At 42.4% G+C, this 56403-nt stretch carries 58 protein-coding genes (1 of these 58 only partly in view); 34 read left to right on the top strand and 24 right to left on the bottom strand.

The genetic code is table 11. The features are described 5' to 3' along the window. Window positions 1-315 precede the first annotated feature (315 nt). The 6 genes from ACYVAA_RS06560 to ACYVAA_RS06585 all read left to right on the top strand — a co-directional run bounded on the left by ACYVAA_RS06560 (window position 316) and on the right by ACYVAA_RS06585 (window position 7725). A complete protein-coding gene (locus ACYVAA_RS06560) occupies window positions 316-1467 on the top strand; it encodes an MraY family glycosyltransferase (protein WP_460539731.1) in 1152 nt (383 codons plus the stop codon). Window positions 1468-1990: 523 nt separating this feature from the next. Beyond that, a complete protein-coding gene (locus tag ACYVAA_RS06565; protein ID WP_460539733.1) occupies window positions 1991-3130 on the top strand; it encodes a PLP-dependent aminotransferase family protein in 1140 nt (379 codons plus the stop codon). Between the two features lie 19 nt (window positions 3131-3149). Continuing rightward, window positions 3150-3725 (top strand): sugar transferase, encoded by a 576-nt coding sequence (locus ACYVAA_RS06570; RefSeq protein ID WP_460539735.1) that lies wholly within the window; start codon window positions 3150-3152, stop codon window positions 3723-3725. Window positions 3726-4247: 522 nt separating this feature from the next. Beyond that, entirely contained in the window at window positions 4248-5882 is a 1635-nt protein-coding gene (locus tag ACYVAA_RS06575; protein ID WP_460539737.1) for a polysaccharide biosynthesis protein, read from the top strand. 119 nt (window positions 5883-6001) lie between these two features. Then, window positions 6002-7147: a DNA polymerase III subunit gamma/tau gene (locus tag ACYVAA_RS06580; RefSeq protein ID WP_460539739.1), complete on the top strand. Its 1146-nt coding sequence runs from the start codon at window positions 6002-6004 to the stop codon at window positions 7145-7147. A 110-nt stretch (window positions 7148-7257) separates the two neighbouring features. Continuing rightward, window positions 7258-7725 (top strand): DNA polymerase III subunit gamma/tau, encoded by a 468-nt coding sequence (locus tag ACYVAA_RS06585; RefSeq protein ID WP_460539741.1) that lies wholly within the window; start codon window positions 7258-7260, stop codon window positions 7723-7725. On the opposite strand, the gene ACYVAA_RS06590 is transcribed toward ACYVAA_RS06585, so the two are convergent. From ACYVAA_RS06590 to ACYVAA_RS06605, 4 genes are all read right to left on the bottom strand, one after another. After that, window positions 7722-8711 carry a DUF3078 domain-containing protein gene (locus ACYVAA_RS06590; RefSeq protein WP_460539743.1) on the bottom strand — a complete coding sequence of 330 codons (990 nt, stop codon included), beginning with the start codon at window positions 8709-8711 and terminating at the stop codon, window positions 7722-7724. The genes ACYVAA_RS06585 and ACYVAA_RS06590 overlap by 4 nt on opposite strands. A gap of 52 nt (window positions 8712-8763) precedes the next feature. Beyond that, window positions 8764-10326 carry a LysM peptidoglycan-binding domain-containing protein gene (locus ACYVAA_RS06595; RefSeq protein ID WP_460539745.1) on the bottom strand — a complete coding sequence of 521 codons (1563 nt, stop codon included), beginning with the start codon at window positions 10324-10326 and terminating at the stop codon, window positions 8764-8766. A 75-nt stretch (window positions 10327-10401) separates the two neighbouring features. Continuing rightward, window positions 10402-11046: an O-methyltransferase gene (locus ACYVAA_RS06600; protein ID WP_460539747.1), complete on the bottom strand. Its 645-nt coding sequence runs from the start codon at window positions 11044-11046 to the stop codon at window positions 10402-10404. 4 nt (window positions 11047-11050) lie between these two features. Next, on the bottom strand, window positions 11051-12280 hold the full coding sequence (locus ACYVAA_RS06605) for a M16 family metallopeptidase (RefSeq protein ID WP_460539749.1): 1230 nt from the start codon (window positions 12278-12280) through the stop codon (window positions 11051-11053). A 202-nt stretch (window positions 12281-12482) separates the two neighbouring features. On the opposite strand from ACYVAA_RS06605, the gene ACYVAA_RS06610 reads away from it, so the two are divergent. Further along, entirely contained in the window at window positions 12483-13250 is a 768-nt protein-coding gene (locus tag ACYVAA_RS06610) for a glycosyltransferase (RefSeq protein ID WP_460539751.1), read from the top strand. A gap of 2 nt (window positions 13251-13252) precedes the next feature. Continuing rightward, entirely contained in the window at window positions 13253-14542 is a 1290-nt protein-coding gene (locus ACYVAA_RS06615) for an aminopeptidase P family protein (RefSeq protein ID WP_460539753.1), read from the top strand. A 60-nt stretch (window positions 14543-14602) separates the two neighbouring features. On the opposite strand, the gene tsf is transcribed toward ACYVAA_RS06615, so the two are convergent. From tsf to ACYVAA_RS06655, 8 genes are all read right to left on the bottom strand, one after another. Continuing rightward, complete coding sequence (gene tsf, locus ACYVAA_RS06620; RefSeq protein ID WP_460539755.1) at window positions 14603-15433, bottom strand: translation elongation factor Ts; 831 nt, start codon at window positions 15431-15433, stop codon at window positions 14603-14605. Between the two features lie 150 nt (window positions 15434-15583). Beyond that, a complete protein-coding gene (gene rpsB / locus ACYVAA_RS06625) occupies window positions 15584-16345 on the bottom strand; it encodes a small ribosomal subunit protein uS2 (RefSeq protein ID WP_460539757.1) in 762 nt (253 codons plus the stop codon). Between the two features lie 42 nt (window positions 16346-16387). Continuing rightward, complete coding sequence (gene rpsI / locus ACYVAA_RS06630; protein WP_460539759.1) at window positions 16388-16774, bottom strand: 30S ribosomal protein S9; 387 nt, start codon at window positions 16772-16774, stop codon at window positions 16388-16390. 12 nt (window positions 16775-16786) lie between these two features. Further along, window positions 16787-17230 carry a large ribosomal subunit protein uL13 gene (gene rplM / locus ACYVAA_RS06635; protein ID WP_460539761.1) on the bottom strand — a complete coding sequence of 148 codons (444 nt, stop codon included), beginning with the start codon at window positions 17228-17230 and terminating at the stop codon, window positions 16787-16789. Window positions 17231-17427: 197 nt separating this feature from the next. Further along, window positions 17428-18138, bottom strand: a complete 711-nt coding sequence (locus tag ACYVAA_RS06640) for an RluA family pseudouridine synthase (RefSeq protein WP_460539763.1) — start codon at window positions 18136-18138, stop codon at window positions 17428-17430. 100 nt (window positions 18139-18238) lie between these two features. Next, window positions 18239-19297, bottom strand: a complete 1059-nt coding sequence (locus ACYVAA_RS06645) for a sensor histidine kinase (RefSeq protein ID WP_460539765.1) — start codon at window positions 19295-19297, stop codon at window positions 18239-18241. A 2-nt stretch (window positions 19298-19299) separates the two neighbouring features. Further along, window positions 19300-19989, bottom strand: a complete 690-nt coding sequence (locus ACYVAA_RS06650; protein ID WP_460539767.1) for a response regulator transcription factor — start codon at window positions 19987-19989, stop codon at window positions 19300-19302. A 148-nt stretch (window positions 19990-20137) separates the two neighbouring features. Then, window positions 20138-20929: a DUF3108 domain-containing protein gene (locus tag ACYVAA_RS06655; protein ID WP_460539769.1), complete on the bottom strand. Its 792-nt coding sequence runs from the start codon at window positions 20927-20929 to the stop codon at window positions 20138-20140. Window positions 20930-21117: 188 nt separating this feature from the next. On the opposite strand from ACYVAA_RS06655, the gene recA reads away from it, so the two are divergent. Next, complete coding sequence (gene recA, locus ACYVAA_RS06660; protein ID WP_460539771.1) at window positions 21118-22143, top strand: recombinase RecA; 1026 nt, start codon at window positions 21118-21120, stop codon at window positions 22141-22143. Window positions 22144-22196: 53 nt separating this feature from the next. On the opposite strand, the gene ACYVAA_RS06665 is transcribed toward recA, so the two are convergent. Further along, window positions 22197-23444, bottom strand: a complete 1248-nt coding sequence (locus ACYVAA_RS06665; RefSeq protein WP_460539773.1) for an ABC transporter permease — start codon at window positions 23442-23444, stop codon at window positions 22197-22199. Window positions 23445-23570: 126 nt separating this feature from the next. Between ACYVAA_RS06665 and queA the strand changes: the two genes are divergently transcribed. The 5 genes from queA (at window position 23571) to ACYVAA_RS06690 (ending at window position 28296) form a co-directional block, all read left to right on the top strand. After that, complete coding sequence (gene queA / locus ACYVAA_RS06670) at window positions 23571-24620, top strand: S-adenosylmethionine:tRNA ribosyltransferase-isomerase (RefSeq protein WP_460539775.1); 1050 nt, start codon at window positions 23571-23573, stop codon at window positions 24618-24620. Window positions 24621-24758: 138 nt separating this feature from the next. Further along, window positions 24759-25439: an IspD/TarI family cytidylyltransferase gene (locus ACYVAA_RS06675; protein ID WP_460539777.1), complete on the top strand. Its 681-nt coding sequence runs from the start codon at window positions 24759-24761 to the stop codon at window positions 25437-25439. Between the two features lie 118 nt (window positions 25440-25557). After that, the gene (locus ACYVAA_RS06680; protein ID WP_460539779.1) at window positions 25558-26364 is read left to right on the top strand and encodes a LiaF transmembrane domain-containing protein; all 807 of its coding nucleotides are present in this window, start codon (window positions 25558-25560) and stop codon (window positions 26362-26364) included. Between the two features lie 161 nt (window positions 26365-26525). Then, complete coding sequence (locus ACYVAA_RS06685) at window positions 26526-27584, top strand: sensor histidine kinase (RefSeq protein ID WP_460539781.1); 1059 nt, start codon at window positions 26526-26528, stop codon at window positions 27582-27584. Beyond that, window positions 27562-28296 (top strand): LytR/AlgR family response regulator transcription factor, encoded by a 735-nt coding sequence (locus ACYVAA_RS06690; RefSeq protein ID WP_460539783.1) that lies wholly within the window; start codon window positions 27562-27564, stop codon window positions 28294-28296. Before ACYVAA_RS06685 ends, ACYVAA_RS06690 begins: the two co-directional genes overlap by 23 nt. 45 nt (window positions 28297-28341) lie before the next feature. On the opposite strand, the gene ACYVAA_RS06695 is transcribed toward ACYVAA_RS06690, so the two are convergent. Further along, on the bottom strand, window positions 28342-28563 hold the full coding sequence (locus tag ACYVAA_RS06695) for a DUF2795 domain-containing protein (protein ID WP_010855875.1): 222 nt from the start codon (window positions 28561-28563) through the stop codon (window positions 28342-28344). Between the two features lie 80 nt (window positions 28564-28643). Beyond that, the gene (locus ACYVAA_RS06700) at window positions 28644-29933 is read right to left on the bottom strand and encodes a DUF349 domain-containing protein (RefSeq protein ID WP_460539785.1); all 1290 of its coding nucleotides are present in this window, start codon (window positions 29931-29933) and stop codon (window positions 28644-28646) included. Window positions 29934-30069: 136 nt separating this feature from the next. On the opposite strand from ACYVAA_RS06700, the gene ettA reads away from it, so the two are divergent. Further along, complete coding sequence (gene ettA / locus ACYVAA_RS06705) at window positions 30070-31749, top strand: ABC transporter ATP-binding protein (RefSeq protein WP_460539788.1); 1680 nt, start codon at window positions 30070-30072, stop codon at window positions 31747-31749. Window positions 31750-31874: 125 nt separating this feature from the next. Further along, complete coding sequence (locus tag ACYVAA_RS06710) at window positions 31875-33182, top strand: pyridoxal phosphate-dependent aminotransferase (protein WP_460539879.1); 1308 nt, start codon at window positions 31875-31877, stop codon at window positions 33180-33182. 58 nt (window positions 33183-33240) lie between these two features. Here ACYVAA_RS06710 and ACYVAA_RS06715 read toward each other — a convergent pair whose 3' ends face one another. After that, on the bottom strand, window positions 33241-34194 hold the full coding sequence (locus ACYVAA_RS06715) for a zinc dependent phospholipase C family protein (protein WP_460539790.1): 954 nt from the start codon (window positions 34192-34194) through the stop codon (window positions 33241-33243). A 213-nt stretch (window positions 34195-34407) separates the two neighbouring features. On the opposite strand from ACYVAA_RS06715, the gene rpsT reads away from it, so the two are divergent. The 7 genes from rpsT to rny all read left to right on the top strand — a co-directional run bounded on the left by rpsT (window position 34408) and on the right by rny (window position 40790). Then, window positions 34408-34662 (top strand): 30S ribosomal protein S20, encoded by a 255-nt coding sequence (gene rpsT, locus ACYVAA_RS06720; RefSeq protein WP_460539792.1) that lies wholly within the window; start codon window positions 34408-34410, stop codon window positions 34660-34662. 125 nt (window positions 34663-34787) lie between these two features. Beyond that, window positions 34788-35483, top strand: a complete 696-nt coding sequence (radC, locus tag ACYVAA_RS06725; RefSeq protein WP_460539794.1) for a JAB domain-containing protein — start codon at window positions 34788-34790, stop codon at window positions 35481-35483. Window positions 35484-35489: 6 nt separating this feature from the next. Beyond that, complete coding sequence (locus ACYVAA_RS06730) at window positions 35490-36107, top strand: DUF1684 domain-containing protein (protein ID WP_460539796.1); 618 nt, start codon at window positions 35490-35492, stop codon at window positions 36105-36107. 63 nt (window positions 36108-36170) lie between these two features. Continuing rightward, entirely contained in the window at window positions 36171-38582 is a 2412-nt protein-coding gene (pheT, locus tag ACYVAA_RS06735) for a phenylalanine--tRNA ligase subunit beta (protein ID WP_460539797.1), read from the top strand. A 4-nt stretch (window positions 38583-38586) separates the two neighbouring features. Then, window positions 38587-38871, top strand: a complete 285-nt coding sequence (locus ACYVAA_RS06740) for a hypothetical protein (RefSeq protein WP_460539799.1) — start codon at window positions 38587-38589, stop codon at window positions 38869-38871. 1 nt (window position 38872) lies between these two features. Continuing rightward, window positions 38873-39157 carry a cell division protein ZapA gene (locus ACYVAA_RS06745; protein WP_460539801.1) on the top strand — a complete coding sequence of 95 codons (285 nt, stop codon included), beginning with the start codon at window positions 38873-38875 and terminating at the stop codon, window positions 39155-39157. Window positions 39158-39224: 67 nt separating this feature from the next. Then, the gene (gene rny, locus ACYVAA_RS06750) at window positions 39225-40790 is read left to right on the top strand and encodes a ribonuclease Y (RefSeq protein WP_460539803.1); all 1566 of its coding nucleotides are present in this window, start codon (window positions 39225-39227) and stop codon (window positions 40788-40790) included. Window positions 40791-41047: 257 nt separating this feature from the next. Here rny and ACYVAA_RS06755 read toward each other — a convergent pair whose 3' ends face one another. Beyond that, a complete protein-coding gene (locus tag ACYVAA_RS06755; protein ID WP_460539805.1) occupies window positions 41048-41719 on the bottom strand; it encodes an OmpA family protein in 672 nt (223 codons plus the stop codon). Window positions 41720-41729: 10 nt separating this feature from the next. Beyond that, entirely contained in the window at window positions 41730-42497 is a 768-nt protein-coding gene (locus ACYVAA_RS06760; RefSeq protein ID WP_460539807.1) for a hypothetical protein, read from the bottom strand. A gap of 110 nt (window positions 42498-42607) precedes the next feature. Between ACYVAA_RS06760 and ACYVAA_RS06765 the strand changes: the two genes are divergently transcribed. After that, entirely contained in the window at window positions 42608-43222 is a 615-nt protein-coding gene (locus tag ACYVAA_RS06765; RefSeq protein WP_460539809.1) for a 2OG-Fe(II) oxygenase, read from the top strand. A gap of 155 nt (window positions 43223-43377) precedes the next feature. On the opposite strand, the gene sucD is transcribed toward ACYVAA_RS06765, so the two are convergent. Further along, window positions 43378-44259, bottom strand: a complete 882-nt coding sequence (sucD, locus tag ACYVAA_RS06770; RefSeq protein ID WP_460539811.1) for a succinate--CoA ligase subunit alpha — start codon at window positions 44257-44259, stop codon at window positions 43378-43380. Between the two features lie 464 nt (window positions 44260-44723). On the opposite strand from sucD, the gene ACYVAA_RS06775 reads away from it, so the two are divergent. From ACYVAA_RS06775 to ACYVAA_RS06790, 4 genes are read left to right on the top strand one after another with little or no spacing between them, the layout of a single operon-like run. Beyond that, complete coding sequence (locus ACYVAA_RS06775) at window positions 44724-45899, top strand: hybrid sensor histidine kinase/response regulator (protein ID WP_460539813.1); 1176 nt, start codon at window positions 44724-44726, stop codon at window positions 45897-45899. A gap of 12 nt (window positions 45900-45911) precedes the next feature. Further along, window positions 45912-46547 carry an ABC transporter ATP-binding protein gene (locus ACYVAA_RS06780; protein ID WP_460539816.1) on the top strand — a complete coding sequence of 212 codons (636 nt, stop codon included), beginning with the start codon at window positions 45912-45914 and terminating at the stop codon, window positions 46545-46547. Then, window positions 46544-47770, top strand: coding sequence for an ABC transporter permease (locus ACYVAA_RS06785; RefSeq protein ID WP_460539818.1), 1227 nt, complete (start codon window positions 46544-46546; stop codon window positions 47768-47770). The genes ACYVAA_RS06780 and ACYVAA_RS06785 overlap by 4 nt, the downstream gene beginning before the upstream one ends. A gap of 15 nt (window positions 47771-47785) precedes the next feature. Further along, window positions 47786-48220, top strand: a complete 435-nt coding sequence (locus tag ACYVAA_RS06790) for a hypothetical protein (RefSeq protein WP_460539820.1) — start codon at window positions 47786-47788, stop codon at window positions 48218-48220. Window positions 48221-48232: 12 nt separating this feature from the next. Here ACYVAA_RS06790 and ACYVAA_RS06795 read toward each other — a convergent pair whose 3' ends face one another. Further along, a complete protein-coding gene (locus tag ACYVAA_RS06795) occupies window positions 48233-49057 on the bottom strand; it encodes an aminotransferase class IV (RefSeq protein ID WP_460539822.1) in 825 nt (274 codons plus the stop codon). 38 nt (window positions 49058-49095) lie between these two features. On the opposite strand from ACYVAA_RS06795, the gene ACYVAA_RS06800 reads away from it, so the two are divergent. Both ACYVAA_RS06800 and ACYVAA_RS06805 read left to right on the top strand, forming a co-directional pair. Continuing rightward, the gene (locus ACYVAA_RS06800; RefSeq protein WP_460539824.1) at window positions 49096-49488 is read left to right on the top strand and encodes a MerC domain-containing protein; all 393 of its coding nucleotides are present in this window, start codon (window positions 49096-49098) and stop codon (window positions 49486-49488) included. A 57-nt stretch (window positions 49489-49545) separates the two neighbouring features. Continuing rightward, on the top strand, window positions 49546-49968 hold the full coding sequence (locus ACYVAA_RS06805; protein ID WP_460539826.1) for a hypothetical protein: 423 nt from the start codon (window positions 49546-49548) through the stop codon (window positions 49966-49968). A 9-nt stretch (window positions 49969-49977) separates the two neighbouring features. On the opposite strand, the gene ACYVAA_RS06810 is transcribed toward ACYVAA_RS06805, so the two are convergent. Genes ACYVAA_RS06810 through ACYVAA_RS06820 form a run of 3 tightly spaced genes read right to left on the bottom strand, consistent with a single transcriptional unit; the run spans window position 49978 to window position 51648 of the window. Continuing rightward, window positions 49978-50430, bottom strand: coding sequence for a c-type cytochrome (locus ACYVAA_RS06810; RefSeq protein ID WP_460539828.1), 453 nt, complete (start codon window positions 50428-50430; stop codon window positions 49978-49980). Further along, entirely contained in the window at window positions 50414-51079 is a 666-nt protein-coding gene (locus ACYVAA_RS06815; RefSeq protein ID WP_460539830.1) for an SCO family protein, read from the bottom strand. Before ACYVAA_RS06815 ends, ACYVAA_RS06810 begins: the two co-directional genes overlap by 17 nt. 5 nt (window positions 51080-51084) lie before the next feature. Then, the gene (locus ACYVAA_RS06820; RefSeq protein ID WP_460539832.1) at window positions 51085-51648 is read right to left on the bottom strand and encodes a CopD family protein; all 564 of its coding nucleotides are present in this window, start codon (window positions 51646-51648) and stop codon (window positions 51085-51087) included. 54 nt (window positions 51649-51702) lie between these two features. Between ACYVAA_RS06820 and ACYVAA_RS06825 the strand changes: the two genes are divergently transcribed. The 3 genes from ACYVAA_RS06825 to ACYVAA_RS06835 are packed head-to-tail and all read left to right on the top strand — an operon-like array spanning window position 51703 to window position 53939. Next, on the top strand, window positions 51703-52110 hold the full coding sequence (locus ACYVAA_RS06825; RefSeq protein WP_460539834.1) for a hypothetical protein: 408 nt from the start codon (window positions 51703-51705) through the stop codon (window positions 52108-52110). Between the two features lie 37 nt (window positions 52111-52147). Then, window positions 52148-53146, top strand: a complete 999-nt coding sequence (meaB, locus tag ACYVAA_RS06830) for an ArgK/MeaB family GTPase (RefSeq protein ID WP_460539836.1) — start codon at window positions 52148-52150, stop codon at window positions 53144-53146. A gap of 10 nt (window positions 53147-53156) precedes the next feature. Next, window positions 53157-53939, top strand: a complete 783-nt coding sequence (locus tag ACYVAA_RS06835; RefSeq protein ID WP_460539838.1) for a DUF3298 and DUF4163 domain-containing protein — start codon at window positions 53157-53159, stop codon at window positions 53937-53939. Between the two features lie 21 nt (window positions 53940-53960). Here the strand turns inward: ACYVAA_RS06835 and dnaA are convergent, their stop codons facing one another. Beyond that, on the bottom strand, window positions 53961-55391 hold the full coding sequence (gene dnaA / locus ACYVAA_RS06840; protein WP_460539840.1) for a chromosomal replication initiator protein DnaA: 1431 nt from the start codon (window positions 55389-55391) through the stop codon (window positions 53961-53963). A 683-nt stretch (window positions 55392-56074) separates the two neighbouring features. Here dnaA and ACYVAA_RS06845 point away from each other — a divergent pair. Then, a protein-coding gene (locus ACYVAA_RS06845; RefSeq protein ID WP_460539842.1) for a methylmalonyl-CoA mutase family protein crosses the window boundary here: on the top strand, window positions 56075-56403 show its beginning. It continues 1081 nt past the right edge of the window; 329 of the gene's 1410 nt are visible here — the first part of the coding sequence; it begins with the start codon at window positions 56075-56077; its stop codon lies off the right edge, out of view.

The following is a 56403-nucleotide window of genomic DNA, read 5'->3' on the forward strand; positions in this document are numbered from 1 at the left end:
GTCGACAGTCAACAGTGGACTGGAGGCCGTCCTTCCTCTCACACTGATTGATCTACCAGTTTAATTATTCGTTAGATAATAATTGCTGTTTGGTTAAAAAAATTTTGTTTGTAAAAGCTTTTTTGTAGATTAACGATGCTTTTTTGCTGTTATGCTCATAGAGTGCTCGTTTAAGATCAATTGTATTGGTTCAGATTAGATAAAAATTATTATCTTTGAGGATTGATTGCAAAATATGCAATTTTCTGCTAATCAGGTTAGTAAATTATTAAGAGTAAGCACTAGAAGAATTGTTTCAACCTTTAATATTTTTGTATGCTACTAATGTTTTCTGTTTTAACCGCTTTTTTTATTGGGGTGACCGTTACACCGATGTTGATTTTCTTTATTAAGAAAGGAAACTTATTGGATAAGCCAGGAGGAAGAAAAATTCACAAACAATCTGTTCCTTCTATGGGGGGGATAGGTATTTTTGTAGCCTTGCTTGGTGGTATTCTTATATGGCTAAACTATCAACAGTTAATCGAAATCCGGTTTTTTATGATGGGTCTGGGGATTATGTTTATTCTTGGACTTAGGGACGATTTGGTAGAGCTTACCGCTTATCAGAAATTAATAGGTCAATTGATAGCTATCGTGACGGTAGTGGTATTGGGAGATATAAGAATAAGTAGTTTCTATGGACTTTTTGGTGTCTATCAGTTACCGCTTTGGTTTAGTTATGGACTAACTGTCTTTGCCGTAGTAGGATTTACGAATGCCTTTAATCTAATTGATGGTATGGATGGTTTAGCCAGTACCCTTAGTTTGATTACGTTTTTGTTTTTGGGTCTATGGTTTATTTATTCAGGAGAAATAACGTATGGATTTATAGCCTTTACCTTTGTTGGGGCAATTCTGTCTTTTATGGTATATAATTGGCATCCCGCAAAGATTTTCATGGGAGATACGGGTTCGCTTACTTTAGGATTCACGCTTTCTGTTCTATGCATTAAGTTTATAGAATCCAATGGATCAATACCTACAGGTTCATTTAAGTTTAATGCTCCTCTAGCTACCGCAGTTACACTGATGATTGTGCCATTTTATGATACCCTAAGAGTCTTTGTCAAAAGAGCAAGAAAAGGTAAATCCCCAATGTCAGCAGATAAAAGCCATGTACATCATTTTTTGTTACGGATGGGATTTAGACATGATCAGGTAACAATGATCTTGGCTGGTGTTAAATTGTTTTTCATAAGTTTTGCAATTGTTTTAAATGAACTGCCGGATATGGTAGTAATTCCTTTGGTTGGAATTTTGGTTGTAGGTTTTGGGATTGTGCTGGATAAGTTGACATTGAAGCGTGTAAAAGATATTGTTAAGGAATCCCCGAGAGTTCTTTCGCAAAGAAGCTACAATGGAATTCGGTCTAAAGTTAAAATCGACAAAGAGGTTTTGGAAAAGGAAAGTGTGAGTCTAAACTAATTCCTTTTGCAAGAGTATTTAGTGCTATTAACGCTTCATATATGTTGCAGCACTGTCTCTAAGTTAATGGCTACTGCAGAGGAACTATTATACCGATATAAATTTTTATAGCTCAAGTAAAGAATATTAATGAGGGATTATTTATTCACGGAATAGGAAGTGAAAAATGATTCATTACTTTTTCAAGTGGACCCTGGTAAAGGAAATGTACTGATCTATAATCAGAAAATCATTCAGAAGTAATTCCCGACTTAAAAGAAAATCAGGTACAGGGACTTTTCCTTTCTATAAATACATTGCCAATTCTGCCTAAAAGAGCCTATTAAATCGGCTTTCTCCAATTAATTTGACAAAGGATTGCCGCTTTGGGGATTTTTGTAAAGTACAAAAATGCATGACATCGTCTGTATAGGTTTAACAGGTAAATAACTAATGCAGATTATTATCAGACGCTTTTTTTTACTATGTTGCCGAAACTATTTAACAGGTACATGTTTTCCGCTGTATTTTACTAATTGTTAAGATGGAATGGATTAAGCTTTCAGAACCGGAATTGAGTGGGGTGAGTATGGATGATTTTGAATTGGCTCTTCAACATAAGGAGGTAGGGTATACTGGTAGTTTTGTGGACAGTTTTCGAAATCAATTGATCCAATATTTTGATTCATTGAAGGTAGGACTATTTGCCTCTGGGACAGCATCCATACATTTGGCTTTGAAATTGGCAGGTGTTGGAGAAGGGGATGAGGTGATATGTCAATCCTTGACTTTTGCGGCTTCTGCTAATCCAATACGTTATTTGGGAGCAAATCCGGTATTTGTAGGAAGTGAGGGAAGTACCTGGAACATGAGTCCAGAGTATCTGGAGAAAGCATTGGCCGACCGGCACAATAAAGGAAAGAGGGTGAAAGCAATCGTGCCTGTTCATCTCTATGGTATGCCAGCACAAATGGATGAAATAAACCGGATAGCATTGCAGTATAATGTTCCTGTAATAGAGGATGCAGCAGAAGCCTTGGGATCCACCCTAAGGGAGCAAAAGTGTGGCGCACTGGGAGATTATGGTATACTTTCATTTAATGCAAACAAAATAATAACCACCGGAGGTGGGGGAGCTATCATTACAAAGAACGAGGAAGAATTGGAAAAGGCCAGATTTCTGTCTCTACAGGCCAAAGATCCCGCCCCCCACTATCAACATAGCCAATTGGGGTACAATTATGCCTTTAGCAATCTTAATGCGGTATTGGGAAATGCCCAGTTTAAAACAATTGAAGAGAGGATTGAAAAAAGAAGAGGTAATTTTCTCTATTATAGAAATAATTTACAAGATGTTACAGGGCTTAGCTTTCAAGAGGGGGATGGCAATCGAAAAAGTAACAGGTGGCTTACAAGTATGGTGTTGCCGAGCAGAGAATTATGTTTGGCCCTGAAGTCTCATCTTGAAGCACATTATATTGAAACTAGACCTATTTGGAAACCTATGCACCTCCAACCTCTGTACAAGGGTTTTCCCTACTATGGAGAGAGACTTGAAGAGAGATTGTTTTATCAGGGGATATGTTTACCTTCTGGTAGCGGGTTGACACAGGTGGAGTTAGAGCAAGTCAAGGAAACCGTCAGGCTATTTTTGGATGAAAAGATAGAGAAAAAATATGTATAAAAGGTTTTGTAAGCCAATTATGGATCGAAGCATAGGTTTTTTTGGGCTTTTGGTGCTTAGCCCCCTGCTGCTGATATTGGTTTTTTTATTGGGTATCCATTTTAAAGGCAACCCATTTTTCTTTCAAAAAAGAGTAGGAAAGAAAAATAGGATTTTTCATATCATAAAGTTCAGAACAATGACCAATGATATAGATGATGGAGGGAAGTTGTTAATGGATGCTAAGCGTTTGACAAGGTTAGGGAAATTTTTGAGAAAGTATTCTCTCGATGAATTACCACAGTTTATAAATCTTTTGATTGGAAATATGAGCCTGGTAGGTCCACGTCCCTTGTTGGTAGAATATATCCCTCTATATACTGAAGAACAATCAAAGAGACATGATGTAAGACCCGGAATCACAGGGTTGGCTCAAATAAATGGGAGAAATGATATTTCCTGGGAAATGAAATTCCACTATGATTTAAAATATGTCCAAGATCAGTCTTTTCAACTGGACGTTAAAATTATCTACAAAACCATAAGGCAGTTATTATTTTTTCAAAGCATTCCTAAGAAAGAAGGGGATGTACAGCCATTTAATGGAAAGAACTGAGGACAGATTTATAAGCAATATAGCTAATTAATGATTTTTTTGTTTGTATATTTTAATAGTTGATCATCGTATTCAAGCTATTTATTTACTATGTTTTTTATTTTGTTCTTTGATTTTTGCTTTTTATAATTAAATTTGTGTTGTTCGTTGTTTTGATAGCGTTGGGTATACCCATTATGGGTGAAGGAGGTGTTGAAATCAACGTAGTATTGCCCTGATAATGGAATTTTAAACTGTTTGTTTTAATCTAGATATATGGCATCTTTGGACAAACCTTTCGAAATGATAAAGTGGATTACACGTTTAGTTGACTCTTTCTTTTTATTTCAGTCAGTACTGATCGCCTTTCTTGTGAGGTTGAATTTTGATTTGGAATTAATGGAAGGACATCCCGTTCTGTTATGCAGTGTGCTATATTCCTGCATTGGCTTTTTCGCGTTGTGGGTTTTCAATGAATTTGATCTTGATTTATCGAGGTCTCATTTGTGGAATGTTTTTTCAGTAGTGAAGGTGGTAGCATTAATGTTTGCGACAAATGTTTTCGCAAACTTATTGATAGAAGAGGTGGCCGGAGTGACCGGCTTCTTTCCTTTTCCGATTTTGGTTACCGCATTACTTATTTCATTGTTCGCTTTAACGCTTTCCAGGGTTTTGATTAAGGGAGTATATGCCTATTATATGAACCAAAGGCTGCCCGTTAAAAATATAGTGATTTTTGGGGCCGGAGAAGCAGGTAGACTTACCAAAAATGTAATGAAGAGAAGCGGAGTGGTACGCCAAAAAGTACACGCTTTTCTAGATGATGATCCTCTAAAGGAAGGAAGGCATATCAACGGTGTTCCTGTGTATCTAGGCTTAAGCGAGTTAAAATGCTTGGTGAAGGATAACGGTGTTACTGATTTACTTATATCAGTGATGTCCATCTCGCCAAAAAGAAAAAGAGAAATAATAGACGAGTGTTTAAACTTGGGGATTAAAACCAGTATCGTCCCTTCCATAGATGAGTGGGTAAAAGGAGGCTTTAATGTCAGGAAAATACGTAAAATTAGAATTGAAGATTTACTTTCCAGGCCTGAGATCAATCTGGACAATCCCAGGGTAGCCCATCAGATCAGAGATAAGGTGGTGTTGGTCACGGGGGCAGCAGGGTCTATAGGAAGTGAGTTATGTAAGCAGATCATTATCAATAATCCAAAACAACTGATATTGTTGGATCAGGCCGAATCAGCCTTGTTTAACTTGGAACAGGATTTTAAGACTGCTGCTTGGGGAACGACTATCAAGCCATTACTAGCTGATATTCGGGACAAGAAAAGAATGACTGAGATATTTAAAACTTTTCAACCTGATATCGTCTATCATGCTGCGGCTTATAAGCATGTCCCGATGATGGAAACTTATCCAGAAGAAGCAGTTCGCAGCAATATATTGGCCACCAAGTATTTGGCGGACTTAGCAGTGATTAATAACGTAAATACCTTTGTCTTTGTCAGTACCGATAAGGCTGTCAATCCTACCAATGTGATGGGGGCCTCCAAACGGATTGCAGAACTTTATGTGCAGTCTTTAAGTGGCTATTTGGATGAAAGATTGGGGGCTACCACCAAGTTTGCCATCACAAGGTTCGGTAATGTGTTGGGATCAAATGGATCAGTGATCCCTTTATTTAAGAAACAGATAGAAAAGGGAGGACCTGTTTATGTCACAGATCCTGATATTACCCGTTATTTTATGACAATCAGTGAAGCCTGTTCGCTAATTCTGGAGGCGGGGACAATGGCCAAGGGTAAGGAGATTTTTATCTTTGATATGGGAGAGCCCGTTCGGATTTTGGATCTGGCCAAAAAAATGATTTTGCTCAATGGTAAGAAACTGGAAACAGATATTAAAATAGAGTTTACCGGACTACGGGAAGGGGAAAAAATGCATGAGGAGCTAATTGGTTCATCCGAAGAATTGGAGGTGACTTACCATCCCAAAATACGTGTGGTGAAGATGGCTCCTTTTGGGTACAGCAAGCTAAATTATCAGATAGAATTCTTTGAAAAACTGCTCATGGAAAATTCAGATTCTGATATTGTTCGCCATATCAAGAACATAGTGCCTGAATATATCAGCAACACTTCTCGCTTTGTTGTTTTGGACCACCTTAACTGATAAAGGTAGATAGTGAAGCTGTTTTTCATTCTCTTTGATTCTTAAAGGGTTGCTGGGCAATGGCTATGATTTTATTTTTTTTGCAGGAGTAAATTCTAAGAATTTTATATCTTGCGGTGATGGAAAATTTTGTAGTCTCAGCCAGAAAATATAGGCCTTCCAATTTTAAAAGTGTAGTAGGCCAACAGCACATTACTACTACCTTGAAAAATGCCATTAAAAACAATCACCTTGCCCAGGCTTTTCTTTTCTGTGGTCCAAGAGGGGTTGGTAAAACAACCTGTGCGCGTATTCTGGCCAAGACTATAAACTGCGAGAACCTATCTGCTGATTTTGAGGCCTGCAACGAGTGCGATTCCTGCAAAGCTTTTAATAATAATAGTTCTTTTAACGTTCACGAGCTAGATGCGGCGTCAAACAACTCGGTGGACGATATTAGAAACCTCGTAGATCAGGTAAGATATGCCCCGCAGAAGGGAACGTATAAAATCTACATCATAGATGAGGTTCACATGCTTTCGACCCAGGCTTTCAATGCGTTTCTAAAGACGCTCGAGGAGCCCCCAAAGTATGCAATATTTATTTTGGCGACTACCGAGAAGCATAAGATTATTCCTACTATTCTGTCCCGATGTCAGATTTTTGACTTCAACAGAATACAAATAAAGGATATTTCTGAGCATCTTAAGTATATCGCCTCGGAAGAAACAATAGAATATGAGGAGGAAGCACTCCGTTTGATAGCAGCCAAAGCGGATGGGGCTTTAAGGGATGCTTTGTCCATTTTTGATCTTATCGTAACCTACTCTGCAGGGAATAAGCTGACCTATCAGGAGACGATAAACAATCTCCACATTCTCGATTACGACTATTATTTTAAGATAACAGATGCTTTATTGGAGGAAAGTATCTCCAATGTTCTGTTGATTTTCGATGAAATTCTTAAGAAAGGATTTGATGGGCATAACTTTATTGTTGGCCTGAGTGAGCATTTTAGGAATTTGATGGTTTGCAAGGATTCCGCTACAGTAGAATTACTGCAAGTCTCAGAAAGTGCTCAAGAAAGGTATATAGAACAATCTGCCAAGTCAAACCTCTCCTTCTTGCTGTCCGCCTTGAACGTATGTAACCAATGCGACATGCAGTACAAGGGAAGTAAAAACCAGCGCCTACATGTAGAGCTGGCACTGATGAAATTGGCCAAACTACCTCAAGCCATTTCCTTGGCAGCTTTGGCTCATGAAGAGGCAAAAAAAAAAGACTAGCACGGCAGCAACAGGCTAGTTCGGATTCAGACAAATCTTCCAAGGTCACTCAGCCTTCCCTCCAAAAAGAGGTAAAGAAGACCACTGCTATACCTGCAAGTATTTCAGAAGTGAAAAGGCAGGTGAAGAACAATGCTTCAGCAGAAGGAAGTAAACAAGAAAAAATCAAAGAGGAAAAGGCTGATAAAGAAGCCCAAGTGGTCAATAAGGAACCATTTGATGCCGGAAAAGTGGGAGCCTTGCTGGAAGAAATCATAGCGGATTTTAAGCACAAAAACAGGCTTATGGAGAGCGCTATATTAAAACAGCCAATAGAGGTAGTAGGAAATAAAGTGACTTTTTTAATGTCCAGTGAATTACAGGAAGACAGGTTTAATAGACTAAAACCTGAATTGGTCGGGATCTTTAAACGGAAACTTCAAAATGATCTCCTGGAAATATTCTCCGAAATCAGAGAAGAGGCGGTAAGTGAGGTGAAGAAATTGTATACCTCAACGGATAAACTGGCCTTTTTAACAGAGAAATCACCTGCGCTCAAGGAGCTTCAAAAGCGGTTTGGCCTGGAAACTGATTTTTAGAAATCAATGCCCAATCCAAAGTTAATCAGGTTTTGAAGCTGAACGGCTCTGGACTTTCTTCCATCGTCTTGTTCAATAAATACGTTTTCATCATAAATCAGGATAGTTTCCACCCTGGTACTGATGTATTTGTTCACCTTCATGCTGATACTGGAGTTGAAGTTGACCACCATGTTGCCGAATTTTCCATAGTTAGAGAAGAGGTTAAGATCAGCCTTCCAGTTGACAATGTCCATTAACTTGGTGTCTATGGAGGTGTTTAGGGAGGCACCGGCCTCCGGCCTGACTTTTTCTCCCGGGATTACCCCGAAAGCACCCGCTTGACTCAATGAGTCATTGAGTACGATGGTGAACCTTCCTGTAAAAGGTGATAGAATTGATGAAAACTTTAAGTTCTTTTTGTCTTTTTGGTAGTTAAGACCCGTGGAAGATTGAATATAGCCAGGGCTCAAAAGGTCTGAAATTAGGTTTCTTGAGTCTAGATCTGAGCCAGATGGTTTGAAGTATTTGTACCCGCGCAAAAGCTGGGTTCTGGCTTCCAGCTGGGTGGAAAGGTAAAAACCCTTCGATAGCTCCCTGCCATATTTACTTACAAATTTGAAGTTGTCGTTGGTTTTTCTGGTTCTGAAAGAGCGGTCGGTCTGGCGGTTAAAACCAAAATTCACGGAAAGCTTAGTGTCCCATATTTTTTTGCCTTTTTTATAGTTGGCAAATAGGTTTATCCCGGTATTTAGCGAAAATGAGCTGGCGCCACCCGCCGCCCAATTGGCCAAGCTCACCTGTTGGATGCTAAGGTTTGAATTGCCTCCCTTTTTCCAATAGGTTTCCTTGATTTCTTCCTTAATGATCAAAGAGTCACCAAGCATGATAAGCGTGTCGCCATTGATCAGGACAGTGTCGGGGACTATTTTGGGACGATCTTGGCCATAGGCAGATTGAAATGTGACCAGTATAAGAAGGAATAAGAAGCAGTAATTCCTTATCATTTCAGATTTGTTTTTGATAAGATACAAATATACATTTCCTAGGACAATCCGTTTAATTCTTTTTAATGATAAGCTTCTGGCCGACCTTGATCACGGATGAATTGGAAATATTGTTCCATGTTTGGATTTGGGAAACGGTCACTCCGTATTTTCGGGCGATAGCATACATGGTTTCCCCTTGGGAAACGACGTGTGTGATATGGGCCGTTGTCGTAGGAAGAGGCTGTTTTACACTGGCAGGCTGGTGTTCTTTTGTCGGTGCCACCATGCTTTCGGTTGTTTTGGGAGGAGGACTGCTGACCTTCATGTACCTGATCTCTTCATCCCTTCTTCTGTATTCCTGGAGGTTCAAGATCATTCCCGGTCTAAGGTCTTCGTCCCTGTACAGCCTGTTTTTGGCTTTCAGTGAATGGAGACGTAGCCCATATGCTTGTGAGATCCCCCATAGTGTTTCGCCTTGCTGGACGACATGCTGCGCTACTTTTGCTTTGCCTTTTTTCCTTTTTACATAGTAATGGTTGCCTCTCACAATTCGGTCATCTTTGGAGAGATCGTTTACCCTGCGGAATTTGCCTTCCCTTACATCAATTCGTTCGGCGAAGTCCTCTACAGTGGTATTGGCCGAAGCAATGATTCCTTTGATTCCGTTCACCTTTATTTGCCCTGTTTTGAAAGGAGTGGTTTGTGTTCCGGTAATTTTTGGGTATCCTGCTGCATTGAGCTGACCAGTGACAGCAGGACTACTGGGGTCAACAGATGCGGAGTTGGAAGAAGAAGTGAAAATAGGCGCTGTTCCTGTGGCCAGGTAGGTTAGTATGTAAGTTTTGCCTTCAGGGATTCGTTTGTTAGAAATCCATTTATTGTATTCTGTGAGATGGTTTTCGGATACCCCTAAGTTGTTGGATAGAGTTCTTAAGGTGGTCGGGCCCTGAACAGCCATTTCTTGCAGGTATTGGTTGTTGGTGAATTTTCCGATTTGACCTTCGAAGGCAATTTTGTGGGCTAAATATTTTTTGAAATACCAATGAGTGCTTTTGGTTATTTTCATGCTTCTTTGCCCATTGAATTGGCTTCCGAAGTAGCTTTTGGCTCCCCCCAGTCCCATCTGGTAAGAAACCAGCGCGCAGACCCAGTTGTCGAAATAATTATTGTGTTTTTTGAGGTAGAGTGCAGCCCCTTTGGTTGATGAGACAATGTTTTTTCTTTCATCGATTAAATGGTCCACTTGGAGAAAAACTTCCTGGGCTGTGCCTTTTTTAAACTGCCAAAAACCGACGGCATTGGAAGTGGAAACTGCGTCGGGGATCAGGCCGCTTTCCTGAATGACAAGGTACTTAATGTCCTCGGGAACCCCTTGTTCACGTAACACCCTTTCAATAATCGGCATGTAAAGGTTCACCCTTTCCAGTTTTAATTTAAAGTAACTGGGGTTACGGTATAAAGCATCCACATCCAATTGGATATCTCTTTGGGCCTGATCGTTGAGATCCAGCCGCATATTGGCAAACTGTATGGTTTGGGGGACCCTAGGAGCTTGTCCATATAGCCAATGGCTTGTCAATAGCAGCAAAAAGGTTAATAGAGCGATCCACTTTTTTCTTGTTTTTGTAAGCATGCCAAATAATTAGTAAAAGATAGGAGTTGGTGGTGGTAAAACGATGCTTGAATTACATTCCTTATACCATGAAGGTTAAAGCTTTCGGGCCATCATGATTCCATCCCTGATGGGGAAAAGTACATTCTCTACTCTTGGGTCAGCCTGAATCATTTCATTAAATTCCATGATTGCCTTGGTGTCTTTATCGATTTTTTCTGAGGGATCTTTCAATACCTTTCCGGACCAAAGGACATTGTCTGCAAGAATAAGGCCTCCTTTACTGACTTTGTCAATGACCATATTATAATAGTTGGTGTAATTTTTTTTATCAGCATCGATAAAGACCATATCGAAGGTTTCATCCAATTCAGGAAGGATGTCCAGGGCATTGCCCAGCTTATAATCAATCTGATTGGCCATGCCCGAAATTTCAAAGAAGCCTCTGACCATTTCTTCCAGTTCGTCATTGATGTCCAGTGTGATTATCTTTCCATCGGGATTCAAACCTCTGGCCATGCAAATTGCCGAATATCCAGTGTAAGTGCCTATTTCAAGGATCACTTTGGGGTTTTGCATTTTGGTAAACATCTCGAGGGTTTTGCCTTGAAGATGTCCCGACAGCATTCTCGGCATGAGCACCTTGGCATGGGTTTCCCTGTTGATGAGCTGCAGCAAGCTGTCTTCCCTGCTTGTGTGCTGCTGGCAATATTCAAGTAGTTTTTCGCTGATAAATTCCATAAAATTAATGAGGTAGATAGGTTAGAAAACTTAATTGCTCTTCCTGAAATATTTCTTGGGCAATGTCCTGTAGGTCTTCAGCCGTGGTTTCTCTGATCAACCCGAAGATGTGGTCCAATGCGTCAATTTTACCCTTGTCCAATAGGCTTTTTCCAAACACAAGCATCAGGGCAGCGTAATTCTCCTCAGCCATGGCCATTTGACCCACGGCCTGTTCTTTGGCCATATGGAGTTGGAGAGAGCCTAGTTTTTTTTCGCGCAGTTTTTTCAGCTCCTTCATTACCAGGTTTTGCGCTTTGAGGGCTGTTTTTTCCTCAGTACCATAAAAGATGCCCAAAAAGCCGGTGTCCCTGTATACCTGGTACACGGATTCCACACTGTATACATAACCGTACTTTTCCCTCAACGCGAGATTTAGCCGCGAATTCATACTTGGGCCTCCCAAGATGTTGTTAAGCAGGTAAAGCTGGTATCTTTTGGGATGATACAGTGAAAAGGCAGGTTTGCCAAGGGCACAGTGCGATTGGCTTACATCCCGGTGAACAGTTTCTTTTTTTGGACTGTACTGGGTGAAATCACTTCTTTGGTAGAGGCTTCGTTTTTCAGGGATTTCGTTGAGCTTTCCTTCAATTTGCTTTAGTGCTTTTCCAAAACTGATATTTCCAACCACGGAAAAGACGATTTTGGAGGTGTCCAAGTGGGAACTGATGAAATCAAAAAAATCCCTTTGTGAAAAGGAGTTTACGGTGTCTTCTGTTCCAAGGATGTTCCTGCCTAAAGAGTGGCCCTGAAAAACTACCTCGTCAAACTCATCCTGTATCGCATCATCAGGAGAATCGCGGTACATGGCCATTTCTTCTAAAATGACCTGTCTTTCCTTTTCAATTTGTTTTTCAGGGAAGGTACTGTGAAAGGTGATGTCAAACAGCAATTCTGCTGCTTTGTTATAGTGCTCTTTTAAAATACTGGAATAAAAACAGATTTTTTCTTTGGTGGTATATGCGTTGAGTTCACCACCGACGGACTCCAGCCTGTTCAAGATATGGAAGGTCTTCCTTTTTTTGGTGCCTTTAAAAGCCATATGTTCCCAAAAATGGGCCAAGCCTGCTTGCTCTTTGGTTTCATCCCTGCTGCCGATGTCAAGAATGAAGCCGCAATGTACCAGTCTTGTGTGGTTGACTTCTTGGTGGACAATACGGATGCCATTCTGTAACTCTTTGATATTATAAGACATGTAATCGTTGCTTTCAACTTTGAAAATACAAAAATAATGTACTTTATCAGGATATTTTTTTAGCGGACTTTAATATGTTAATTTTAAGCAAAACAAATGCAGACAAAAGCATTTTCAAAGGCTCTAAGAAAATTTTATGCAAGATCAACGTAGTGAATTAAAGGCTTCTCTGATCATTTCAGTATACAAAAATACAGTTTTTTTGAAAGCGGTCTTAGATTCACTTGCTTACCAAACGGATAACCGCTTTGAAGTAATCATTTCGGAAGATGGCGATTCAAGACAGATGAAAGAGTTTGTTGGTAATTACCCATTCCGCCACTCCTTCCAACATTTAAGCCGGAAAGATAAAGGCTGGCAAAAAAATGCAGCCTTGAACGATGCTGTTCGGGCAGCCAAAGCAGACTGGTTGGTGTTTATAGATGGAGATTGTGTGTTGCACCCCAGGTTTATGGAATTTCATATATCCAGGGCGCTTCCCTCCACGATTCTGGCGGGTAAGAGGATAAAGCTGGACCCTGAGAGCACTGAATTGCTGTTGAAAGGAGAAATTCTGCCTAAGGATTTTAACGCTTATTTATTAAAGAATTTTTCCGAGATTAAGAGAAAGGGAGGACAGTTTTTGGAAGAAGGATTCTTTATCGATCCCAAAGGCTTTTTGGGGCGCTTAATCGGTAAGCGAAAAATGAAACAGTTAAAGGGCTGTAACATGTCTTTTCACAGGGAGGCCATTTGTGCCATCAATGGTTTTGATGAGAATTATACCAAGCCGGCAGTAGGGGAGGACATTGATCTTCTCTGGAGGTTTAAAGGCTTAGGGTATACATTGGATTCTTTGAGAAACCTTGCCGTGCAATATCACCTCCATCATAAGGAGAGCTGGACCGACCAGTCTGAAAACTGGCAAATGATGGAAGAAAATATCGCTAGAAATAAGTTTGTGTGTGATAATGGTTTAACCAAAAAATAATAATGAGATACAAGCCGCTCAGCAGTACTTTTTATATCAATAACCGGGCAAAGCTGGTTAAGAAACTAAAGGCAAATTCAGTTGTCGTTTTTCATTCCAATGATCTGATGCCGACCAATGCCGATGGGACCATGAGGTTCAGGCAAAACAATGACCTTTTTTATCTCAGTGGAATAGATCAGGAAGAAACCATTTTATTGTTATGTCCTGATTTTCCGGTAGAGAGTATGCGGGAGATTCTTTTTGTTCGGGAAACAAATGAGCATATCGCCATATGGGAAGGAAATAAACTGTCAAAAGAGGCGGCTGGGCATCAGTCAGGGATAAAGCAGGTCAAATGGACCTCTGAGTTTGAGAAGGTTTTGCAAATGGTAATGACCCCGTCTGATACCGTTTACATGAATACCAACGAACATCGGGGGGCTTCCAATTCGGTGGAGAGCAGGGATGCGCGGTTTATCAAAGAGATCAAAAATAAATATCCTCTTCATGCCTATGAGAGGATTGCTCCAGTCATGCAGGAGTTGAGGGGGCTAAAGGAACCGGATGAAATAGATCAGATGCAGCGGGCCTGTGATATCACAGAAAAAGGCTTCAGAAGAGTTTTAGGGTTTTTAAAACCTGGAGTGATGGAATATGAGATAGAAGCAGAATTTATGCATGAATTTCTTCGCCGCGGGAGCAGGGGCTTTGCTTATGAGCCGATAGTTGGATCAGGTGCCAATTCCTGTGTACTGCATTATTTGGAGAATGATAAGATCTGCCAATCGGGGGATTTGGTGTTGATGGATATTGGTGCAGAATACGGGAATTATAATGCGGACATGACCAGGACGATACCGGTAAGTGGTAGATACAGTTCTCGGCAACGAGCCGTGTACGATGCTGTTTTGCGGGTGAAAAAAGAGGCCGAGAATATGCTCAGGCCAGGGGTGTTATTGCAAGAATACCAAAAGGAGGTAGGGAAGCTCATGGAGTCTGAGTTGATCGGTTTAGGCCTTTTCGATAAGCACGATGTGAGTAAGCAGCTTCCGGGACAGCCTTTATACAAGAAGTATTTTATGCATGGGACTTCCCATCATATTGGTCTGGACGTCCATGATGTGGGAGCCGTTTATACACCTGTAAAAGAGGGGATGGTATTTACGGTGGAACCGGGAATCTATATCAGGGAGGAGAAGATCGGTATAAGGCTGGAGAACAATTATGTGATCGGGCAGAAGGGAAATAGGGATCTCATGAAAAATATACCCATCGAAGCGGAGGAAATAGAAGAGCTGATGAACAGGTAGAAAAACAAAAAAGCCGCAAGCTTAAAACTTGCGGCTTTTTTTATGCATTTCGGAAATAGATTATCCGATAGAAATTCTTTTGAAGTCAACTACTGTAAGCCCTATGGATATTCCGTCAAGGTACTGAGCAATGCTCTTGCTGCTGTCCTTAACGAAAGCCTGGCTCAACAAGGTATTTTCTTTGTAGAACTTGTTCAGTTTACCCATGGCGATCTTTTCGATCATTGCGTCAGGTTTTCCTTCAGCTCTTGCCTGCTCTTTACCTACCTCGATTTCTCTTTCTACAATAGCAGAATCAACACCGTCTTTGTCAACAGCAACGGGGTTCATGGCAGCAATTTGCATGGCAACATCTTTACCAGCTTCTTCTACGTCAGCTCCGTTTACATTAGAAAGAGCTACCAATACACCTAACTTACCGTTAGAGTGGATATAAGGAACTACAGCTTCTCCTTTAACTACGACGAAGTTACTGATTTCGATCTTCTCACCGATTTTACCGGTCATTTCGATGATTTTTTCACCTACGGTGATATTCTCGAAAGGAAGGGCAAGGATTTCGTCTTTGCTTGAAGCGGCTTTTTCAACAGCCAGGTTAAGAATGTCGTTGGCAAAAGCAACAAATTCTTCATTTTTGGCTACGAAGTCAGTCTCACAAGTAAGCGTCAAAAGTACTCCCTGAGATTTGTCAGCACTTACACTAGTAACGACTACACCTTCTTTAGTTTCGCGGTCTGCACGGGAAGCAGATACTTTTTGTCCTTTTTTCCTTAAGATATCAACCGCTTTATCAAAATCTCCTTCAGCTTCAGTAAGGGCCTTTTTACAGTCCATCATACCGGCGCCGGTCATTTGTCTTAGTTTGTTTACCTCTTGTGCAGTAATAGCCATTGTTTGATGTTTTTAATAGTGATGATGACTTTATAATATGTTCCGATGTCCTCCTTAAGGGGGACTAAAACGGATAGTCAATAACAAAAAAATTGAACATAGGTAATTTACCGTATGTTCAATTTTCTGTTATTATTAAACCATAGTGGATTATTCTTTGGTTTCGGCGTCAGCAGCTTTTTTTGCTTCCTCCTCTTCAGAGAGTTTTGCCTCTTCTTTATCTTTCTTTCTTTCAGAAAGACCTTCCTCGATAGCAGCACCGACAGCTTTTACCAACAATGAAATGGATTTGAATGCATCGTCATTGGCTGGGATAGGGAAATCTACCTCACCTGGGTTAGAGTTTGTATCTACCAATGCGAATACAGGGATACCAAGCTTTTTGGCTTCAGCAATAGCAATATGTTCTCTTTTGATGTCTACTACGAAAAGCGCAGCTGGAAGACGGGTAAGGTCAGAGATACCGCCCAATACGTTTTCCAGTTTTTGACGCTGTCTAGTGATCATCAAGCGCTCTCTTTTTGCAAGACTTGTGTAAGATTCTTCTTTCATCAATTTGTCGATGGAAGACATCTTCTTCAATGACTTACGGATAGTAGCGAAGTTGGTCATCATACCACCAAGCCATCTTTCAGTCACGAAAGGCATTTTCAACCTTGCAGCTTCTTCAGCTACCAAGTCCTTAGCTTGCTTCTTAGTCGCGACGAACATGATTTTTTTGCCGGAACGAACGATTTGCTTGATTGCGTTGGATGCTTCTTCAAGGCAAACAAGCGTCTTGTTTAGATCGATGATGTGGATACCGTTTTTCTCCATGAAGATGTACGGTGCCATTCTAGGATCCCACTTTCTTGTTAAGTGTCCGAAGTGAACACCAGCATCCAGTAAGTCTTTATATTCGATTTTAGCCATTTAAATATGTATGTTTTAAATAATATCTGAATAATCTCCAGATTAACGTTTAGAGAACTGGAATCTTCTTCTAGCTTTTCTACGTCCTGGTTTCTTACGTTCTACCATTCTAGGATCACGAGTAAGGAACCCTTCTTTTTTCAATGGGCTTCTGTGCTCCTCGTTGATTTCACAAAGGGCTCTGGCGATCGCCATTCTGGCTGCTTCTGCCTGACCTTTGATTCCTCCTCCGTCTACGTTGATTTTGATATCGTAAGTCTCACCTTCGTTTACCAAAGTAAGCGGCTGCTTCACTACGATTTGGTGAAGGTCAAATGGGAAATATGTTTCGATGCTTCTGTTGTTTACAGTGATCTCGCCTTTACCAGGCTTTAGATAGATCCTCGCAACAGATGTCTTTCTTCTACCGATTGTATTGATAACTTCCATGGAATGATCAAATTATAATTTAACTTCTTTTGGTTGTTGTGCTTCATGAGGATGCTCAGCACCTTCATACACATAAAGGTTTGTGTACAACTTTCTACCCAATCTGTTTTTAGGAAGCATACCCCTAACCGCCTTTTCAATAAGGATGGTAGAAGATTTGTCCTTCAAGATACGAGGAGTTGAAATTCTTTGACCACCAGGAAATCCTGTGTGACGTACATAAACTTTGTCGTCCCACTTCTTACCAGTCAACCTGATTTTGTCTGCATTGATGACAATTACATTGTCTCCGCAGTCCACGTGAGGAGTATAGCTAGACTTGGTTTTTCCTCTCAAGATTTTCGCTACCTCACTTGCAAATCTACCAAGTACCTGTGCTGAGGCGTCCACTATCACCCAGTCTTTTTGTACGGTAGCACTGTTTGCTGATACGGTTTTATAGCTTAAAGTATCCACTGTGTAAATGTTTAATTATTAGCTTGTTAAATACATTTCGCCCTCAAAAAGGGACACAAAGATAGAAGGAATTCCAATCATATGCAAAATATATATTGGTTTACTGCCTAATTTTCACATGGATAGACCGTTTTTCTTACGGCTTTTCATGTGCTGCGTACTCTTGGCTTCATCCAAGGAATGTCTGTGCGACTGTTTTAACTGTTTTTGTCAAGTTGTTTGATCAAAACAGCAAAGTCCTTGGGGTAGGGGGCGGTTACACGGATTGTTTGACCGTCAGTGCCCTCAAAGACAATGGAGTAGGCATGTAGGGAAACCCTTTGCATGATCGGAAGTTCTTCCGTACCCTTCTTAAGGTTAAATCGTCTTTTGAGATCTGAAAGATAAAGGGCCTTCCCGCCGTACATTTCGTCACCACAAATGGGAGTGTTCAAGTGTGCCAGGTGAATCCTGATCTGATGAAGTCTTCCCGTTACAGGTTTGCATTCCACCAGGGAATGGACACTGTAGGTCTTTAAAGTGGTGAAAAAGGTGGTGGCCGGTTTGCCGTCTATGTTGATTTTTGCAATCCCTTTATTGGTTGCAACCAGGTTACGGTCTACAAGCGTATTCTCGTATTCGGTAATACCTTCCACAACGGCATGGTAAATTTTGTCCACTTTTCTGTTTTCAAACTGGATGGCAATATTTCTATAGGCATCCGGGTTTTTGGCAATTACCAGACATCCCGACGTTTCCTTGTCCAATCGGTGACACACCTGGGCATCTGGAGTGTGACCTTTGGCCAAGTGAAGGATGTTTTGTCTTTCATGCCTATCGTCTAAGGTCGATAGATATGGAGGCTTATTGATGACTATATAGTCTTCGTTTTGAAACAGAATAAGATCTTCAAAATCTACTTTTTTCATAAAGCCAGGCTTACACCTTTCAAATCAAGGTGCAAAAATAGACAAAAATCGGCGAGTCCAAAGAAAAGATCGTGTTAAATATTGCCTGTTTAGATGGACTTTATTTTTTATCGTTCTTTTTAGGTTTGTACAGGGGTAAAGAAAAACTGAAATTAGAGCCTTTCCCTACAGTGGAAGAGACGGAAATTTTGCTTCTGTGACCTTCTAGAATGTGTTTGACAATGGCCAGTCCAAGGCCTGTGCCCCCCATTTCCCTGGATCGGCTTTTGTCCACCCGGTAAAAGCGTTCAAAGATTCGCTTGATGTCTTCTGCGGGAATACCGAGTCCGTCATCCTGTACATCTACCGTAAGGTTGTTTTTTGATGAGCTTAAAGAGATATGGGCTTCCCCGCCTTCTTTATTGTATTTGATGGCGTTGGAAATTAAGTTCTGGCAAACCCTGTAGATTTTGTCCTTGTCGGCAGAGGTCAAGTAGGTCTTGTTGGGGTTGTGGGTAAACCGCAGGTTAATATGCCTTTTCTCCGCTTTGTGTTCAAGTTCTTCCATGACCTCTTGGATCAGCTCTGCCATGTTGAACGTCTCAAAGTGAAACTTCACCACTCCGCTTTCCATTTGGTTTAGGGTCAGCAAGTCCTGCACGAGTTTGTCCAGTGCATTGAGGCTTTTTGCGGCACGTTTTAAAAACTTGTCCCTGACATTGACATCCTCTACCGCACCATCAAGCAAAGTGTGAACATAGCCTTGGGCCGCAAAAATGGGAGTCTTAAGCTCGTGGGAGATGTCTGCGATGAATTCCCTCCTGAAAGCGGCGTTTCGTTGTAGGGTTTCTATCTCCTTATTTTTAGCAATCGCGTACGAGTTTATCGTATTGTTGATTTTTCTCAGCGGTGAAATAGAGCTTTTTTTGGGCTTGTCCGAGATGTCGGTCAGGTCCTTTTTCTGGATTTTTTCGAGCACCGCGTAAATGCTGCTGATTTCCTTAAAGATGAGAAACTCCAGGGTGACGTTCATTAAAATATAGGAAATGGCCATGGTCAGTCCCCATGCTACGGTCAGTAACAATAATGTCGCATCATCCAATAAGGATAAAAATGCGACAGTAAGGACCGATATAGCAAAAGCCAAAACGAGGGCTATGCCTCGGGAAGTGGTGAGCATAATTAATTGTTGTCGAACTTGTAGCCTACGCCTTTTACCGTAGTGATATAGTTCTCTCCTATTTTTTCTCTTACTTTTCTAATATGAACATCGACAGTCCGGGCAAGGACAAATACATCCGCCCCCCAGATGTTTTGAAGCAGTTCATCTCTGCTAAATACCATATTAGGGTTTTTTGCCAAGAAATACAACAGCTCAAATTCTTTCTTTGGAAGGGTGATGGTTTTTCCTTCTTTATCAATAGTAAAGCTGCTTCTGTCAATGGTGAGGTCTTTGATGCGTATCTGCGATACTTCTTGATCTTTTTTAGACTCTCTCCTGAACAAAGCTGCTATTCTGCTGACCAGCGCCCTGGGCTTAATGGGCTTGGTGATATAGTCATCCGCGCCAACATCAAAGGCCGCAACTTCAGAATATTCCTCGGATCGGGCAGTAAGGAATATGACAAAGGTGTTTTTCAGGTCTTCTATGTCCCTGATCTGCCGGCATGTTTCTACCCCGTCCTGATTAGGCATCATGATGTCCAGTAGGATAACATCAGGCTTGAATTTAGTGGCAGTTTGTACAGCTTTTATGCCATCGTTGGCAGATTCCACATCATAACCTTCTTTTTCCAGGTTATAGGTTAAAATTTCAATAATGTCCGGTTCGTCATCTACAACCAGTACCTTGATTTTTGGTTTGTCACTCATTTGACTTTGCCATTTGGATTGCTTAAAACACTGCTAATTTAAAAAAACTATGAAAAGAAATAACTTTTGTGCTGATAACTGCAGCTTTTGAACTGATAAAAATGTTCAAAAGCCTTCAGGTGTTAACTTAATATTGCTAAAAAGTTAATTATTTGTTTCGTAAACCTTTAATAGAGGTTATTTCCATGTTAAGTGATCCCACGACAAGTTCGGCTTCAATCTTTACAGGGATTTTGTTTTTGTCATTGGTGACCCACATTTTGATGGGGTTTTCACCGCTGAAAAGTTTATTGCTTGGCATTACAGGTGATATTACAAAGGTGTCGAAGTTGCCAACTTTAGTGGAAATTTTGTCACGGCCCTGGAATATTAATTTTAGGTTATATGTTTTTTCATCGAAAAACCCTTTGATAATAATGATGTCCCCTTTTTTGTACTTCTCTAGGTCCAGATGACGCATATAATAGAAACCACTGACGATATCCTGAATACCGGGGGTGATCTCGTGTTCTGTGGTCTTGACCAGTTTTCGGTTATCCCTATCGTAAAGTTTCACGGTGGCTTTTCTGTCTCCATGGTCGAAGTCGATGACCTCATGCTTTCTATATCCCCCTTCTTCGATATGCCTGTAAGAGCGATAGGGGATGTTCTTAGCCGTATCCATATAACTGCCCCAATTGTCCTTTACCCGGAATATGCTGAAAATGCTCAGTGTTTTTCCAAAGATGTCTATTTTATAGCTGGGTTTGCCGTTTATGGAGTGGATTTGGTCATCGATGATCATTTTGGCCTCTGCTGCATTGAAGAACAGGTATTTTACCTTAAAAGTCAGCTCTTCCCCTTTCTGGTAAGGAGGGAAATAGTCTTGAGCATGGGAGGGCGGGGATAAAACCGAGGTTATAATGGTAATAAGTAGAAACAGTTTGGCGAGTAAGGGCATAGAGAACTTTGTTGCTTTAGTGGAGTTGTTTTCAAAAGTTATACCAAAGTGGCAATGACCGCTTTATACAAATTTCTAAATTAATAAAACGGCAATAGAAAACAATGGTTGTAGGTAAAGTTGATATTGATGTGGCGAATGTTTACTTTCACATAATAATTACAGACCAAGTTTCTACCTTTTGATTTATGAGCGAAAATACTGAAAAACTGAAAGCACTGCAGCTGACCATTGACAAATTGGAGAAGACCTATGGAAAGGGTACTGTCATGAAGCTGAGTGATAATACTGTCGTTGATATTCCTGCGATTTCTACGGGGTCGTTGGGATTGGATATGGCACTGGGAGTAGGAGGGATACCCAGAGGAAGAATTATAGAAGTATACGGTCCCGAATCTTCTGGTAAAACAACGCTGACAATGCATTGCATTGCTGAGGCCCAGAAAAAAGGTGGTTTGGCAGCTTTTATTGATGCAGAGCACGCGTTTGATAAGGTCTATGCCGAAAAACTGGGGATAGATACGGAAAACCTATTGATTTCCCAGCCGGACAATGGTGAACAGGCCTTGGAGATTGCGGAGCACTTGATTCGGTCGGGAGCAATTGATATTATCGTAATTGACTCTGTGGCTGCCTTGGTTCCTAAAGGAGAATTGGAAGGTGAAATGGGTGACAGTAAAATGGGCCTACAGGCCAGGTTGATGTCCCAGGCTTTGAGGAAGCTTACCGGAGCCATCAATAAGACCGGTTGTTCCTGTATATTTATCAACCAGCTTAGGGATAAGATTGGGGTGATGTTTGGTAATCCTGAGACCACTACTGGTGGTAATGCCCTGAAGTTTTATTCATCGGTGCGATTGGATATCAGAAGAATAGGACAAATCAAGGAAAGCGCCGATAATATCTTAGGAAACCGTACCAAAGTGAAGGTGGTTAAGAACAAAGTGGCTCCTCCGTTTAAAGTGGTGGAATTTGATATCATGTATGGTGAAGGGATCTCCAAAGTAGGAGAAATTATCGATCTGGGCGTGGAGTTTGAAATCATCAAAAAAGCAGGATCCTGGTTCTCTTATGAAGGAAACAAGTTGGGGCAGGGTAGAGATGCGGTAAAGACCTTGTTGCATGATAACCCTGAACTGATGGAAGAGCTGGAAGCAAAGATCAAGGCAAAGGCAGGTTTGGGAGGCGCTCTTGAAGAAGAGGTGGCCGATTAACGAAGCGAGAGAGTTGATAAACAAACTAAAAGAGGAAGCCCAGGCTTCCTCTTTTAGTTTGTTCTAATGGCTTCCACGGGATCCATTTTTGCAGCAAGGGCTGCTGGTATGGCTCCTGAAAGCATTCCGATAACCGAAGAAAGCCCTATGCCAAGGAAAATGTTTTTGGGTGAAAGGAATACCTCAAGGGCTCCAAGCGGGATAAAGGTGATCCCAAAGACCAAGGCGAGCCCCGCCAAACCTCCAAAGAGGCTCAAGAAGGTGGCTTCAAACAGAAATTGGAGCAATATAAAGTAGTTCTTTGCACCCAATGATTTTTGGATGCCTATAATATTGGTCCGTTCTTTTACAGAGACGAACATGATGTTGGCGATTCCAAATCCACCCACCAGTATGGAGAAGCCGCCGATGACAGCTCCGGCGATGCTGATCACATCGAAGATGGCGCCTATGGCATTTTGGACAAACTCTGATTTGTTGAGTGCAAAGTTGTTTTCTTCTGTGGGTTTTAGTCCTCTTTTGGCCCTTAACAGACCTGTCATTTCGTTTTCCAGCGCAACAAGACCCTTATCACTGTCCATGCCTTTGGCTGCTATGGTAGGTTCTACCCCCCATCTCCCCATGTAAAACATCTTGCCAAATGAGCCAAGAGGGATCAGGCAGGCGTCATCTTTGGAGGGAAGATCAAACAAGCCTTCACCTTCTTCTTCCAATAGGCCGATTACCACAAACTTCTGACCTTTTATCTTGATCTCCTGCCCAATGATGTCTGCGCTTTGAAAAAGGTTTTGGGCGATTTTTGAGCCGATTACGGTGACATTTCTTGCCGCTGAGATTTCCATTTCTGTGAAGAACCGTCCCTGTTCCAGGGGGATGTCATAGACCTCTTTGTGGTCAAAGACCACTCCCTGTAGGTTTGCTCCTTCGAAAGAGCTGCTTTTTCTTTTAATTGTAGAATTAGCGGAAGCTGAAATCGTGATGGCATCCGCATTTTGAATCCGTTCTTTAAGGAACTGGTATTCGGAGAGGTTTCCGGGAGGCCTTCTGAAGTACCGCCACCAAGGGTACTCACCACCTCCGGAGGCAAAAGGAAATCGGTCGACCCGAAGTACGTTGGTTCCAAGAAATGAAAAACTCGATTTGATGTTTTTTTCCAAGGAGTCCACCAGGGTGAAAACAGCAATGATGGCAAAAATGCCTATCGTAACGCCTAGGAGGGACAGTACGGTTCTGGTGAGGTTGGACTTCAGGGCTTGGAGAGCAAACCTGAAACTCTCCCAAATAAGTCTGAATATAATCAATTGAAAAACTTTGTTTGAAAACTATTTGATAATATAGGTAGTTTTAGCTATAATTCTTATTAACTTTGCGGTTTTTACGACCGTACCGTAAATCTAAAATATTCAACGTATTTCTTAAAATTACATATGAAATTATCAGATTTCAAATTCGAAGTTCCTAAAAAGCTCATTTCATTATATCCATCTGAAAACCGGGACGAATCAAGGTTGATGGTTGTTCATAAAGATACCGGAGAAATCGAGCACAGGATTTTCAAGGACATCATTGAATATTTTGACGAGGGCGACGTCTTTGTGACCAACAATACCAAAGTTTTTCCTGCAAGGCTTTATGGAAACAAGGAAAAGACCGGTGCAAAGATCGAGGTGTTTCTGCTGAGAGAACTGAACCAAGAATTAAGGTTATGGGATGTATTGGTTGATCCCGCCAGAAAAATCAGGGTCGGAAACAAGCTGTACTTTGGAGAAAGTGATCTAGTGGCTGAAGTCATTGATAATACTACTTCTAGAGGACGTACCATCCGATTTTTGTTTGATGGTTCCGACGAGGAATTCTACAAGACGATTGACGCCTTGGGAGAGACCCCGATTCTGAAGGAATATATCGACCGTAAAGTGGAGGAGGAAGACCGTGAGCGGTATCAGACCATCTATGCTGAGCACGTAGGTGCAGTAGCCGCCCCGACGGCAGGTTTGCATTTTACGCCGCATCTTTTGAAGCGCTTGGAGATAAAGGGAGTGGATGTAAGTCCAATTACGCTGCATATTGGTTTGGGGACTTTTCGTCAGGTAGACGTAGAGGATCTTACCAAGCATAAAATGGACTCTGAAAATTACGATATTCCGGAAGGAACGGTTGATTTGGTAAACCGGGCACTGGACAGTAAGAAAAGGGTGGTTGCTGTAGGTACCACTTCGCTTAAAACAGTGGAATCGTCGGTTACAGCAAATAACAGGCTGAAAGCATCAAGTGGGTGGACCGATAAATTCATCATCCCTCCTTATGAATTTAAAATCGCCAATTCCTTAATCACCAATTTCCATATGCCTGAGTCTACACTTTTGATGACCACAGCTGCTTTTGGAGGATATGACCTTGTCATGAAAGCTTATCAGGAAGCGGTGAAGGAAAAGTACAGGTTCTTCTCCTATGGTGATGCCATGCTGATCATTTAATAAAGGATATGATATCAACAAAAAGGGCTCTGAAAAGAGCCTTTTTTGTTGATGATATCTTTACTTAATGGTAATAATGTCACAGGTATGCCTAAAAGTAAATTGCTTACTTTTGCGGCATTGAATTAAAAGAGTTTTATGAGGAAAGCAGCAATTATAGTAGCAGGCGGAAAAGGCACCAGGATGGGGAGTCCGGTACCAAAGCAATACCTCGAGATAGGAGGTAGGCCTGTTTTGATGCATACTCTGGAAGTTTTTTACCGCTTTGATCCTGATATAAAGTTGGTCTTAGTGATTCCAGGGGTGGATTTCGATTTTTGGCAAGAGCTGTGTGATAAGTTTGGCTTTGATTTGCCGCACGAAGTAGTGGCAGGAGGAAAGTCCCGTTTTCAATCGGTAAGAAACGGGCTAAACAGTATTGATTGGAAGGAAGGATTGGTGGCAATCCATGATGGGGTCAGGCCTTTTGTGAAAGAGGAGGTGATCAGGAGCAGCTTTGAAGAAGCGGCCCGGTACGGTAGCGGCATTGCGGTAGTTCCACTTAAAGATTCCATTCGGAAGCTTACTGATGGTAATCAGTCATTTTATCAGGAACGGCAGTATTTCAGGTTGGTGCAAACACCCCAGACCTTTGATCTGAATAGAATCAGAAAGGCCTTTGATGTGACAGAACTGCATCACTTTACCGATGATGCGACAGTTTACGAGCATCAGGGCTGGCAGGTAAGTCTTGTTGCAGGAAATTTCGAAAACATTAAGATCACCACTCCCGAGGATATGGACTATGCCCAGTTTCTGATTCAAAAGAGTAAAAAATAATTTTACCGGTAAAAATGGGGCTTTTACCGATCAATTTCTTTCAGTGGCCTAATCACGCTTACATTTTTTGAGGGAATGAAGTAGTTTTATGCTATCGTTAAAGATGATAGCTATGAATATGAAAAGAAGATATGGTTCCGGAGATGGCGGTAGGACTACTACCGGATTGATAGTGCTTGCCGTAGGGCTTTTCTTGCTAGTAAGAAAATTAGGTTTTTTTATCCCCGATTGGATATTTTCTTGGCCGATGATTTTTATAGCCATTGGCCTCATTACCTTGGCAAAACACCAATTCCGTAGCGGATTTGGAGTCTTTCTTGTGCTGTTTGGAGGCTTTTTTCTTTTAACAAATGAATTGGATATTCCCATTAGGGTGGAGCGGTACCTGATTCCTGTTGGTCTGATTATTTTGGGGATATTCCTTCTGATGACCAAAAGGAAAGGGGCTTGGTATCAGTTTGATAAATGGGAAAAGCCATCAGGTAGTTATGGACCGGAAGTTAGCGGGAAGGGCAAAGGTGTTGGTGAGACGTTTATGAGTGATAAGGAGTATTGGTCTGAAGGAGCAGGCTTCCAAGAGCAAAATGAAGATGTGATCAATTCCCAGGCCTTGTTTTGTGGAATTCAAAAGAGGGTCATGTCAAAGAATTTTAAAGGAGGAAAAGTTTCGGCGATATTCGGAGGCACCGAGATTGATCTTACCCAAGCTGATCTGGCTGAGGGGGCTGTCCTGAATGTGGAAGTGGCCTTCGGAGGGGTGAAGCTTTTGATACCTCCTCATTGGGAATTAAAAATGGGGGTTACCAATCTGTTTGCTGGCGTGGAAGACAAGCGGATGTACCCTCAGGGAGGAGAAGATACGGGAAAGGTGTTGGTAATCAATGGGACGGTCCTTTTTGGTGGTTTGGAGATAAAATCCTTTTAAAGCTTAATGAGGAATGTCTTGCAGTTTTAATGGTGAAAATGCTTCGTTATCAGGGAGGAGGGGATTCATGGCAAAGCATAGCTCTTTTTTCACTGTTATGCTGAGTGAATGGTGAGAGTCAGCGGCTTCTCATATTTTGCCAAAAGTTGATTAATGATACAATGATAACAAAGATACTAAAACGTTCTGGGCATGGGTGGTATCAAGTTCTGCTGGTTTTAATTCTGGGATCGGCTTCAGGCGCTTCTTTGCTGTATTATTACGGGCTTGAAATTAAAGAGAGCGTAGTTGATAGTTTGGCCTATACGCTATTGGTTTTTGGAGGGTTTTTGATGCTGGAGAATATTTTTCGCTTTTATAAGCCCCAAAGGAACAATGCTTGGCTTATTTTGGCTTTTCCGCTTTCCTTGAGTGTGGTGCTGGTGTTCTTGGGAAAAGTCTTGTTACAGTATTTGTTGAAGGCTGATCCGGGCTACGTGTTTTTTTTGATGGATTCTATGGTGTATCGATGGGTGCTGATAATGCTGCTCCTGACGGCTTATGTCATTGTTTTGCTGGTAGGAGGTGAGTTAGAAGATCAGCTGGAAGCAAGGAGGCGAGAGGAGATGATTGCTAAACTGGCAAAAGAGGCTGAACTTTATCATTTAAGACAACAATTGCAGCCTCATTTTCTCTTTAATAGCCTTAACTCTATAAGTGCCTTGGTGAAAAAGGAGCCTGACAGGGCAAGGGAAATGGTATTACAGCTTTCTTCCTTTTTGCGAGGGACCATCCGTAAAGATGAGAAAGAGTGGGTTACGGTGGAAGAGGAAGTGGGCTACCTGAAATTGTTTTTAGGAATAGAGAAAGTTCGGTTTGGCCATCGGTTGGTTGTGAAATTTGAAATCGATGAAAATACGCTAGGTCTTAAGCTACCTCCCCTGTTGATACAGCCCTTACTGGAGAATGCTGTAAAGCATGGCGTGTACGGTGTGCTGGATCTTGTAGAGATCAAAGTAAGGGTGTTTAGGGCCCATCATTATTTGGAGGTAATGATTTCCAATCCCTTTGACAGGGACAGTGTCAGTGAAGAGGGTAAAGGTTTTGGCTTGAACAGTATAAAAAGACGCTTGTTCCTTCTTTTTGGACGGAATGATTTATTGACTTTTGATGATTCTGAAGATATCTTTCAAGTACATTTAAGAATACCTGTTGCAAATGGTAAAGACCCTAATAATTGATGATGAGCCTTTGGCTGCCCAGTTGGTTGAAGAATATTTGGAAGACTTTCCGGATTTTGAAGTAGTAGCCGTTTGTGCAGACGGATTTCAAGGCTTAAAAGCCATTCAGGCGCATCAGCCTGATCTGGTGTTTCTGGATGTCCAGATGCCAAAGATAAGTGGTTTTGAGATGTTGGAACTTATTGATCAGCCGCCAGCAGTGATTTTTACTACAGCGTTTGATGAATATGCCATGAAAGCTTTTGATGCCCATGCCGTGGATTACCTGCTTAAGCCTTTCTCTAAAGAGCGATTTGCCCAGGCGGTGGTGAAATTTTCTCAATTTGGTGGTAACAGCTCTCTGGAAGGGCTGTTGTCTGCCCCAAGGGAGGTGGAACAAGGGTATGCAAAAAGAATCGTGCTCAAAGACAGGGGGGAGATAAAGATGATCCCCGTGGCTGAAGTAAGTTTTTTTGAGGCCAATGATGATTATGTCAACATTTATAGTGGGAATAATAAATACATCAAAAACAAAACCCTGAAATTTTTTGAGGAAGCATTGGACCCCGCAAGTTTTGTCCGGGTGCACCGTTCTTATATGGTGAAAGTGTCAGAAATCCTGAACATAGCCTCTTATGAAAAAGAAGGGTATTTGATCAAATTGAGGAGCGGAGCTACTGTGCCGGTAAGCAAAAGTGGGATGGCTAAATTAAAGCAGGTGCTGGGGGTGTAAGTAAGGAAATAGGTGAAAAAGTAAAAAAGCCCGGAGGGGGCTTTTTTAATATTCATCTTCATTGAAGAAGAAATCGTCTTTTGTTGGATAGTCTGGCCAAATTTCCTCGATGTTTTCATACGGCTCACCATCATCCTCAAGCTCTTGAAGGTTTTCAACTACCTCAAGAGGAGCTCCAGAACGAATAGCGAAATCAATCAATTCATCTTTTGTAGCTGGCCAAGGAGCATCTTCCAAATAAGATGCAAGTTCTAAAGTCCAATACATAGTGTCTACATTTTAAGTTTTTCCGATCTTCACGGTGAAGCAAAAATATAAAATCTTTTAAGTTTTAATACTTTAACTTATTATTTGTTTGAAAGTTCTTTTAGGATGTGATTTTTCACATCCAGCTTCCTTTTGTAAGCTCCCAGTTTTCTGTAAAGGATTGTTTCAAAATCCTGTTCATGTGAATAGAACTTTTCGGCATTTTCTTTTACCGTTTCCAGTTCTTTTTCGTCCCTTCCGATCAAATCCTTCATGATACTGGCTTTGATCTGTTTTTGTTCCTGATCGCTCAGCTCATTAAAGTTGTCGTATTTAGACCTTGCAAGCTTGTGGAGGAACGATTTCTCAAAAACCACATCAGTAAAGAAGACGAAAGAGCGTGAATATTGTTGTGCCTCTCTGGGTTTTTTGGGAGGAAGCGTTTTCCATTCGGACTGCATTCTTTTGGCTTTTGAAAGCTTTTCAGGGGTAATGGGGCCTTGAGAGATGGACCGCATTTCTTCAGCCAGCTGTTCGACCTTTTTGACCACCTCAAAAGGACGGAGTCTTGGGGCGCGGGGTTTGTAGCCCTGTCCCTGTCCCTGTCCCTGTCCTTGACTCTGCACTGTTCTTTTAAATCGGCTAAATATCCGGTTGTTAAGTTTAGAGAATTCGTCCCAGAGTGGCTGCCTTCTCTCGGCAGGAACTTTTCCGGATTCTTTCCACTGTTTTTGGATCTTTTTACTGATTTCAAAAGCCATTTTGGCATCTGACATATTAAAAGCTTTCCTGGCCTTTACCACCAACGCTTCGTATACCTTGATGTTTTCGTCGGCCTGCAGGGCCAATCCTTCGAAATAGTTTTTCCGGTTGGTGAAAAAAGCGTCGACAGTTTCCTGAAAAGTGGTTTCAATCTCGTCCTTTAACTCAGGGGCAACAGGTCCGGTTTTGATCCATCGAAGCTTGAGGTCTTTGAATTTTTCAGAAGTTTCCTTCCAGTCCGTATTGTCTTTGAGGCTTTCAGCTTCGAGAATCAGTCCTTGCTTGATTTCAAGGTTACGTTCTCTGTTTGCCTTAATGATTTCGTTTAGGTACTCTTCCTGTTGGTTGAGTTCTTCTATTAGTGGAACAAAGTCGCCCAAGGCATCATATTGCATCAAAGATTCCCTTAGGTGGATGAGTTTCATGAGGAAAGATCCTTTGTTCTGGTTCTCTTCGATGTCCTTCTTGAGGTCGGCAACCTTTTTTTGAGCCAGTTCAAACCTTTCTTCAAAATACTTGATGGTGGAAGCTTCACTTTCCTTTACCTCTCCAATTATTCTGTCTTCCTGATTCAAAAAACCCTTTAAATAAACTTTGTTGTCCTTAATGTATCCATATGGATGCTCCATCTCGATCTAGTTGGTGGTTAGTCGGCTAATTCTTGTTTTCTGCAAATTAATTAATTAAGATGCATTTATCCTAAGAAAGGCGATTATTTGCCATATTTGTTCTTCAAAATAAAAAACAATAGGGAACTACAAAAATATGAGTGACGAGAAAATTATATTTTCAATGGCAGGGGTCTCCAAAATTTATCCCCCGCAAAAGAGAGTGTTGAAAGATATTTATTTATCTTTTTTTTATGGTGCAAAAATTGGTGTTTTAGGGCTCAATGGTTCTGGTAAAAGTTCCTTGCTGAAAATCATCGCCGGAATAGAAAAAGAGTTTCAAGGGGAAGTGGTCTGGTCACCAGGCTATTCCGTTGGCATGCTGGAGCAGGAGCCGCAGCTGGATCCTGAGAAGACCGTGAAGGAAGTAGTGGAAGAAGCAGTGGCGGAGACCGTTGGATTGTTGAAGGAATTTGAGGAGATCAATGAGCAATTTATGGATCCTGCTTTGATGGAGGATCCCGATGCAATGAACAAGCTGATCGAGCGTCAGGGTGAAGTGCAGGAAAAGCTGGATGCGGCCGATGCCTGGGAGTTGGATGTGATGCTGGACAAAGCCATGGATGCATTGCGATTGCCGCCAAGCGATGCGGTTGTAGGGAATCTGTCCGGAGGGGAAAAAAGAAGGGTAGCCCTCTGCCGTTTATTGTTGCAAGAACCTGATGTGTTGCTACTGGATGAACCTACCAACCACTTGGATGCGGAATCGGTACTTTGGCTGGAGCACCATTTGCAGCAGTACAAAGGGACCGTTATCGCCGTGACCCACGACCGGTATTTCCTGGATAATGTGGCCGGATGGATTTTGGAACTGGACAGGGGGGAAGGTATACCTTGGAAAGGTAACTACAGCAGTTGGCTGGATCAAAAGCAGAAGCGTTTGGCTCAGGAGGAAAAGACCGAGTCCAAACGACAGAAGACCCTCGAAAGGGAATTGGAGTGGATCAGGATGACGCCAAAAGCCAAGCAGGCCAAAGGTAAGGCCCGTTTGAATGCTTATGAAAAGCTGGTTGGGGAAGATGCCAAGGAGCGTGAAGCGAAACTGGAACTTTATATTCCTCCCGGGCCACGATTGGGAGCCAAGGTGATTGAGGTCAATGGGGTGTCCAAATCTTACGGGGATAAACTGTTGTTTGAAGACTTGAGTTTTGCATTGCCGCAGGGAGGTATCGTAGGGGTGATAGGTCCGAATGGTGCGGGTAAGTCCACGTTGTTCAAGCTGATCACGGGGAATGAAACACCTGATAGTGGAAGTTTTGAAGTAGGGGAAACGGTTCAGCTGGCCTATGTGGACCAGGAGCATGATAAGCTGGATGCCCAGAAGTCCGTATATCAGACCATTTCAGAAGGGAATGAAAATATCAAGCTGGGCAATAAAGAGATGAATGCCCGGGCCTATGTGAGCAAGTTTAATTTTTCAGGATCCGATCAGGAAAAGAAAGTAGGAGTGCTTTCTGGAGGGGAAAGAAACCGGGTACACCTGGCCCTGACCTTGAAGGAAAACGGTAACCTGCTGCTGTTGGATGAGCCTACCAATGATCTGGATGTAAATACTTTGCGGTCTTTGGAAGAGGCCTTGGAGAATTTTGGAGGCTGTGCGGTAGTGATTTCGCACGACAGGTGGTTCCTGGACAGGATTTGTACGCATATTCTGGCTTTTGAGGGAGAGTCCCAGGTGTATTGGTTTGAGGGGAACTTCTCGGATTATGAGGAAAATAAGAAAAAGCGATTAGGGGATGTGACACCTAAAAGGATTAAGTATAAAAAGTTGAAATAAAGTCAGTGTTGAAAGTTTGCGCTACATTAAAAATGCCCAATCTTCTTTTGTATGGGTAAGGAGGGAGAATAAATTTTTCCTACCTTTGGCGGAAATTTTATACGTGCATTATTGGAGTAGATATGATCAGACAGATTTTGCTTGCCCCTGGAGCTGATGAGTTGAATTATGAGATTCGGGGTATCGTAAAGAAGGCAAAAGTGATTGAGAGTTTGGGCTATGAGATCACTTGGGAAAATATAGGGGACCCTATTCAAAAGAACAACACTATTCCTGCCTGGATGAAGGAAATTGTGATGGAGTTGGTCAGTGATGACAAGACCTACGGTTATGCCGATTCCAAGGGGATGTTGAAAACCCGGGAATATTTGGCCGGACTGAATAATAAAAGGAATGGTGTGCAGATAAGCGCGGATGATATCCTGTTCTTCAATGGACTAGGGGATGCTATCGCCAAACTTTATCAGTTTTTGATTCCTACGGCAAGGATAATAGGGCCTTCGCCGGCCTATTCTACCCATAGTTCTGCAGAGGCGGCGCATGCCAATACCTTTCCGATTACCTATAAACTTGATCCGGACAATAACTGGTATCCTGATATGGATGACCTTTATAATAAGGTCAAGTATAACCCGAACATTGTTGGGCTGTTGATTATCAATCCTGATAACCCTACCGGTATGGTGTATCCCCGGGAGGTGTTGGAGAAGTTTGTTTCCATTGCCAGGGAATTTAACCTACTATTAATAGCGGATGAGATCTATCAAAACATTACCTATAATGGTTATGATGCGATCTCGCTTTCCGAGGTGATAGGGGATTTGCCAGGGATTTCCCTAAAAGGGATTTCCAAAGAGTTCCCCTGGCCTGGTAGCAGGTGCGGTTGGATGGAGTTTTACAATAAGGATGCTTCTACGGAATTTAACAAGCTGTGCACAACCTTGGAAAATGCCAAGATGATCGAAGTCTGCTCCACGATGTTGCCTCAGCTGGCCATTCCTAAAGTGATGAGCCATCCAGAATATGCTTCCTACAGAAAAAAGGCCAACGAGCAGATTGGGCGAAGAAGCAAGATCATGGAAGAAGTGCTTTCCGGTGTGCCCGGTATCAAGTTCAATAAGACCAAAGGAGCTTTTTACAATACCATTGTTTTTGATGAAAAGATGCTCAATAGTAGGCAATATCTTCCGGTGGAGGATGTGCGGGTAAAAGGGTATCTTGCGCAGTGGCTAAACGAGGATGAGATGCCACATGACAAACGGTTTGTCTATAACTTGTTAGCTTCAGAGGGGATATGTGTGGTACCGGTAAGTTCTTTCTGTTCTAACCTTCGTGGTTTCAGGGTGACCTTGCTGGAAGAGAATGAGGAGAAATTCAGGGATACCTTTACCCGGATCGCTAACAGCATCCGCTCTTATTTAAAGTCGGCATAATAAGGAATATCATTTGATCAATAAAGCTGCTTTTCACCCGGTGTGGAGAGCAGCTTTTTTAATGTTCATGGGTTCTTGATTTTTTGAGGCGGGGCTCATCGGAAGGGGGAAGTGGTTCTTCGAAGGGTTTTTTATGATGAACCAGTTCCCTCAGGTCAGGTTGTCCGGCATCGACCCATGCAGTGAACCAAAAGTTGGCAATCATGATTATGGAATTTTTCATCTGCCTTTCTATCTGACCGGAAAGCATCTTATTGTATTCCTCTGTGAATTTTTTTGAATAGACCCTGGTATTGATGTTTCCCCGTTGCTCAAAACTGTATTTTTTGTCCTTGCCCATTTTGCGGCTAAGGATTCTTTCAAAGGTCAGTACACTGTCCAATGCTTGATGGGCTTGTATTACGGCGTCCCAGGCTGCCAACTGTGTGTTTTTGATGTATGTCGCCTGGCCCACAAACAAATCAAAATCGTCTGAAAGCAGTTCCGGAATACGGCTTTCCCAAAATCCATGAATGCCCTCTTGCCCTGTGAGCTGGCCGTTATAATTCTCCGTTGTGTGCAGGGGGACATTGATGTCCCCAATATAATGTCCCAGATCTGCCGAAAGTCTTAGGATGGCTTCGGCATTTTTTTCTTGAAAAGCTTTGGTGAGTTGCACTTTGACAAAATGTACGTTCCATGGAGCGATACCATATTTTCTAAGGCTGTCCTCGCTGAATTTTGCCACTGCATCATCCCAATAGCGGGGGAGTTGATAGACTGCGCTGTCTCCAAAAATATCCGCATCAATGTAGTGCTTCTCGGCCTCTCCTTCAGTAGCGTATCTTCTTTTGTCGGGATTGACCGCGTTTTCGGTGATGAAGTTGATGTTTTCTTTGTAGAAACCGATCATTTCGGTAGGTAATGAAAAGACGGCTAGGCGATTGATTTTTTTATGCGCATAGAATCCCCATGTGGCAAAGCTTTGAAAATCAATGAAAAATAGCAAGCAAAAAAATAGGTAAGGCTTCATGATTAAATTTAATATTTAAAATCAAAAAAAACGAAGATTAAATTGTTTACATTTGCGGTTAAATCAGGTGGGTGCAAATGATGGAGCTTCGCGCTTTTCAAACTTTCTGATGTATAGTTTGTTAATCCTTTTGTGATTAAAAATAAATCAGTTAACTTTGCACTCCTATTTAAGGGAAGTAGAGAAATAAAGAAATTTAAGTAAAAATAAGATATGGCAAATCACAAATCAGCTCTAAAGAGAATTCGTGCAAACGAAGCCAAGCGTTTGAGAAACAGATATCAAGCGAAAACTACAAGGACTTTTATCAAGAGATTGAGACATACTACTGATAAAGCTGAGGCGCAGGAGCTATTGAAAAAAGTTTCTTCTATGATTGATAAGCTTGCTAAGAAGAATATCATTCATAAAAACAATGCGGCCAACAAAAAGTCTAGCTTGACTAAATTTGTAAACTCTCTAGCATAAGCTAGCCGTATAAAGAGGATATAAGAGCCTTACTGCTGAGCAGTAAGGCTTTTTTTATTCTTGATTTTTTAATATTTTTCTAAGGTAATGTTTTTGGTTTTGGCGTTTTTTTAATCAGTTTTTTTATGGAAGATTATCAATCGATTAAGATTTCGGCTTTGGCTGAAGAGGACCGCCCTCGGGAAAAGTTGCTCTTAAAAGGGAGGGCAGTGCTTTCAGATGCTGAACTTATTGCCATCCTGATTGGCTCGGGTACTAAATCTATGAGTGCGGTGGACCTTTCCAAGCATATTTTGTCCAGTGTCGATTATAGTTTGTCAGATTTGGCCAGGCTCTCGGTGAAGGATCTACAGAAGTTTAAGGGGATTGGAGAGGCCAAGGCGATAGCTATCGTGAGTGCCCTGGAGCTGGGGCGTCGGAGGAAAATGGCCGATGCTCCCAAACGGGCAAGGATTACTTCCTCCAAAGCGGTATATGAGCTCATGAGGCCGGAGTTAATGGATGAGTCCGTGGAGCATTTTTACGCTGTTTTGCTGAACAGGGCGAATTACGTTTTAAAAAAACAGGCCATTAGCAAAGGAGGGATGAGTGGTACAGTGGCCGACCCCAAGCTGATCTTTAAGTGCGCATTAGAGCAAAATGCATCGGCTATAATAGTGGTGCACAACCATCCCTCGGGCAACAGGCGTCCCTCAAAAGCCGATGAACAATTGACCAGAAGGTTGGTAAGTCTTGGAAAGGAACTGGAGTTACCGGTAATAGATCATGTGATTTTCACAGATCTTGGCTATTTTAGCTTCGCCGATGAAGCAATGTTATAAAAAGAAATGAAACAAAATCAGTTATTAATTGGTATAGTGGGACTTGTCGCCCTGATAGCCGTGTTTTATATGTTTTTTGGCAGTGGAAACACTGAAGATTATAAGGAGGAGATCAGTGCTGAGCGGGAGAGACAGTACAAATTTTTAAGGTTTAATGATGACTCGCCCTTGACGGCGGCTCAAAAGGGTGCTTTTGATTCATTGGATTGTTTTCCCATAGATGATAAATACAAGGTTAGGGCCAGGTTAGTGCCTTTACAAAACCAGCAGGTACTGGAGATTCCCATGACCGACGGTTCCAAGGAGCGTTATTTGAAGCACAGCTATGCGGAGTTTGAGTTGGAGGGTAAGATGCAGCGTTTGCTGCTGCTACAATCGGTCAGTGAGGCTGATAAGAAGAATTTTTTTCTGCCGTTTGCTGATGAGACCAGCGGGGAAAGTACTTATGGAGGTGGCCGATATTTGAATTTGAGGCAAGATGGGATCAGCGGTATTACCATAGATTTTAATCTTGCTTTTAATCCATATTGCGCCTATAATCCTGATTTTGCATGCCCTATCCCTCCTAAGGAAAATATTTTGAACGTGCCGATTCTGGCCGGGGAGAAAAATTACAAGGAATAAGCTTTTTGCCATTGGCAATTATCTTAAATTTGCTCCTTAATTCGATAAAATCAGATAGGATACATGAAAGTAGCTATAAATAGATTAAAAGATTTTATACCATTTGAAGAAAGTACGGATAAAATCGCTGAGCTTCTCACACAATCCGGACTGGAGGTGGAGGGAGTTGAGCGCTTTGAATCCATCCCCGGTGGGCTGAAGGGAGTAGTGATCGGTGAGGTGCTGACCTGTGCCCCCCATCCTGATGCCGACCGTTTGAGTGTAACCACAGTGGATGTAGGGGCAGAAGTGGTGCCGATTGTCTGTGGTGCCCCCAATGTGGCCCAGGGACAGAAAGTGGTCGTGGCTACTTTGGGTACAGAGCTGACTACCAATGGAGGCGATTCTTTTACCATCAAGAAAGCAAAAATCAGAGGGGAAGTTTCCCAAGGCATGATCTGCGCAGAAGATGAATTGGGTTTGGGGACCAGCCATGATGGTATCCTGGTTTTGGATACCGACCTGCCCAACGGTACTGCTGCCAGCGAATTTTTCAATTTGGAGTCGGTGGATGTGCTTGAGATCGGGCTGACCCCTAACCGGGCTGATGCAGCTTCACATTTGGGAGTAGCGAGAGATCTTAAGGCTTTGTTGAAAAAAGACCTGGTGCTTCCTGATGTTTCCGGATTTAAAGTGGATAATAATTCACGTCCTGTAACTGTGGAGGTGGAGAGTGCTACAGACTGTCCCCGATATGCGGGCCTGAGCATTTCTGGCATTAAAGTAGGACCCTCTCCGGAATGGTTACAGAATTATCTGAAGGCACTGGATTTGGAGCCCATCAATAATGTGGTGGACATTACCAACTTCATTCTTCACGATTTGGGGCAGCCGCTGCACGCCTTTGACCTGGATCAGGTGGCCAATGATAAGATCATCGTAAAGAAGCTTGCCAAAGGTACTGAGTTTGTCACTTTGGATGAAAAAGTGCGGAAACTAAGTGGCGAGGAATTGATGATCTGTGATGAGCGCCATGGATTGTGTATCGCGGGGATCTTTGGGGGAAAAGGCTCAGGAGTCAGTGAGCAAACCAATTCGATTTTTCTGGAAAGTGCTTATTTCTCTCCTGATGTAGTGAGAAAGGGCAGTCAGGTGCATGGGCTGAAGACAGACGCTTCTTTCAGGTTTGAAAGGGGGACAGATCCCAATATGCCGGTTTTTGCTCTGAAAAGAGCGGCGATGCTCATTAAGGAGATTGCCGGTGGGGAGATTTCTTCGGAAATTGTGGATGTTTATCCCGAGCCTGTTGCGGACTTTGAAATTGAGGTGAAATTTGCGCATATCAATCGACTGATCGGCAAAGCAATCCCAAAGGACCAGGTAAAGGAAATTTTGGAAAGTTTGGAGATCGGTATTTCGGAGGAGAACGATGAAGGATTTAAGGCCATTGTGAAGCCTTACCGGGTGGATGTGACCAGAGAGGCGGACATCATTGAAGAAGTGCTCAGGATCTATGGTTTTGAAAATGTGTTGCTGTCGGATACCTATCAGGCAGGGTTTCTGGCTGAGCATCCGGCAAAGGACAGCAACAAACTCCAATACAGGGTCTCTGAGTTACTTTCAGGTATGGGCTTCTTTGAGATCATGACCAATTCATTGACCAAGCCGGTTTATGCCGAAAAGTCAGGCTTCCTGAAGTCAGAAGAGAACGTAGAGATTTACAACAAGCTAAGTGAGGATCTTGGCGTAATGAGGCAGGGACTTTTATTTACGGGCCTGGAGGTATTGGCGCACAATATCAACAGGAGGCAGAAAGACCTCAGGTTCTTTGAATTCGGGACGGCTTATTTTAAGGAGCAAGAAGGCTACAGGGAAGAAAAGCATTTATCGCTCTTTTTGACAGGCGATAAGGCTGCCGAGAGCTGGCTGGAGCCTTCCAAGCCAGTTAGTTTTCCGGATCTTTATTCTGTGGTGGAGAAGCTTTTCGACAAGCTGAATGTGTCGCTTCCCGAAGTGGAAATCATTCATGAGGCACCATTCGACTATGCGCTGAGGTTGAGCCTTGGTAAAAAAGAAATCGGAAAAGTAGGGCTGCTGTCCACAAAAATCACCAAATTAGCTGATGTCAAGCAAGAAGTGCTTTATGCAGAGATGAGGTGGGATTATTTGATGAAGAAAGCTTCCGGTTTGAAAAAGTACGGCGAAATCTCCAAGTTTCCGGAGGTACGGAGGGATCTTTCATTGGTGATTGATAAAGAGATATCATTTGCCACGGTAAGGAAAGTGGCAGAAAAAGCAGGAGGGAAGCTTTTAAAACACATCGGGGTATTTGACGTTTATCAGGGGGACAAGATTGAAGCAGGCAAGAAAGCTTATGCTTTGAGTTTTTATCTTCAGGATAACGAAAAGACCCTTACGGACAAAATTATCGACAAGTCGATGAGCAGACTGATGAAGTCATTTGAAACAGAGATTGGGGCTTTGATTAGAAAATGATAAAATGATCCACGAGGAACTCCAACAACTTCAGGCCGTAGCCAACAAGGTGACCAAAAAAATCGAGCAGCTGGAACTGGAAAACCAGTCTCTGCGCGATCAATTGGGAGGTTTGAGGCAGCAGATGGAAGAAAAGGAGGCCTCGCTGGAGGATTTTAAAAATCAAATTAAAATTAGTAAAATTGTAAACAACATACCGGTAGAAAATATAGCGTCTACTGAACTACGAAGCAGAATTGATAATTATATCAAAGATATCGATAAAATAATTACTTACCTGTCTGAATAATATGGATACACTTTCAATAAGGATAAAAATAGGAGATAGGGAGTACCCTATGAAAGTGAAGGCAGATGATGAGGCGAAAATCAGGCGGGCAGGTAAATTGATCAATGATAAATTAAAAAGATATAGAGAAGAATTTGGTTTGGATGATCGGCAGGATTTATTAGCCATGGTAGCTTTTGACTGCATGGTAGAGGCCTTGGAGGTAAATGAAGTGAATTCTGAGGACAGCGAGCAGATAGCTACGGCATTATCCCGTGTCAATAACCAATTGAAATCCATATTGTAATTATTATTCATCGTGCTCAGGACGATTTTTTTCGTGCCGGTAGGTCTTTTATTAACCTAAAATACCTATGGGAGAATCATTATACATTATCATTGCAGGCATAGCAGGCCTAGCAATCGGGGCAATTCTGGTAGGTTTCTTTTTAAAGAAAAACAATCAGAAAATAGAAGAAGAGGCCCAAGAGAAAGCCAAGAGTGTAATCCGGGAAGCAGAACTTACCGGAGAATCCATCAAAAAGGATAAAATCCTTGAGGCAAAGGAAAAGTACCTGAAATTAAAAGCGGACTTTGAAGATGAGGTGAATAAGAAAAAAAATATCCTTATCACCAATGAAGGAAAGCTGAAGCAAAGGGAGCAGATCCTTTCCAAGGAAATGGAACAGATCAAGCGCAAGGAGGCAGAGCTGGACAGCAAGAAGGAAAACCTCAATGCACAGCTCCATTCCGTACAAGTGAAAAAAGAAGAACTTGACAGGGTGACCAATCAGCGGATTGCCGATCTGGAGAAAGTGGCTTTGCTTACCAAGGAGGAAGCAAGGGACCAGCTGGTGGTGATGCTGAAGGACGAGGCGCATACCAAGGCTTCCTCGCACGTAAAGGATATTCTGGACCAAGCGAAACTTACCGCCACCAAACAGGCCAAAAAGATCGTTCTGGATACCATCCAAAGGACCGCTACCGAACATGCCATAGAGAACTGTGTGTCGATCTTTAATATCGAAAGTGATGATATCAAAGGGAAGATTATCGGACGTGAGGGTAGGAATATCAGGGCGCTGGAAGCAGCTACAGGTGTAGAGATTGTGGTGGACGATACTCCAGAAGCGATCATCATTTCGGGATTTGATCCGGTAAGAAGAGAGATTGCCAGGTTGTCACTGCACAGATTAGTACAGGATGGAAGGATCCACCCTGCCAGAATTGAGGAGGTTGTGGCCAAGACGGAGAAGAATATTGAGGAAGAAATCGTAGAGATCGGTGAAAGAACCTGTATTGATCTTGGCGTGCACGGCCTGCATCCTGAGTTGATCAGAATGGTGGGCCGTATGAGGTTCAGGTCTTCTTACGGACAAAACCTGCTTCAACACTCAAGGGAGGTAGCCAAGCTAAGTGCCACTATGGCTGCTGAAATGGGGCTAAATGCAAAGCTTGCCAAGCGTGCCGGCTTGCTTCATGATATTGGGAAGGTTTACCCTGAAGAAGCAGAACTTCCTCACGCTATCCTTGGTATGGAACTTGCCAAAAAGTACAAGGAGCATCCGGAAGTATGTAATGCCATCGGAGCGCACCACGATGAAATTGAGATGACTTCTATGATCTCTCCGATCATTCAGGCGTCGGATGCAATTTCCGGTTCCAGGCCAGGTGCAAGAAGGGAAATCATGGACAGCTATATCAAGCGTTTGAAGGATCTGGAAGATCTTGCCTTAAGCTTTGATGGAGTGAATAAATGTTTTGCTATGCAGGCAGGCCGTGAGCTGAGAGTATTGGTGGATGCTGAGAACGTGGATGACACCACTGCCGGCAAACTGTCTTTTGATATCTCGCAGAAGATCGAAAAAGAAATGCAATATCCTGGCCAAATAAAAGTGACCGTGATCAGGGAAATGAGAGCGGTGAATTACGCCAAATAAGGGGATTTAAAACTTCCATTGAGACCACAATCTTCATAAGAAGGTTGTGGTTTTTTTATGTTTGTGGGTGATTATCCAAGGATTAATGGTTCACGGATGCATTGAAAGGAATGGATTTATGCTTCAGCCTTGGTCCTTCTAGTTTCGGTATCCATTCCATTTTGTGTAACGTTATTTAGGGACGGGACATATGATCAAAAAAAAGCCTTCCGATTAATCGGAAGGCTTTATGCTGTAAATTGAAAAGGAGAGTACTATTAAATGTTTTCTAGTTCTCCGTTTTCAGCTTTTTCTACAAGTTCTTCATTTGCCGTAATGGCTACTTCTACCCTTCTGTTTTGGGCTCTTCCCGCTTCAGTGTCGTTGGTAGCTACTGGCATGCTTTCTCCCTGCCCCTCTGTGGCAAGACGTACATTAGAGATGCCTTGCATTTTCAGGTAGTTGGAGACAGAGTTGGCCCGTTTTTCAGAAAGGCTTTGGTTGTATTCGTCACTTCCCTTGCTGTCGGTATGGCCATAGATCATGATGTTGGTGTCAGGATAATCATTCAGGATTTTGGCCAGCTTCATGACGTTTTCCTGGGCCTGAGGGGTAAGTTGATAAGAGTCAAATCCAAACAGGATCCCGGAATCAAAGGTGATCTGAATGCCTTCGCCGACTCTTTCCACCTCCGCGTTTTCAAGCTCTTCCATTTCCTTTGCTTGTTTGTCCATGTACTTGCCTATTGCCGCGCCAGCCGCTCCACCAACTGCTGCCCCGATAACGGCACCTGCTGCGGTATTTCCTTTTTTGTTTCCGATTAGTCCTCCCAGGGCTCCCCCGGCTCCGGCTCCAATAGCTGCACCTTTTCCGGTATTGCTCCAATCAGCACAGCTAAAAAGAATAGATGCGCTTAACATAATTCCCATTAATGATTTTAACGTTCTCATGATTAAAAATTTATAGTTGGTTTAAATTTTTAAAACCTTCCTGGATCTTTGAAATTGCATCAAAGGAATCATCGAGGTTTATTACTCCTTTGCCAAATTTGTGCCAAAAACCATCTCCGCAGTCAATATATTGGCCCCGTTTTTTCGGCAATGCTTCCGTGGCCGTTTCATAATCATAATCGGGAAGGTAGATATTGGACAGTAATTGGCGGCTTTCGTCCCAATCCATTTCTTTGATCTCCCCATTGACCTCTACAATGACTTTGCGGACTGAAAATTTCACGGTCAGAATATATTCTGTGACAGATTCTTTGGTGATATCTCGGTACCTGATCGTCAAAGGCGCCTCTCGATGGTTGATCTCGTAAATGGCCTGGATGAATTCTTGGGTGAGCATGTGCCATTCTTCCTGGTTAAGGGGGATGCTTCTGGCGATTTTTCCATGGATATCTTTTCCCAGAATTTTTATTCCACCATTTTCATCCAAGTCTTTTTTGTTGGACCATTTGCTGGAAGCATAACAGGATTTTATGGGATTTTCCCAGACTTTTGGCAATTCTCCCACAAACTCAAAATCATCATCCACATTAAATCCTTCGGATAGAATTTCTTCTTCGGATAATTCTTCCCTATCAGTATAATGGATGCTGAACTGGGTGTTGATGAAGTCTTTTTCAAAGCCAATCTTTAATTTGAAGACATTGCTGAAGGGAGGGGGGACTATTCCTGAGTTAAATTCTATTTCCAGTCTTTTGATATCGTCGGATTTAAGAAACATTGTTGATACTACTTGGGAGTTGTTTGAAATGGGCTTGCATTTATTTAAATGCAAAATTATGGTTTTCTGGAGAAATATTGGCGTAATTTTGCGCACAAAAACAGCGAGGTATGGAAAACCTGTATGAAGCTATCGCCAACGGGCTTTATGAAAAAGGTTGGTATATAGTCGATCGATTTATTTCCGATGATTTTAGGCGTGAGCTTTTTGAGGAACAGCAGGAGATATTGTTTCATGGCCAATTCAGGCATGCGGGGGTAGGTAAAGGAGAAGGGTTTCAGATAAAACCGGAAATCAGGAGCGATAAGGTGTTTTGGATGAACCACCTTGAGCTGACCCCTTTACAGGCCAAATATTGGGAGAAAATGGAAAGCATCAGGGAAGGTGTCAATCAGCGTTGCTTTCTAGGCTTACGTTCTTTTGAGGCTCATTTTGCCATGTACCCTCCCGGGTCTTTTTATCTCCGCCATTTGGACCAATTCCAAAACGTAAAGTACCGGGTAGTGACCACGATTTTGTATTTGAACGATGAGTGGTCTGAGGAGGATGGAGGAGCTCTGAGGATGTACCTGCCAAATGAAGATGGGGAGGAAACCGTTTTTGATGTTTATCCCGAAGGCGGCAAGTTAGTGGTTTTTATGAGCGGGGAAATTCCTCATGAGGTTTTGCCTACCCGAAAAGAAAGGGTAAGTGTTACTGGCTGGTTAAGAGATGTGGAGTACTAACTATTGGGTTGGACCTGAAGATAAGACAACTTAGTTAATCGGATCGATTTTTTTCTATTGGCGAATTAGAATTCAGGTCGGATTTTGCTGTAAAAAAACAAAGCCTGTGAATCAATCGAATCACAGGCTTTGTTTCATTTATATGTTTTGAAGGATTATGCTTCCACATTAAGTGCTTTAGCCATTACCTCACCGATTTCCGCTGGTGATTCAGCTACATGGATGCCGTTCTCTCTCATAATTCTCATTTTCGCTTCTGCAGTATCATCAGCTCCACCAATGATAGCGCCGGCATGTCCCATTCTTCTGCCTGGAGGTGCTGTTTGGCCAGCAATGAAACCTACAACTGGCTTCTTGTTACCATCAGCTTTGATCCATCTTGCTGCTTCAGCTTCATAATTACCGCCGATTTCACCGATCATAACGATAGCATCTGTTTCTGGGTCTTCCATCAATAGCTGTACGGCCTGCTTGGTAGACGTACCAATGATAGGGTCACCTCCGATACCGATCGCAGTGGATACACCTAAGCCCGCTTTTGCGATTTGGTCAGCAGCCTCATAAGTAAGCGTTCCCGATTTAGAAACAATCCCCACTCTGCCTTGCTTGAACACGAAACCGGGCATGATACCCACTTTGGCTTCGCCAGGAGTAATGACTCCAGGACAGTTAGGGCCGATCAAAATGGCGCCTCTCTCTTTGATGTAAGGCTTGGCCACCATCATATCTTTTACGGGAATTCCTTCAGTAATGGCGATGATTACTTTAATACCAGCATCAGCAGCTTCCATGATTGCGTCAGCAGCAAAGGCAGGTGGAACAAATATAATTGAGGTATCAGCTCCAGTTGTATTTACAGCTTCAGCTACAGAGTTGAAAACAGGCTTGCCCAAATGGGTGTTGCCGCCTTTTCCTGGAGTTACACCGCCAACTACATTGGTACCGTACTCAATCATTTGTTGCGCGTGAAACGAACCCTCGGATCCAGTAAAGCCCTGGACGATTACTTTGGAATCTTTATTTACTAAAACACTCATGATGCTATTTTTAAAGTTCGGATACAAAAATAAAAGATTAAGACCTAGTACAAAAAAGAAAAGGAAAAACATTGTCAAATTTAATTAATTTAAAAAGATGTTTTTCCAGTTTTAGGAAGACCCTAAGGAGAGATAAAATGCCTTCACTGTTTGTTTTGAGGTGTTTTTTGAGGCTTGATTTCTTGACGGTTCATGTAAAACAATTATAAGTCGATTAAATTAAGAGTCAAGACAAAAGATAAATAGAAGGGAGTCCCCTATAGAAAAGCATTCAGTGTTGCTAAAAAAGAGAATGGCCTCAGTCTGTAGTTGAAATGCAAATGGGATGTTTCGAAGGTGTTGAAAAACGCAGTAAGTAGGGGGAGAAAGGTCAAGTAGCGTTAAAATTGCCCGTCAATTAATTAATATTGTTAATATTGTGAAGAAATTTATTTAAGGGCCATTTTTGACATAAACTACAATCTATGCTAGCACTGAAAATACTAATAGTGGAAGACGATAATGTATCCGCTCTTCTGCTAAAAAAAGCGCTGGAGAAGAACCATCATGAAATTTTGGGCGTAGCAGCAACCGGTGAAGAAGCGCTGGAAATGATGGACAACAGTATAGTGGATTTGGTGATGATGGACATTAATCTGGGAGGGGAACTTGATGGCATCAAGACCACTGAAATTATCAATGAAAAATACCGCATCCCGGTGGTTTACCTGACTGCTAGCTCTGATGAGGCCACCCTCCAAAAGATTGCAGGAACCAACCCCAGTGCTTATGTCATCAAGCCCTTTAATATTAGGGAGCTCAATATGATGATTGAGCTGGCTATTTTTAAGGATAAAAAGGAGAAAGAGCTGCAGAAACTGAACAATGAGCTGGAAGAAAAGGTGAGAAAGCGGACTGCAGATCTCAAAGAGGCCAACCGAGAGCTCAAAAAAGCGCTTGAAAAGGAACGGGAGATCGGAGAATTGAAGTCCAGGATTGTTCAGAACGTATCGCATGGTTTTAAGACTCCTTTGACTTCCATCTTGAGCTCTGCCCAGTTGCTGCAGATTTATGCCGAAAAGGACCATCCCTTGAAGCAGAAGTTTATGAAGCATTCCAAGAAGATCGAAAACTCGGTAAGGAACCTGAACAGCCTGTTGACCTCTGTTTTGTTTTTTGGAAAAGCTGATGCCGATAAGATTGATTATAAACCGGCGAGGTTTTTTACAGCGGCTTTTTTTAATGAAGTTTTGGATGTGGTGAAAGCCAATAATGACAATGAAGTGACGATCAACACTTCCTTTACCAATGTGCCAAAGACCATGAAGTCCGATACCGAGTTGCTCTATCAGGTATTTGAGAACTTATTGTCAAATGCCGTCAAGTATTCAAAAGAAAAGGGGGTGGTTGATTTCAGCGTAAAGGTGGAGGACAATATATTGGAAGCAGAAGTAAAAGACAATGGTATAGGCATCCCCGAGAAAGAGCAGTCGCAATTGTTTGATCGGTTTTTTAGGGCAAAAAATGTAGGGATTACAGAAGGTTCCGGTTTGGGGCTGTCCATCGTCAAGAAATGTGTAGACGTGCTCAAAGGTGAAATCTCCATGGAAAGCAAGGCGGGAGAAGGCTCGACTTTTGTTGTAAAGATTCCCATGGATTAATCCGGATTAGGTATGATATTGGTGCAAGATATTTCATTTCAGTATGGTGGGGCTTCTCCCATTGAAATACCAAAAATAGCGCTGGAGCAAGGCCAGGAATTACTGATTTTAGGTAAGTCTGGAAGCGGAAAAACTACTGTGCTGAACATTTTAGGAGGTTTGCTCAGGCCTCAGTCAGGAAAGGTAATGATAGATAACAAGGATTTGTATGCGCTGAAGGGAGCTTCATTGGACAAGTTCAGAGGTGCAAATATCGGCATGGTCTTTCAAAAGCCCCATATCCTGGGGCCTCTTACGGTGGGAGAAAATTTACAGCTGGCCCAATATTTTTCTGCCAAAGCTGATCGGAAGATGATTGATAAAATTCTCGCCGACTTAGGTATTGATCATAAGAAACATGCAAAAGTAAGTGAGTTAAGTGAAGGTGAGGCACAGCGGGTATCTATTGCCCGGGCACTGGTGAATAACCCTAAGGTTATCCTGGCGGATGAACCTACGGCAAGTTTGGATGATGAGAATGCAGCCTTGGTCATCAAAATGCTCAAAGAGCAGGCCCAAAAGATGCACTCGGCGCTGATTGTAGTTACACACGACCAAAGGGTGAAAGATCATGTGGGCAATCATATTACGATGGGAGGTGACAGATGAACATGATAAAACTTAGCTGGAAATATTTGGTTTCCAAACCACTTAACACTGGCTTGAATATCTTGTTACTTGCTTTGGGCCTGGCCATTATAACTGTACTGCTATTGATGCAGCACCAATTTGAAAACCAGATGAGCAAGGATGCGGAGGGAGTCGATTTGGTGGTAGGGGCAAAAGGCAGTCCTTTACAGCTTATTCTGTCCAGTGTATACCATATCGATTTTCCTACGGGAAATATTGACTTGAAGGAGGCCAAAGGGATTTCCAGAAATCGCTTGATCAAAAAATCCATACCTCTGGGGCTTGGGGATAATTATCAAGGCTATCGCATTGTAGGGACCAACCATGACTACCTGGATTTATATGGAGTGAGTTTTTTAGAGGGAAAGGCCTGGGAAAAGCCATTTGATGTAGTGCTGGGAAGCGATGTGGCTCAAAAACTGGGGATGAACGTAGGGGATACCTTTTCAGGATCACATGGTATCGGTAGTAGCAGCCACGAACATGATCACCACGATTATGTGGTCACGGGTGTTTTGGCTCCATCTGGGAAGGTGGTGGATAAACTGGTGTTGACGAGCTTAGAGTCCGTTTGGTTTACCCATGATGAAGAGGAAGAGCACGATCATGCGGCGATGGAGAAGGATGTGGTCAAAAGAGGTTTTCCAAGTACAGATGAGGATAGGGAGGTGACGACGTTGTTGATTCAGTATAGAGGTCCAATGGCGGCCGTTCAACTTCCGCGATTTATCAATAGCCGCAGTTCGTTGCAGGCTGCATCTCCCACATTTGAGATAGCGAGGCTGTTTGAGCTCCTTGGGGTAGGGATCAAACTGGTTAAAGGCTTGGCTTTTGTCATTATTTTCATCGCAGGTTTGGGCATATTCATTGCCCTATATAATTCTTTAAAAGAAAGAAAGTACGATTTGGCCGTTATGAGAACCATTGGAGCCTCTAAAGGGCAGTTGTTCCTGCACATAGTACTGGAAGGGCTGATCCTCACTTCACTGGGGGCAGTGGTAGGGATAGGTATGGGGCACCTTTTTCTTTCAATATTGGTTATTGGGCAGGAGCAAGGGGCGCTAAGTGGAATATCAGCATGGGTGTTTATGAAAGAAGAAGCTTTGATTGTCCTCTATGCGGTCAGCGTAGGGGTAGTGGCTTCTCTCATACCGGCCTTAGGCGCTTACCGAACAGATATTGCCAAACAATTGACCAAATAGTAACAGAGATAAATTATGAGATTAACGTTTAGTATTTTAGTTGCTTTTTTGCTTTTACCTATCGGTTTTGCCAAGGCTCAGGAGGGCAGTGTGTGGAAGACCTTGACTGAGGTAAACTATGAAATCGGAGAGGATGAATATGGAGAACTTTATTTACCGGTGTTCAGCGAAAAGATAAAGAAGCTGGAAGGGACGGAAGTGTCGGCCGAAGGCTATATTATCCCTTTTGAGGGGATGTTTAAGCCGGAGCACATTATCCTTTCATCATTGCCTTTGGCCGAATGCTTTTTCTGCGGATCGGGAGGTCCTGAGACGGTCATGGAAGTGATGATGAAGGATCCAATTGAGTACACTTCCAAGAGGGTAAAAGTCAAAGGGAAACTTAAACTCAATGCCAAGGATCCCGAAAAGCTGATGTATATTTTGACGGATGCGGAGCTGATATTGTAAAGAAAAACGCCATTATAATTTGGCGTTTTTCTTTTCCATGACTTCAAAGGCAGCCATCAACTTTTTGGTGCTTTCCCCCACCAGTCCTGAACCCACAGGCTGTCCGTCTATTTGGGTAATGGGGAGGATGCGTTTGGTGGTGCTGCTCATAAATATTTCGTCTGCCTCCAGTAGCTCGTCCAGCCGGGTGTCCCGGACTTGAATAGCGCTGTCCAGTTCCAGTATTCTTTTTCGGGTGATCCCCATCAAAATGTTCTGTTTAGGGGTGCTGATGGTTCCGTTCTTTACGATAAAAATGTTACTTCTAGAGCTTTCAGAAATCAGGCCATTGTGGTGGTAAAGTACATCTTCGGCTTTCTTTTCTTCCCATTCCGCACTTAGGTACACTGGCAGTGCATAATTGGTGGTTTTAATTTCGGGGATCGGCCTGATGTATTCGGCGGTGAGCAGGTTCACTCCTTTAGAATATTTTTGGGCTGAGGGCATCAGCAATTCTTCACAGAAGATGAATAAACTGCTGTCTGAGGGAGAGAAGTGGTTTTCTGAAACTCCACCTGAAATAACCATTCTAATGCCCCCTTGTTCCAGGCTGTTTTTGTCAATAAGCTCTGTGATGATACTTTTTAATTGATTGTCGTCATATTTCAACGTAAGGTGGGCCCTTTCTGATGACTGGATAAATCTGTTCAGGTAATCGTCCAAAAACAAAGCGCGGTAATTTACCGTCCTGAAGAAATCAAAAACACCGTATCCTCTGATCAATCCAATGTCCAATGGATGCAGGCTGGCATTCTCGCTTTTTATGATTTGGTCCTTAGCAAAACAAAATGGTTTCATATTGGTATTCGTATTGTTTTAGTTTTATATTTGCAATCATGTTGCATAAAATTAAGAAAAGCTCTTTTTCCAATTCTGATGTAATCGGCTTCACCGCCTCAATGACCTGTCTGGTACACTGTATGGTTTTTCCTGTTTTGGTGTCCTTAGGATTTGTTCTGGACCATGACAATCACCCCAACGCACATTTCTGGGATTATGTTTTTGTCCTGCTGGCCATTTATGCCGTTTACCAGACCAATAAACATCAAAAACTTGCCACAGTAAAAATAAGTTTTTGGGTGGTAGTTTCTTTATTTTCCACCAGTATTCTTTTGCATGATTGGCACCCCGCTATGATTTATATTTCCGTAGCAGCCTCCATAGTGCTCATAGGCTTGCACGTCTTTAGCTGGTTTAGCGGCAGAAAGTGCAGTGTTTTGAAGAAATAGTTTTTTATTGAAATGAATTTGCTGAAATTTAGCCGTTTTAAAAAAAATACAGATGTCATGAAAACCTTCTCAAAACTGGTAATACTAGGTGGAATAGTAATGGCCCTTGCGTCCTGTAACAGCGGAAAAGGGGAAGTGGAGAACTTAAAGAGTGAAGTGATCGGTATCCATGATGAGGTGATGCCTCTTATGGGAGAACTTAAATCGGAACAAAAACGCATACAACAAAAGGCGGATGAACTGGAGAGAGCGGATTCCGTGGCCAACAGGAGTGATGTTGAGCATTTGCGAGGAGTTGTGGTTAAGCTTGATGAAGCCTACGAGGGGATGTTTGTCTGGATGAGGCAGTATAGTGGAGAGCTCGAAGGGATGGAGGAAAAAGAGGCCATCAGTTATCTGAGCGATCAAAAAGAGTTGGTGGTCAAGGTCAATGAAGATATAAAAAAGGCCTTGGAAGAGGCGGGCAAAATAGAGGAGTAAGGCTGTTGCTTACTCCTCTAAATATTTTTTGACAGCATTGGCATCGATCAGTTTTTCCGAATTCCCAAATACGGAAAAGATATAGGTGGCGATTTCGGCTATTTCTAAATTGGATAAATGCGGATTACCTGGCATGGGTTGATTATACCCGATACCATTGACGGTGATTTCACCTTTGAGACCGTTTTTGATGATGTTGACCGTGCGCCCCACGTCTTCGGACATGTAGTCCGCGTTTTTTAGCGGAGGGATCAGCTGTCCCAGTCCCGTACCGTTTTTTTGGTGGCAGTTTGCACAGTAATTTTCATAGAGTGTTTGGCCTTCCACAGCATATTGGCGGGTTTTGAGGTCCTTGATGTCATTTAACGAAATACGATCTTCCCCATTCTTCTTTCCCTTATCACAGCTCCCCAAAAGGGACAGGGAGAAAAGTAAAAAGAGTACATTAAACCCCTTTCTCATTTTTGTTCAACAGTTTAGGAATGTCTTTAATAAGTTTGTCCACCTGGTCTTCTTTGGTGCCGTCATACACACCTCGGATTCGTCCTTTTTGATCAATCAATATAAAGGCTCCACTGTGAAGAAATCCACCGGGTTCATTCTTGTCTTCCATGGCAGTGGCCAGATAGCTGGTTTGGCCTATCTCAAAGATTTTTTCCTGCTCCCCGGTGAGAAAGTGCCAAGTGGAGGCGTCTTCTATTCCCAAGCGTACTGAATAGTCTTTTAATACCTTTTCGGTGTCAAAAGTAGGGTCTATGGAGTGACTTAATATCTGGAAATCAGGATGGCTTTTGAATTTTTCGTAGACCCTGAGCATTTGTGTCTTCATTACCGGACAAATGGTCGGGCAGGATGTAAAGAAGAAGTCCGCCACATATACCTTTCCTTTTACCTCATTATTGGTAATGGTATTGCCATCCTGGTTCGTAAAAGAGAAGGGGGCAATGGTATGATAAATGGTATCCGTAACCTTATTGCCATCTACTGTTTTTTCTTCTGTTTCCTTAAAACCTAAAAATGGCAATTCCTTGTTGTCTGATTTGGAGGTGCAGTTCCAAACCAGTAAAACACTGGCAAGTAGTGTTAAAAGGACGAGGTGATGTTTTAGCATTTTTATCAATTTTTTGACGAAGACTTGATGTTTCTACTCTTTTCGCGTTGCTTTTTGTAAATTTTTATGCCTGCCATCAGTAATCCGCTGAAGAGCAACAGCCCTACCAGTCCCCAAGCCATGTTGACGAGGTTTTTCAGGACAATTAGGAATACAATCGCAAATAAGAGGATTGTGGCAGCTTCATTCCAGATCCTGAGTTTGGTGGAGCTCCATTTGGCGATGCCATTTTGAAGGTCTTTGTAGATGCTGTGGCACATGAAGTGATAGATGTACAGCAGGGCTACGAAGCCCAGTTTGGCGTGCATAAAGCCCATTTCCAAATATCCCCAACGGAAAGAAAGCGTCCAGGTTCCGAAAATCAGGGTTAAAATAGCGGAGGGCCAGGTGATTCCCAGCCAAAGCCTTTTGGCCATTAGGGCGAGTTGCGGTGAGAGGATTTTTTGTTCTTCAGGGCTCCTTTCCAGTGTTTCGGTTTGATAAATAAACAACCTGACGATATAAAAAAGGCCTGCAAACCAAGTGACAATAAATATTATATGTAGTGCTTTTACATATTCAAACCCCATATCCAAATTTTTCCCCTAAATTAATGGTTTAAGGGTAAACAACCTTGTATAACTATGAAAACTAAACGGCTCTATTACCTGCTCGGCCTAGCAGTGTCGGTACTGATAGTATGGATGGTCAGTGATACTTTTACACAGCCTGGGGTCAGCGATCTTTCCATGGAATTTGTGGAGAAGGCAAAGTACAGGAATGAAAACAATACGGGGCCTATCAAAAGGGTGTATGCGGTGGCCGTAACGGACACCCTTTGGGCAGAAATGGAGAAGTATGGCCGCTTGATGCCACATACCAAATATGGAAATACCCAGGTGTATTTCTTTTTGGGTGAAATGAATACGCCTTTAAAAGTAGAAGAAGCGATGCCCTATTTTGAGAAACAATTTGAAGAGCATTGTGTAGGCAGGTTTGAAAAGAAGGCCATGGGGGAGGAAGGTTTTAAGAAATATCCCTTTGGACGCTAGGGCTGTTTTGTTCTGAAAAATAAATGATAAATTTTTGATGTTGAAATCCAATAGGGAAAGATTGAGCCCTGAACAGTACTGTGAGGGTATCCGGAAAGGAGACCGGGCGATGCTCTCCCGCGCGATTACATTGGTGGAGAGCAAACTTGAAAGTGATCAGGAGTTGACGGATCAGGTGATTGACATGGTGATGCCATTTACTGGAAACAGTATCAGGGTAGGAATAACCGGAGCACCAGGGGTCGGTAAAAGTACTTTTATAGAGTATTTTGGACAGCTGCTTCTGCAAAAGGGGCATAAGCTGGCTGTCCTGACGGTGGATCCTTCCAGTGTGCATTCAGGAGGAAGCATTTTGGCAGACAAGACCCGGATGGAAGTGCTAGCAAAGTCACCCAAAGCATTTATCCGTCCTTCGCCCAGCGCGCGAAATTTAGGAGGGGTGGGCGCCAAGACCAGAGAGGCCTTGCTGTTGTGTGAGGCTTCAGGGTATGATGTTGTTTTGGTGGAAACGGTAGGCGTAGGGCAGTCTGAGGTGACCGTGAAGGAGATGGTTGACTTTTTCCTGTTTCTGGTCCAGCCAGGTGCTGGGGATGAATTGCAAGGGGTGAAAAGAGGGATAATGGAGATGGCTGATGCCATAGCGGTCAATAAAGCTGATGGAGACAACCTGGCCAGCGCTAAACAAACTCAGCTTGAGCTGTCCGAGGCCTGTAAGTTATTGCCCTTAGGCCAAGAAGACTGGTCGGTAAAAGTGGAGTTAGTTTCGGCATTGGAACAAAATGGCTTGGAGAAAGTGTGGGAATTGATCTTACAGTTTATGGATAAGATGAAGAAAAACGGTTTTTTTGAATCCCATCGAGCTGAACAACGGATTCACTGGTTTTACACACATGTTCAGCAAACCCTGGAAGATAGATTTTACCAAAGTCCGCAAATAAAGGACAGCGTGGAACGTGTATTGACAGAAGTGAAAAATGGTCAAGCTTCGCCTAAATCTATGGCAAGGAATTTGGTAGAGGGGTTTTTAAAAAAATAGTTGATTACAGATGATGTCTTTTAAAATGATCAAGCTTGCAGTAGCTTTTTTTGTATTGTTTTTTGGCCTAACAGCCTGCGCTCAAAATAAGCGGGAAAAAGCGGATATTTTGGGTTTTAAGGAAGCTGTCTTTCAGAAAAGTGCCTGTGTTGGAGAAGAGGAAACCTGCGCTGAGGTGAAAATAAACTACCCTGAGTTTACCGGGCCCCGAGAGCTTTCGTCTTGGTTAAACCTCCATGTAAAAGAGCAGTTGCTAATGTATTTGACTTGGGGTGAAACGGCAACGGCGGCGGATAGTCTGGGAGCAGCGGCTGATATGTTTTTGGACGAATTTGTGGCATACGGAACCGAATTTCCTGAATCAGTTCATGGCTGGTTTAATCAGGTAGAAGGGAAGGTCAATGTGCTGGAAGGGAATTTGCTTTCTATGGTTTTCTCCAACAGTACTTATACAGGAGGAGCGCATCCTAACCACACCGTGTTGTTTATGAATTTTGATCTGGAGGAAAGGTATTTGTTGAAAAACGGAGACATAATTCTGGACGAGCCCGCATTGTTTAAAATGGCAGAGGAGGCTTTTCGTGAATACCATGAGGTGGATCCAGAGGTGAGTTTAGAGGAGGATGGTAGGTTTTTCCTTCAGGAAGGCAGTTTCTTTCTCCCCAAAGCGATGGGGTATGAGGACGGGAATTTCATAATGGTCTATAATAGTTATGAAATAGGTCCTTATTCCATGGGACAGACGGAGTTGAGTTTTCCGCTAAAAGACTTAAAGGGAATTGTACGACAGTAAAAAAGGGGATAGCCCCCTTTTTTAGTATGATCTCATTTTGAATTTTTTACGTTGTTCGTTGATGGCATTCCTAAAAGCAGTATCTGTTTCCATTAGGTCATTGACGGTTTGAACGGCGTGAATCACGGTACTGTGGTCCCTTCCCCCGAAGTGATAGCCTATGGATTTTAAGGAATGATTGGTGAATTCCTTAGAGAAATACATGGCCACCTGACGGGCCACCACGATTTCTTTTTTACGTGTTTTGGCCTTCAGGTCATCCAGCTTTATGCCGTAGTAATCAGAGACCGTTTTCTGGATGAAATCAATTCCAACCTCTGTCTCAATGTCCTTAACGATGTTTTTCATGATCGTTTTGGCCAATCCAAGATCGATCTCTACGCGGTTGAGTGAGGCGTGTGCAATCAAAGAAATCAATACCCCTTCAAGCTCCCTGATATTGGTGTCTACTGTATAGGCCAGGTATTCAATGACATCATCCGGTATGTAAATGCCCTCAGTTTGCATTTTGCGTTTGATGATGGCCACCCTGGTTTCAAAGTCCGGCATGTGCAGGTCGGCAGTCAGGCCCCATTTAAAACGGGACAGCAGCCTTTCTTCAAGCCCTTTGAGGTCCTTTGGTGGACAGTCAGAGGTCATGATAATCTGCTTCTTGCTTTGATGGAGGTGGTTAAAGATGTGGAAAAACATTTCCTGCGTTCGGTCTTTGCCAGCAAGAAACTGAATGTCGTCAATGATCAACACATCCACCTGCATGTAAAAGTTGGTAAAGGTTTTGACATTACCGTCTTTAATGGAGTCCATGAATTGGTTGACAAACTTTTCTGAGGATACATACAGGACAAATTTTTCCTCAGGGCCGTTTTTGATTTCGTTGCCTATGGCCTGAACCAAGTGGGTTTTTCCAAGACCTACCCCGCCATAAACCATCAAAGGGTTAAAAGAGGTGACCCCAGGTTTGGTGGCAACGGCATAACCTGCAGAGCGGGCCAATCGATTGCAGTCTCCTTCTATATAAGAATTAAAGGTGTAATTAGGATTGAGGTTGGACTGTAGCAAGGCTTCACTGTCCAGGGTTTTCATATCAAAAGGACTCCTGCGTTCTTGCTGATCTATTTTGTCCGGGCTTTTCTTTTTATTCGGACTGATATTCCCCTGTGGGTAGCTCACTACATAGGGCTGGTTTTGGGAGTTACCACGGTCCACGACCACGGCATATTCCAATTTGCCATTGGGGCCAAGGATATTCTTAATGGCAAGCTTAAGTACCTGGACATAATTGTCTTCCAGCCACTCATAAAAAAATTGACTTGGAACTTGAATGGTAAGCACAGAGCCCTCCAGTCTAACCGGGTTTATTGGTTTAAACCAGGTGGAAAAACTCTGTTCGTTTACGTGCTCTTCTATGACACGTAAACACTCGTCCCATACTGCTTTTGCCTCTGAACTCATTTAGAATTGGTTACAAGAAAGAATTTAAGATTTCCCACTTCACCATAGAAGGGCAACAAATTTGGGGAAAATATATCTAAATTAAAAATCAAAATTTTCTTGACTTAGCTTGTGTTTGGCTTAGGGATCATCTTAATAATTAATCTTTTAATTTTTTGTTTTTTTTAAGTTGATTGATCAATTCATCAAGCGGGAACACCCACTTTCATTCTCTTACTATAATGGGACTTTTAATCTGTACCATATTTGGGTAAATTATGCAGGATGGCTATGGCAAGGATAGCCCGCTACTTTATCGATCTACCAATTTGGAATATACAAAAAAAATGGAGGAATTAGAACAGCTATTGTTGAACCCGAAATATTCATTAGCTTATCTACGCCACGGCGCACAAGTATTACGGACTGATCCGCGGCGGATAAAATCAGTCGCTTTGCTTCTGTTTTCGACTCTGCCTGGCGGCTAGACAGGTTTACCATCCGCCGCGGCCTCAGTCTCCAAACAGCCTGATTTTCTTGCATTTTCAGCCTGTCCCGACAGTAGTCGGGACAGGCTACTACGATCACTTATGAATAATCCGGGTTGAAGAGACCAAGGGGTTAGATCATCTCGATTAAAAATGTTATTTTCATAACAAAGCCGAATCGTAACAAATGGTGTGTCGAAAACAATTTACCCAGATATGACTCAAAAATCTTTTTATGGATTTCCCTTTCCCACTAAAGCGGAATGGATCACACAAGCCTTAAGGGACACCAATTTGGAAAAGGCCGAGCAGTTGGCGTATTGGAATAAGGTCGAAGAAATTAAAGTGCCTCCTATTTTTACACAGGAGGATATTCAGGGACTTGAGTGGCTAGTGAAATATGACAACCTTTTGTCACCATCCAACAGCCAGGGAAATGAAAGCGGGTGGGAGAATGTTGCCACTATTGATCTTGATGAAGAAGCACAAAGTGGAATTGAACAGACCTTGAATTTAGGGATAGATGGAGTGATTCTAAGCTGGTC

This window comes from Echinicola sediminis, from assembly GCF_054777495.1.

Bases quoted from the DNA above. Each gene is read 5' to 3' on its own strand.
- ACYVAA_RS06560 (WP_460539731.1), top strand. From the start codon at position 316: ATGCTACTAATGTTTTCTGTTTTAACCGCTTTTTTTATTGGGGTGACC.
- ACYVAA_RS06565 (WP_460539733.1), top strand. From the start codon at position 1,991: ATGGAATGGATTAAGCTTTCAGAACCGGAATTGAGTGGGGTGAGTATG.
- ACYVAA_RS06570 (WP_460539735.1), top strand. From the start codon at position 3,150: ATGGATCGAAGCATAGGTTTTTTTGGGCTTTTGGTGCTTAGCCCCCTG.
- ACYVAA_RS06575 (WP_460539737.1), top strand. From the start codon at position 4,248: ATGTTTGCGACAAATGTTTTCGCAAACTTATTGATAGAAGAGGTGGCC.
- ACYVAA_RS06580 (WP_460539739.1), top strand. From the start codon at position 6,002: ATGGAAAATTTTGTAGTCTCAGCCAGAAAATATAGGCCTTCCAATTTT.
- ACYVAA_RS06590 (WP_460539743.1), bottom strand. From the start codon at position 8,711: ATGATAAGGAATTACTGCTTCTTATTCCTTCTTATACTGGTCACATTT.
- ACYVAA_RS06595 (WP_460539745.1), bottom strand. From the start codon at position 10,326: ATGCTTACAAAAACAAGAAAAAAGTGGATCGCTCTATTAACCTTTTTG.
- ACYVAA_RS06600 (WP_460539747.1), bottom strand. From the start codon at position 11,046: ATGGAATTTATCAGCGAAAAACTACTTGAATATTGCCAGCAGCACACA.
- ACYVAA_RS06605 (WP_460539749.1), bottom strand. From the start codon at position 12,280: ATGTCTTATAATATCAAAGAGTTACAGAATGGCATCCGTATTGTCCAC.
- ACYVAA_RS06615 (WP_460539753.1), top strand. From the start codon at position 13,253: ATGAGATACAAGCCGCTCAGCAGTACTTTTTATATCAATAACCGGGCA.
- tsf (WP_460539755.1), bottom strand. From the start codon at position 15,433: ATGGCTATTACTGCACAAGAGGTAAACAAACTAAGACAAATGACCGGC.
- rpsB (WP_460539757.1), bottom strand. From the start codon at position 16,345: ATGGCTAAAATCGAATATAAAGACTTACTGGATGCTGGTGTTCACTTC.
- rpsI (WP_460539759.1), bottom strand. From the start codon at position 16,774: ATGGAAGTTATCAATACAATCGGTAGAAGAAAGACATCTGTTGCGAGG.
- ACYVAA_RS06640 (WP_460539763.1), bottom strand. From the start codon at position 18,138: ATGAAAAAAGTAGATTTTGAAGATCTTATTCTGTTTCAAAACGAAGAC.
- ACYVAA_RS06645 (WP_460539765.1), bottom strand. From the start codon at position 19,297: ATGCTCACCACTTCCCGAGGCATAGCCCTCGTTTTGGCTTTTGCTATA.
- ACYVAA_RS06650 (WP_460539767.1), bottom strand. From the start codon at position 19,989: ATGAGTGACAAACCAAAAATCAAGGTACTGGTTGTAGATGACGAACCG.
- ACYVAA_RS06655 (WP_460539769.1), bottom strand. From the start codon at position 20,929: ATGCCCTTACTCGCCAAACTGTTTCTACTTATTACCATTATAACCTCG.
- recA (WP_460539771.1), top strand. From the start codon at position 21,118: ATGAGCGAAAATACTGAAAAACTGAAAGCACTGCAGCTGACCATTGAC.
- queA (WP_460539775.1), top strand. From the start codon at position 23,571: ATGAAATTATCAGATTTCAAATTCGAAGTTCCTAAAAAGCTCATTTCA.
- ACYVAA_RS06675 (WP_460539777.1), top strand. From the start codon at position 24,759: ATGAGGAAAGCAGCAATTATAGTAGCAGGCGGAAAAGGCACCAGGATG.
- ACYVAA_RS06680 (WP_460539779.1), top strand. From the start codon at position 25,558: ATGAAAAGAAGATATGGTTCCGGAGATGGCGGTAGGACTACTACCGGA.
- ACYVAA_RS06685 (WP_460539781.1), top strand. From the start codon at position 26,526: ATGATAACAAAGATACTAAAACGTTCTGGGCATGGGTGGTATCAAGTT.
- ACYVAA_RS06690 (WP_460539783.1), top strand. From the start codon at position 27,562: ATGGTAAAGACCCTAATAATTGATGATGAGCCTTTGGCTGCCCAGTTG.
- ACYVAA_RS06695 (WP_010855875.1), bottom strand. From the start codon at position 28,563: ATGTATTGGACTTTAGAACTTGCATCTTATTTGGAAGATGCTCCTTGG.
- ACYVAA_RS06700 (WP_460539785.1), bottom strand. From the start codon at position 29,933: ATGGAGCATCCATATGGATACATTAAGGACAACAAAGTTTATTTAAAG.
- ettA (WP_460539788.1), top strand. From the start codon at position 30,070: ATGAGTGACGAGAAAATTATATTTTCAATGGCAGGGGTCTCCAAAATT.
- ACYVAA_RS06715 (WP_460539790.1), bottom strand. From the start codon at position 34,194: ATGAAGCCTTACCTATTTTTTTGCTTGCTATTTTTCATTGATTTTCAA.
- rpsT (WP_460539792.1), top strand. From the start codon at position 34,408: ATGGCAAATCACAAATCAGCTCTAAAGAGAATTCGTGCAAACGAAGCC.
- radC (WP_460539794.1), top strand. From the start codon at position 34,788: ATGGAAGATTATCAATCGATTAAGATTTCGGCTTTGGCTGAAGAGGAC.
- ACYVAA_RS06730 (WP_460539796.1), top strand. From the start codon at position 35,490: ATGAAACAAAATCAGTTATTAATTGGTATAGTGGGACTTGTCGCCCTG.
- pheT (WP_460539797.1), top strand. From the start codon at position 36,171: ATGAAAGTAGCTATAAATAGATTAAAAGATTTTATACCATTTGAAGAA.
- ACYVAA_RS06740 (WP_460539799.1), top strand. From the start codon at position 38,587: ATGATCCACGAGGAACTCCAACAACTTCAGGCCGTAGCCAACAAGGTG.
- ACYVAA_RS06745 (WP_460539801.1), top strand. From the start codon at position 38,873: ATGGATACACTTTCAATAAGGATAAAAATAGGAGATAGGGAGTACCCT.
- rny (WP_460539803.1), top strand. From the start codon at position 39,225: ATGGGAGAATCATTATACATTATCATTGCAGGCATAGCAGGCCTAGCA.
- ACYVAA_RS06755 (WP_460539805.1), bottom strand. From the start codon at position 41,719: ATGAGAACGTTAAAATCATTAATGGGAATTATGTTAAGCGCATCTATT.
- ACYVAA_RS06760 (WP_460539807.1), bottom strand. From the start codon at position 42,497: ATGTTTCTTAAATCCGACGATATCAAAAGACTGGAAATAGAATTTAAC.
- ACYVAA_RS06765 (WP_460539809.1), top strand. From the start codon at position 42,608: ATGGAAAACCTGTATGAAGCTATCGCCAACGGGCTTTATGAAAAAGGT.
- sucD (WP_460539811.1), bottom strand. From the start codon at position 44,259: ATGAGTGTTTTAGTAAATAAAGATTCCAAAGTAATCGTCCAGGGCTTT.
- ACYVAA_RS06775 (WP_460539813.1), top strand. From the start codon at position 44,724: ATGCTAGCACTGAAAATACTAATAGTGGAAGACGATAATGTATCCGCT.
- ACYVAA_RS06780 (WP_460539816.1), top strand. From the start codon at position 45,912: ATGATATTGGTGCAAGATATTTCATTTCAGTATGGTGGGGCTTCTCCC.
- ACYVAA_RS06785 (WP_460539818.1), top strand. From the start codon at position 46,544: ATGAACATGATAAAACTTAGCTGGAAATATTTGGTTTCCAAACCACTT.
- ACYVAA_RS06790 (WP_460539820.1), top strand. From the start codon at position 47,786: ATGAGATTAACGTTTAGTATTTTAGTTGCTTTTTTGCTTTTACCTATC.
- ACYVAA_RS06795 (WP_460539822.1), bottom strand. From the start codon at position 49,057: ATGAAACCATTTTGTTTTGCTAAGGACCAAATCATAAAAAGCGAGAAT.
- ACYVAA_RS06800 (WP_460539824.1), top strand. From the start codon at position 49,096: ATGTTGCATAAAATTAAGAAAAGCTCTTTTTCCAATTCTGATGTAATC.
- ACYVAA_RS06805 (WP_460539826.1), top strand. From the start codon at position 49,546: ATGAAAACCTTCTCAAAACTGGTAATACTAGGTGGAATAGTAATGGCC.
- ACYVAA_RS06810 (WP_460539828.1), bottom strand. From the start codon at position 50,430: ATGAGAAAGGGGTTTAATGTACTCTTTTTACTTTTCTCCCTGTCCCTT.
- ACYVAA_RS06815 (WP_460539830.1), bottom strand. From the start codon at position 51,079: ATGCTAAAACATCACCTCGTCCTTTTAACACTACTTGCCAGTGTTTTA.
- ACYVAA_RS06820 (WP_460539832.1), bottom strand. From the start codon at position 51,648: ATGGGGTTTGAATATGTAAAAGCACTACATATAATATTTATTGTCACT.
- ACYVAA_RS06825 (WP_460539834.1), top strand. From the start codon at position 51,703: ATGAAAACTAAACGGCTCTATTACCTGCTCGGCCTAGCAGTGTCGGTA.
- meaB (WP_460539836.1), top strand. From the start codon at position 52,148: ATGTTGAAATCCAATAGGGAAAGATTGAGCCCTGAACAGTACTGTGAG.
- ACYVAA_RS06835 (WP_460539838.1), top strand. From the start codon at position 53,157: ATGATGTCTTTTAAAATGATCAAGCTTGCAGTAGCTTTTTTTGTATTG.
- dnaA (WP_460539840.1), bottom strand. From the start codon at position 55,391: ATGAGTTCAGAGGCAAAAGCAGTATGGGACGAGTGTTTACGTGTCATA.